Source organism: Streptosporangium sp. NPDC004631 (genome assembly GCF_053601935.1).
On the sequence record NZ_JBSGCR010000005.1, the window covers coordinates 57,672 to 113,350 of the forward strand.

Here is a 55,679-nt window from a genome sequence, read left to right on the forward strand (position 1 = left end):
TCAGCGGGATCTCGGCGGCGGCGGCGCACAGGTGCGGGCCGAGTACGTACGGGTTGCCGGGGTCCAGCACGATCGCCTCGACCGGGCGGCCGAAGAGCGCCTCGGGGTGGTGCACCAGATAGGTGTCCAGGGGGTCGTCCCTGGCGATCAGCACCGCCAGCGCCTCTTGTCCGGCCCTCCCCGCCCGCCCGGCCTGCTGCCACAGCGACGCCCGGGTTCCCGGCCAGCCCGCGATGAGCACGGCGTCCAGCCCGGTCACGTCCACGCCGAGTTCCAGCGCGTTGGTGGTCGCCAGCCCGAGCAGGTCCCCCGAGCGGAACGCCTTCTCCAGCCCCCGGCGGTCGTCGGCGAGGTATCCGGCCCGGTAGGCCGCCACCCTGTCCGGCAGGTCCGCCGGGGCTCCGGCGTCGGCCACGAGGTCCTGGAGCCTGGCCCGCGTTGTCAGGGCCACCGACTCGGCGGCCCTGCGGGAGCGGACGAAGGCCAGGGTGCGGATGTCGGCGGCGACCAGGTCCGCGAGGAGGTCGGCGCTCTCGGCGGTGGCGGGGCGGCGCAGGGGAGCGCCGCCCTCGCCACGTAGATCGGTCAGGGGCGGCTCCCACAGGGCGAAGGTGGTCGCGCCCCGAGGAGAGGTGTCGGTGGTCACCTCGGCCATCTGGAGGCCCGTCAGGCGCATCGCGAAGACCTGCGGTTCGCTGGCGGTGGCCGAGGAGAGCAGGAAGGCCGGGCTGGAGCCGTACCGCGCGCAGACCCGGCGCAGGCGGCGCAGGATCTGCGCCACGTGGGAGCCGAACACGCCGCGGTAGCCGTGGCACTCGTCCACCACCACCATCCGCAGCCGCCGCCAGAAGCTCGACCACTGGGCGTGCCGCGGTAGCAGGGTGCGGTGGAGCATGTCCGGATTGGTGAGGAGGTAGTTGGCGTGCCGTCGGGCCCAGGCCCGCTCCTCGAAGGGGGTGTCCCCGTCGAAGGTGGCGGCGCGGAGCTCGGGCAGGTCGAGGTCGACCAGGGTGCGGAGCTGGTCGGCGGCCAGCGCCTTGGTCGGGGTGAGGTAGAGGACCGTGCCGCCGTCGAGCACCTGGGACAGGGCCGGAACCTGGTAGCAGAGGGACTTGCCGGACGCGGTTCCTGTGGAGATGATCACATTTTCACCACAATGGAGGCGTTCGACGGTTTCGGCCTGATGCGGCCACAGACCTGAGACGCCCTGGTTCGCCCAGCGCGTAACCAGTCGTTCGTCGATCCAGTCCGGCCAGCGGGCCTGACCCGCCTGACGTGCGGGAACGTGCTCCACGTGTGTCACGCGTTCGCGACGTGCGGGAGCGTCGAGCAGATAGGTGAGCGCGGAACCCGCTCGGAGGGAGGAGGATGAGGGCGGAGTCACTGGTTTCCAGTCTGGCATCTGTGGGCAGAGTCGCCGGGAATCGTGATTTCGTATAGACACTGAGCGTACGCATGGTTGAATGCCGCGCGTCGGGGCTTGTCGTCTGGGGACCATCCGGTCCCAGGAGTCACGCCCGAATCGGTACTTTCGCAGGCAAGGCGCTGGAGGATCTGTGGATCTGAAGTTGGACCACCATTCCGAGGACCGTCTCACCATCGTTGAGGTCGAGGGTGAGATCGATGTCTACACCGCGCCCAGATTGCGTGAGCTCCTGATCGACCTGGTCAACAAGGGGAACTTCCACCTGCTCGTCAACATGGAGAAGGTCGACTTCCTTGACTCAACGGGCCTTGGTGTCCTGGTCGGCGGGCTCAAGCGAGTTCGGGCGCACGACGGCTCACTGGAGCTGGTCTGCACCCAGGAGCGCATCCTGAAGATCTTCCGGATCACCGGACTGACCAAGGTCTTCGGAATCTATGCCTCGGTCGAGGAGGCCAAGGAAGTTCACGGCCGAGACAAGTAAGTCAATGGCTACCGTCGAGCTGACGTTCAGCGCCCTTCCCGCCCACGTGCGCACGGCACGTCTGGTCGCCACGGCGATCGCCAGGCGCACCGGCGTGGAGGAGTCACTGCTGGACGAGGTACGGCTCGCAGTCGGTGAGGCGTGTTCTCGGGCTGTCGAGGCGCACCGCCTCCACTGCCCGGGGGAGCCGATCCGCATCGAGCTCCGTGATGACCAGGGGCGTTTCGAGGTGACCGTCACCGATTCGGCGCCGAGCGATGAGCTGGAGCAGGATCGTGGGCTGTTACGGTTCGACGATCCCCTGGGGCAGCTCCCCGACACTCTGATGTCCGGCTTCGGCATCGCGGTCATCGTGGGGCTGGCCGACGACGTTCAGGTCTACCCGAGCCAGAAGGGCATGTGCATCCGCATGAGCTGGCCCGCGGTGGCCAACGGCCTGCCCACGGTCTGACGGCGGGAGAACGTGACCTGACAGCGGGAGAATCTGCTCCGGCAGTGGTGAGACCTCGGCAGCCGGGCGCGTCTGGGACGCGCCCGGCTGTCCGTTTTGGACGATAGTTTCAGTCAAACATAATTTTGACATCTGTAGCCCGAAACGGGCAGAAGCCCTGGCGGCGAGGGATGATGCCCCGGTCCGGGCAACCTTTAGGCGGCCGAGTCGGGAAAGATTACTGATCCGGTCATTAACTGGCTCCCCGCGGAGGCTTCATATCGGCGTCCTCGCTGCGTAGACTCCCCGGCACCGGCCAAGGTTTGTCCTTCGGAGCGGCCCGATGACGGGTTCGGTCCCGGGGGAGGTCTGCGGACGCAACCGGAAGCGGCACTGCCAACCACCCCGGACGTGCGCCGCTCCAACTGCCGATCACCTACTCGCAGCGCACTCCGGGCAGGACGTGTTCCCGTCTTGCCGAGGAGAGTCGGATGTCTGTGCTTCACCCAGCCGCTGCGAAAGAGCCAGCGGTCTCCCTGAGCGGTTCCCATTTCAACATCGTGATCGTGGTGGCCGTGGTGGCCCTGATCGCGCTCGTCGTCGCCGGTGTCCTCGTGCGAGAGGTGCTGGCCGCCGGTCAAGGCACCGAGCGCATGCGGAACATCGCGCGAGCCGTGCAGGAAGGGGCCTCCGCGTATCTGACGCGGCAGTTCCGGACACTCGCGGTGTTCGTGGTCCTCATCCCCTTCCTCCTCTACCTGCTTCCCGCGGAGTCGACCGGTGTGGCCGTCGGCCGGTCGGCCTTCTTCGTGGTCGGCGCGCTGTTCTCCGCGCTGACCGGCTTCATCGGCATGTGGCTCGCGGTCCGCGGGAACGTCCGCGTCGCGGCGGCCGCCCGGGAGTCGGGGGAGAAGGTCGCGATGCGGATCGCGTTCCGCACCGGTGGTGTGGCCGGCATGGTCACCGTTGGTCTCGGCCTGCTGGGCGCCGCGATAGTGGTGATCGCCTACGGGGGTGAGGCTCCGGCGGTGCTGGAGGGCTTCGGGTTCGGGGCCGCGCTGCTCGCCATGTTCATGCGGGTCGGTGGCGGCATCTTCACCAAGGCCGCCGACGTCGGCGCCGACCTGGTCGGCAAGGTCGAGCAGGGCATCCCCGAGGACGATCCGCGCAACGCCGCCACCATCGCCGACAACGTGGGCGACAACGTCGGCGACTGCGCGGGCATGGCCGCCGACCTGTTCGAGTCCTACGCGGTCATGCTGGTGGCCAGCCTGATCCTGGGCAAGGTCGCCTTCGGCACCGAGGGCCTGGTCTTCCCGCTCGTCGTCCCGATGATCGGTGTGCTCACCGCCATCATCGGCATTTTCACCACCGCTCCGCGCAAGGGCGACCGCAACGGGATGGCCGCGATCAACCGGGGCTTCTTCATCTCGGCTGCCGTCTCGGCGATTCTCGTCGGCGTCGCCGCCTTCCTCTACCTGCCGAGCAGCTTCGCCGGGCTGACCGGGGTGAGCCCGGAGATCGCCGCGGTCACCTCCGACCCCCGCCTGATCGCCATCGGCGCGGTGCTCATCGGCCTGGTGCTGGCGAGCGCCATCCAGATCCTCACCGGCTACTTCACCGAGACCAACCGCCGCCCGGTGAAGGACATCGGGGAGAGCTCCCGCACCGGTCCCGCCACCGTCATCCTGTCCGGCATCAGCGTCGGCCTGGAGTCGGCCGTCTACTCGGCACTGATCATCGGCGCGGCTGTTTATGGCGCGTTCCTGCTCGGCTTCGGCAACGTCACCGTCGCCCTGTTCGCCGTGGCCCTGGCGGGCACCGGCCTGCTGACCACGGTCGGTGTGATCGTGTCGATGGACACCTTCGGCCCGGTCTCGGACAACGCCCAGGGTATCGCCGAGATGTCCGGCGACGTGGAGGGCGAGGGCGCGCGGGTGCTCACCTCGCTGGACGCCGTGGGCAACACCACCAAGGCCATCACCAAGGGCATCGCGATCGCCACGGCCGTGCTCGCCGCGACCGCGCTGTTCGGAGCGTTCCGGACGGCGATCGAGACCGAACTGTCCAAGGCGACCCAGGGCGTGAAGGAGGCGCTCGGCTCGTTCAGCACGTTCAGCCTGAGCGTCGACTCCCCGAACGTGCTCGTCGGGTTGATCATTGGCGCCGCGGTGGTGTTCATGTTCTCCGGCCTGGCCATCATGGCGGTCGGCCGCGCCGCCGGGCGGGTGGTCTTCGAGGTCCGCGAGCAGTTCCGCACCAAGCCGGGGATCATGGCCGGTACGGAGCTGCCCGACTACGGCAGGGTGGTGGACATCTGCACCCGTGACTCGCTGCGGGAACTGGCCACGCCGGGCCTGCTGGCCGTGCTCACCCCGATCGCCGTCGGCTTCGCCCTCGGCTACGCGCCGCTGGGAGCGTTCCTGGCCGGGGCCATCGCCTGTGGCACGCTCATGGCGGTCTTCCTGGCCAACTCCGGCGGCGCCTGGGACAACGCCAAGAAACTGGTCGAGGACGGCCACCACGGAGGCAAGGGCTCGCCGGCCCACGAGGCCACCATCATCGGCGACACGGTCGGCGATCCGTTCAAGGACACCGCCGGACCGGCGATCAACCCGCTCCTGAAGGTCATGAACCTGGTGGCGCTGCTGATCGCTCCGGCCGTGGTGGCCTACGCCGACAACGTGGCCCTGCGGACCGGCGTCACGCTGGTCGCGGTCGCCGTCGTCGTCGGCGCGGTGGTCGTCTCCAAGCGCCGTTCCGCGAGCATCTCCCCGACCGAGGAGAACCGGGTGGACCGCGAGCGGGAGCCGGTGTCGAGCTGATCGAGGTCTGACGCGGGATCCGGCGCGGGTCCGGCGTGAGATCCGGCGCGAGGGGGTGCACGGGCACGTGTACCCCCTCGCGTGCGCGGACCGTTCCGGTGGGAAACTGGGCCCATGGAACAGCAGCCCTCCGGAGGCAGAGCACTCGTATTCATCCTGCTGGCGATGGCCGCGGTATTCGCGGTGATCGTGGGGGTGGCCATATGGGCGGCGAGGTGACGATGCGCACGCTGATCGTTCTCCGGCACGCCAAGGCGGTGCACATCCCCGGCCTCGCCGACCGGGAGCGCCCGCTCACCGGCCGTGGCCGGCGGGACGCCCACCGGGTCGGCGAGACGCTCGCCGGCATGGGCCTCCAGCCCGACCTGGTGCTCTGCTCGCCGTCGGCGCGGACCCGGGAGACCGCCGAGCTGGCCCTGCCCGGAGCGGACATCACCCTGGAGTGGGCCATCTACCAGGCATATCCCGACGAACTGCTCACGCTTGTCCGGCGGAGCGACCCCGAGATCCGCACGCTGGCCCTGGTCGGCCACAACCCCGGAGTCCACGAACTGGTCCAGACCCTCACCACGGAGGGCGACGACCCCGGCTTCCCGCCCGGCGCGTTCGCCGTCATCGAGACCGACGGTGAGTGGGCCGGGCTCGACGCCGGGCGCGGCGTCGTGCGCTGGAGTCCCAAGGAGCACTGAGCCCCCGCCGGTGCGGACCGGAGGGACGGGAGACCCGTCTGCCACCCCCGCGCCGTCCGACCCTGGGAGTGGCATGCGGAGGATCGCCGAGGCGCTGCGCGGCGACTTCGTGATCGCCGGCCGCCCCGCGTGGGGATACGGCCTGCTGTGCGCGCTGGGCATCTGCCTTCCGCTGCTGTCCGGCGTCCTCCTCGGCCACCCCCGCGAGGGCGCCGCGATGGCCCTCGGCGGCTACCTCACCGTCTTCGGCGACGCTCCGGGCCTGCCGTACGGCGAGCGCACCCGCAAGCTGCTCACCACCGTGCTCATGATCACGCTCGGCGCGGGCCTGGGACAGCTGATCCAGCCCTGGCCGTGGCTCGCGGTCGTCGTGGTGGGCCTGGTCGCCGCGGCCGGCGCCTACTGGCAGGTCATCAGCGTTCCCTCGGTGCTCGCCCTGACCCTGACCTACTTCGCCCCGCCGGGCACCGGCGTGCCCGCCCATATGGCGATCACCGCGGCCGGTGGCCTGCTGATCACCGCGCTGCTCGTGGTGCTCTGGCCGGTGCGCCGTCTCCAGCCGCTCCGCGCGGCCTTCGAGGAGGCCGGTACCGCGCTGGCCGACCTCCTGGCCGCCGCGGGCCGCGCCCCGCTCTCGGACGAGAGCTGGGAGCCGTTGCGCCACCGGGCGGTCACCACCCGGCGCGACGAGGCCAGGGCCTTCTCCCTGTACCGGGTGTCACCGGAGGACGACCGGGCCCTGGAACGGCTGCTGACCACGTTCAACCGCCTCTTCCAGGAGACCGTCGCGCTGCGCGTGCTACGGGCGGCGGCCGTACAGGCGGATCTGGACGCGGGGTGGACCGAGGAACTGCACACGGCGGTCGAGGCTCTGGCCCGCGCGTTGCGGGAGGCGGTGACGCTCGGCGGCTCGGCCGCGGTGCCCGAGGCGATGGACGCCATGGCGCGGTTCGGTGGCCGGGTGGCCGAGATCCGCCGGGCCGCCCACGCCGGTGACACGCCGCTGCCTCCGGCCGTGCTGCTCGGACAGATCCGCCGGTGCCTCGACCGGATCGGGACGGCGGTGCGGTCGATGTCGCGGCAGGCGGTCGAGGCGGTCGAGGTCGGACCGCGCCTGCCCAGGTTCCACCGGCTCCGTAAGCCGGTGTTCTCCACCGGCCACCACCCGGTACGGCTGGGCCTGGCGGTGACCACGGCCATGGCGCTGATGCTGCTGGCCCACGAGCACTACGCCAAGTGGTTCGTGGTGACCGTGATCGTCAGCATCCGGCCCGCCTACCGCGACACGGTGGACCGGGTGACGCTCCGGGTGCTGGGCACGGCGGTGGGCGCCGTGGGGGCGGCGGCGGTGCTCGCGATCGCACCGGGCCACCTGTATCTGATCGTGTTCATCGGGGTCTGCGCGGTGCTGGGGTTCGCGTTCCGGGGGTCGAGCTACGGCTACTGGACGATCTTCGCCACGCCGCTGTCGCTGATGCTGTCGGACTTCACCGTGCCGCTCGACTGGGGCGCGGCGGCAGCCCGGGTGGCGCTCACGGTCGCGGGCGGGGCGCTGGCGCTGTTCTCCGCCCGGCTGCTGTGGCCCAGGGGGCACCGGGCCCGGCTGACCGGCGGGATCGTGGACACGCTCGAACGGCACGCGGCGCTGGTGCGATCGCTGATCGACCAGGACCCCGACGTGGTGCGCTCCAGGATCTCCTCGGCGGCCGACGCCGCGGGCCGGCTCACCGAGTCTCTGGACCGTTTGGACAAGGAACCGGGGGGCAGCGCGCCGCAGCGTCTCAGGGACGCGGTGACGGCCGCCAGACGGCTGCGGGACAACGCGCTGGCGCTGTTCGCGGTGCCCGCCCCCGCCGAGGACTCCGGGCCCACGGTGACGGTCCTCGACATGGTCGCCGACCGGCTGGAGAACGTCGCCGAGGCGGTCGGGACGGGACGTCCCGAGGCTCCGTCCGACGCTCTGGACCGGGTGCTCGACGAGCTCGGCGCGCATGTGGACCTGCTGGCCGCCCGGCGGCTGGACGAGGTGACCGAGGGGGACCCCGATCGGATGACCGGGATCCGCCGGGAGATCATGCACGCCGCCGCCGCGCAGCCGACCCTGAGGGGACTGAGCGCGGAGGCTCTCCGCCTGGCCTCGCTCACCGCTCCACGGCGGTGACGCGCCGGCGTCGTGCCGGGCCCGGTGCCGGACTCCGGCCGGCTCCGCTCACCGCCCCACGGCTCCGCTCACCGCCCCACGGCTCCGCTCACCGCTTCACAGCGCCGACGCCGTCCTCGGCGTCGGCGGCGTCGACCTCGGCGCGCGGGATGCCGAGCAGATAGAGGATCGAGTCGAGGTAGGGCACGTTGACCGCGGTGTCGGCGGCCTTGCGGACCACGGGCTTGGCGTTGAACGCGATGCCCAGACCGGCCGCCGCGATCATGTCCAGGTCGTTGGCGCCGTCACCGATGGCCACGGTCTGGCTGATCGGGATGCCCGCCTCGCGCGCGAAGCGCTCCAGCGCCCGAGCCTTGCCCGGCCGGTCGACGATCTCGCCGACGACCCGGCCGGTGAGCACGCCGTCCACGATCTCCAGGGTGTTGGCCGCGGAGTAGTCGATCCCGAGATCCTCCACCAGGGCGTCGGTGAGCTGGGTGAACCCGCCGCTGACGATCGCGAAGCGGTAGTCCAGCCGCTTGAGCGTGCGGACCAGCGTGCGGGCGCCCGGGGTGAGCACGAGCTCCTTGCGGACCTTCTCGAAGATCTCCTCCGGCAGGCCCGCCAGCAGCGCGACCCGCCGGCGTAGCGACTCGGCGAAGTCGAGCTCGCCGCGCATCGCCTCCTCGGTGACCCGGGCGACCTCCTCCAGGCAGCCCGCGTGCGCGGCCAGCAGCTCGATCACCTCGGCCTGGATGAGCGTGGAGTCGACGTCCATCACGATCAGCCGTTTGGCCCTGCGGTGCAGGCCGCTCCGCTGCACGGCCACGTCCACCTGCTGGGTGTGCGCCTCGATGGCCAGTTCGGCGCGGAGCGTGGCGGGGTCGGCCCCGGACACGGCCAGCTCGATGCAGGTCACCGGATAGTTGGACAGCCGCTCGATCCGGTCGATGTTGGCGCCGGCCGCCGCGATCCGGCCGGTGATCCCGGCCATCGCGGCGGGCTGCAGGGGCGCGCCGAGCACGGTGATGTGCAGCCGTCCGCGTCGCCGCTTCTCCTGGAGGTCGGAGGCGGTGGACAGTTCCACCTCCAGGCCCAGGTCCCCCGCGGTCCGCTCGACGGCGGTCCACAGGGCGCCGAGGGTGCTGCCGGTCCCGGTCGAGGGATCGCCGGCGTAGGCGACGAGTACGCCCAGGGTGAGCCGTCCGCGTATGACGACCTGCTCCACATCGGCGACGACGATGGGGAAGCCGGCGAGGACGGAGAAGAGCCGTGAGGTGACGCCCGGTCGGTCGGGGCCGGTCAACGTGATCAGAAGCGTGCGCTGGTTCATCGGTATCTACGCTACTTGGCTCCGGAAACGATCGTGAATGCGGTTCGTCGTCCGGACGCCCGGCGTTCGCGCTCCTCCGCCGTCCGATGTCGTCCGCGGCTCTCGCGCGGGTTCACCGCGACGGCCCCGGCTCCGAGGCGATCTCGTCCGGCGGGGAGACGGAGACCGCCCGGGGCGAGGGCGTGCCCGGCCGACGGCCGAGAGGCGGGACGGGGACCGCCCGGGGACGGCGCCCTAGCGCACGATCCTGGTCTTGACCTTCTTCACGAAGTACCAGTGCTTGATGCCCATGCGCTTGAACTCGTCACGGTTGAGGTCCTCGGCGCCGGTCGGCAGGTCGACCGTGTCGACGCCGAGCAGGGCGGTGGCGGTGCCCCGGGCCTTCCGGCTCAGCTTCACCACGACCTCGATGCTCTCGTACTCGTCGATCTCCAGGGCGTTCGGCGTGAAGCACCAGAAGCCGTCCTCGTAGGAGCCGCACCGGGTGCCCTTGGGGGCGTACACCGCCGACAGCTTCGAACCCTTGGGCAGTACGCCGCCGGTCCAGAACGAGTCGGCGAGGTGGGGGCCCTTGTTGGTCGCCTTGATGCGGTAGGTGATCTTCCCTCCGGCCCGGACCCTCTTCGGCGCCGAGACCTTGACGTCGAAGGAGGAGAAGGGGTCGTCGGCCTTCTTGACGACCCCGGCGGTGGTTCCGGCGGGGGCGGCCGAGGCCGGCGTGGCGAGGAGCATCGTGCCCGCGAGCGGGGTGACCAGGGCAAAGGCTGCGATCTTGGAGATCGGGTAACGCATTGGACGTCTCCCAGGTGGGGGGACGGGGACGCTGCGACCGTCCCCGTACAAGGCCGCAGCGTTTTATCACATATAACGAGGTAAAGGAAATTACAACTATCCTATGGCGTTTTTAGCGGGGCTCCCGGCGCGGCAGCCGTACCGGACCGGCCGGAGGCCCGCGCCGACCGGCATTTCGCGTACGGCGCCGCCTCCGGGCGCCCCGCGTCCACGCCGGACAGGCGCCCCGCGTCCACGCCGGACAGGGGTCAGCGCAGGATCCGGGTCCTGACCTTCAGATACTTCAGGTCCACCCCGGTTTCGAGACCGTGGATGTTCAGGGTGTCGAGTCCGCCCGCCGGGACGTCGATCGACGCCGTGGCGAACTCGGCCGTGGCGGTGCCCCGGGCGCCGCCCTTGAGCCACACCTTGACCTTGACGGTGGCCGTCCTGCCGGGCTTCAGGGTGTCCAGCAGGCAGCCCACCTCGCGCCCGTCCGCCTCGCAGTAGGAGCCGGAGGGGCCGGTGATCCGCACCTTGCGGGCCTGCCGGGGGACGTAGCCGCCGACGTAGGCGATGTCGGTGGCCCACTCCCCGACGTTCCTGCTCTTGAGCGTGTAGACGATCGTGTCACCCGCCCAGGCCCGGCGCGGATAGTAGGCGGTCAGCTTCAGCGGTGAAAGCGGCGGGCTCACGAGGGGCGCCGTCCGCGGTGCCGGGGCGGCGTTCGCGCTCTGCGGAACGAACAGCAGACCTCCCGTCAGGGCGAAGGCGGCGAAGGCGGTCAGGTGCCGGCGCATTTCTCACTCCACTTGGAATTCGGGGTTTCCTGGTGATTTGCCGGTATCAGCATGCGACGGCGCACTTGGAAACCCCTTGTGGCTGACTTGGCCCACCACGGTCTGCGGGCACCTGCCACTCCGCGGGGGGAGAGGCGTCAGACCAGCTCGGTGATGGCGTGGTGGGCGGCCACGCGGGCCCGCCGTACCGCGCGGTCGAGGTCGCGCAGCGCACGGCCGCGGACGGCGACCTCACCCGAGGTGAGCCCCCGGTCGTCGGCGATCCGCAGCACCGAGGTGAGCCGGGCCGCCAGGGCGGCGACCCGGTGGGCGCGGGCCGGATAGCCCGGGGCCAGCCCGTCGTCGAAGGTCTTCACCTGCCGGTACCCCTGAACCGGGCCCGCCACCCCGAGCAGGGCGTCGGTGGCCTCGCGCATCGCGAGGGTCAGGGCGTGCTCGGCCTCGGCCAGCGAGGGGACGGCCGGAGCGCTGACACCGGCCTCCTGCACGCTCCAGCGCACCCCGGCGTACGATGAGCCGCGGCGGTCCTGTGCCGGGACCAGCCCGAGGCATCTGCCGGGAAGCACGGCTATCACCGCCTGCCCGGCTTCGATGGCCGCGGAGTTGAAGGGGGGCGGTCCGGTGAGTCCGAGCGGGTCGCCCGCGACGGGCAGTGCCAGGCGCAGCGATTTCAGGCTCTCGACTCGCAGGTCGGCCAGGAAGTTGCGCAGTGGCACGTCCCCCCTCTCACCGGCGACGAGCTGGGGACCGGCCTGGTGTTCCACCCGGTCGGCGGCCTCGTCCAGGCCGGCCTGTCCGGCGAGCCAGGCGTTGCCCCAGCAGACCAGGGTGGCCGAGATCTGTGAATCAGGGTGCACCGACCCACGATATGCGCTTGTCCTGCAATAGGTTTTGTTCCAGTGATTCTCAAGGAGGCGTCAGGGATGGGCGGTCAGGTGCTTCGGCTACAGGACGTCACCGTTCGCAGGGACGGGGCGGCCCTGCTGCGAGACATCGACTGGACTGTTCACGAGGACGAGCGGTGGGTCGTCGTCGGTGCCAACGGCGCCGGGAAGACGACGTTGCTCCAGGTCGTCGGGGCGATGCTGTTCCCCACCGAGGGGGTGGTGGAGATCCTGGACGAGCGGCTCGGCAAGAGCGACGTGTTCGACCTGCGCTCCCGCATCGGGCTCGCGAGCTCCGCGCTCGCCGAGAAGGTGCCGCCGGAGGAGAAGGTCATCGACCTGGTGCTCACCGCCTCCTACGCGATCCTCGGCCGCTGGACGGAGGAGTACGACTCCCACGACGTCACCCGGGCCGTCGAGCTGATCGACCAGTTCGGCTGCGCCCATCTGATCCGGCGCCGGTTCAACACCCTGTCGGAGGGGGAGCGCAAGCGGGTGCAGATCGCCCGGGCGCTCATGCCGGACCCCGAGCTGCTGCTGCTGGACGAGCCGGCCGCCGGGCTGGATCTGGGTGGCAGGGAGGATCTGGTCCGCCGTCTGTCGATGTTCGCGCACGATCCGAAGGCGCCGACGATGGTGCTGGTCACCCACCACGTCGAGGAGGTGCCCCGTGGGTTCACCCACGCGCTGCTGCTCCGGCACGGCTCGGTGATCGCCCAGGGACCGATCGACGAGGTGATGACCGCCGAGAACCTGTCGGGCACCTTCGGCGTCCCGCTCAGCCTGGAGCGCGGGCGCGACGGACGCTGGTACGCCCGCGCGCACCAGTTCTGAGGCCGTTCCCGGCCTGTTTACGCTGTTCAGGGGTCGGTAACAGGAAAACCAAATATCATTTCGGAGCGAGAGATCCACTTGACTCGACCGTCCGGAGTGGCTCATGGAATTGCTTGTCGCCTCGTTCGCCGCGGCCGTCGCCCTGGGATTCCCCCTTTTCAGGGCGATCCATATCGTTCCGCAGGCCAGTGCCGGGGTCGTGGAACGACTCGGGCGTTACCACCGGACACTCGCCCCCGGGCTGAACCTGGTGGTTCCCTTCATCGACCGGCTCAAGCGGACGGTCGACCTGCGCGAGCAGGTCGTCTCCTTCCCGCCGCAGCAGGTGGTCACCTCGGACAATCTGGTCGTCTCGGTGGACACGGTCGTCTACTTCCAGGTCGCCGACCCGCAGGCCGCGACCTACGAGATAGCCGACTTCCTGATCGGCGTCGAGCAGCTCGCCGTGACCACGCTCCGTAACGTGGTCGGCGCCATGGACCTGGAGCGCGTGCTGACCTCGCGGGAGGAGATCAACACCGAGCTGCGCGGGGCGCTCAACGGCGCGGGCAGCTGGGGCGTCCAGATCAACCGGATCAGGCTCAAGGCGATCGAGCCGCCCGTCGCCATCCAGGAGTCGATGGAACGGCAGATGCGCGCCGACCGCGACAAGCGGGCCGCCGTGCTCGCCGCCGAGGGGCAGAAGCAGGCGGCCATTCTCGCCGCCGAGGGCCACAAGCAGGCCGTGGTGCTGAAGGCGCTGGGTGAGGCGGAGGCCATGGTGCTCAAGGCCCAGGCCGACGCCGAGGCCAAGGCGATGCGGGCCAAGGGGGAGGCCGAGGCGATCGGCATGGTCTTCCGCGCGATCCACGAGGGCCGGCCGGATCAGCGCCTTCTCGCCTACCAGTATCTCCGGACGCTTCCCGAGATCGCCAAGGGCGACGCGAACAAGGTTTGGATCGTTCCATCCGAGATGACCAAGGCGATCGAGAGCCTGGGCAGCCTGTTCGCCGGAAAGGAGACCCCCGCCGCCGACTAGACCCCGCCCTCCTCCTAGCATCCGGGGAGTGCCGTGCACCGTCACGGGCGCGAGCCGTGGGAGCGGGGGAGATGTATGACGCCGTGGGAGGCGATTGCGATCTTCGTGGCCGGGGTCGGAGCCGGCGGCGTCAACGTCGTCGTCGGTTCGGGGTCGCTGATCACGTTTCCCACCATGGTGGCCGCGGGGATGCCGCCGATCATCGCCAACGTCTCCAACAACATCGGGCTGGTGCCCGGGTCGCTGACCGGCGCGCTCGGCTACCGTGCCGAGCTGACGGGGCAGCGCGAGCGGCTGATCCGGCTGGGAGCCGGTTCGATCGTGGGCTCGCTCATCGGCGCGGTACTGCTGCTCCTGCTGCCTCCCGGCACGTTCACCGTGGTGGTGCCGGTCCTGATCGGCCTGGCGTGTGTGCTGGTGGTGGTCCAGCCCAGGCTCAACAGGTGGCTGAGCGCCCGAGGGGAGGAGAGACTTCCGCACGGCGGCCCCTGGCTGTGGATCGGCGTCTTCGCCGCGGGGATCTACGGAGGTTACTTCGGCGCGGCCCAGGGCGTGCTGCTCATCGGACTGCTCGGCAGCTTCCTCGACGACGACCTGCAACGGGTCAACGCGGCCAAGAACGTGCTCTCGCTGCTGGTCAACGCCACCGCCGCGGTGCTGTTCATCCTGGTCGCGCAGGTGGACTGGCGGGCGGTGGCCCTGGTCGCGGTGGGCGCCTCCATCGGCGGGTTCCTCGGCGCGAGGGTCGGCCGGAGGCTGCCGGCGCCGGTGCTGCGGGGGGTCGTCGTCTGTATCGGTGTGGTGGCGATGGTCAAACTGCTGTACGGCTAAATCCCGGTAACTCTGGGTATAAACCGAATATGAAGGGCGACAGAGTAGAGATCGTCATCGACGCGGGCGACAGCTCGCGTACCTACGAGGTCGCCGCCACCCGGGCGGGGCGCCGGGTCGAGGTGGCCAACCGCCGCGGTGGTGTGGTCGAGGTGAGCGAGGTCACCCGGACCGGTACGGCCGTGCGCACCGCCCGTTTCATGTCCAGCCGGATCCTCGCCCTGGTCGAGCACCCCGCCGACTGACCCCGGGGTGGGTTACGCCAGGGCCGGGCGGACCTGGAGGACGCCGTCGCGGCGGATCCGGGTCTCGAAGTACGGCTGCGGCGCGGTGGCCGGGCCGTGCGCGACGGTCCCGTCGGAGAGCCGGAAGGTGCTGCCGTGCCACGGGCACACCACGCAGGCGGTGCCCCCCTCGGAGACCAGGCGTCCCTGGTGCAGCGGTCCGGCCAGGTGGGAGCAGCGGTCGGCGAGCACGGTGACGCCGTCGCCGACCCGGAGCACGAACAGGTCGATGTAGCCCAGCCGCCTGGTCACCGGGCGCCCGTCGGGCAGGCTCCTGACCTCGCACAGGTCGTGCCAGCCCAGCGGGACCAGGTGGGTGACGGACTCGGCGTGGTTGGCCCCGGCCGCCTGCCGGTAGGCGAGGTGGCCGCCGAGATAGCCGCCCAGGCCCGCCGCGCCCAGGCCCGCGAACGACAGCAGCCGGCCGCGCCGGTCGTTCCCGGTGAGCCGGAGGGCCAGAGAGCCGGCGTACAGCCCCAGGGCGGTCAGGTTGGCGATGGCGTGCACGAAGCCGACCCGCTGCTGCTCGCGGTGGAGCGACGACCAGTCGGTGATCCCGGCCGCCGCCGCGGGGATCGCGCCGCCGATCCCCGCTGCGAGCACCGCACGCGCCGCCCGGGGGTCGGCGTCCGTCAGGTCGAGCACCGCGGTCGCCAGCCAGCAGCCCAGGCTGAGGTCGGTGAGGGGCGGGTGGAGCGGCTTGCCGGTGGGCACCCCGTGCAGCAGGTCGCGGAGCCGGCCAGGGCCGATGCGCCGCCGTACGGCCTTGGCCAGCACCCGGATCGGCCGGTCCATCCTGTCCGAGCGTTCGATCCGGCCCGCGACGTCGACCGGGGGCACCAGATGTCTGAAGCTCCGGCGTTTCGTTTTGACTGTTTCCTTCACGATCGCCCCCTTATCAACCCAGTAGGGACCTACCCGGGAACCGTGTCACGCACGCGCCAGATGCCCCCGGCTGACGGAGAGCTCAATGATCTCGGTGGCGTAGGAGCCGAGCGTCGCCGACCCCTCCTCAATGATCTTCACCTTCTCCAGCACCTGCTCGGCCGTCACCTTGTACAGCGACCAGGTGCCGCCCTCGTTGTGGTGGTTGGCCATGATCGGCGCGATCCTGTCGAGGGCCTTGGCGAACCGGGCCTCGGGGGTCCTGCGCTCCTCGAACTCGTCCCAGAGCGCGCGCAGCCGTACCGCCTGGTCCTCGGGGAGCAGCCCGAAGATCCGGTCGGCGGCCTTGCGCTCGATGCCGAGCTGCGCCTCGACGGCCCCGTCGTCGTAGATGAAGGTGTCCCCGGCGTCGATCTCGACGATGTCGTGGACGAGCAACATCGCGACGACCCTGTCCAGGTCGGTGTCCGGCGGGGCGTGCTCAGCCAAGATCATCGCCAGCATCCCCACGTACCACGAATGCTCGGCGTCGTTCTCCCGCCGCGACCCGTCCATGAGGGTGTTGCGGCGGACGATGCGCCTGAGCTTGTCGATCTCCATGGCGAAGGCGAGCTGAGCGTGCAGGCGGTCCTGTTCTGGAGGGGTGGTCACCTGGGCAAGCCTAATGCGCACCGATCCCCGTTTTTCGAACGATCATGGAATCGGCGCGCGGAGGCCCGCGCCCCCGGCAGGGGACGCGGGCCTGTGCGGATCCGGGTCAGCCGCCGAGGCCGAGACCCTGGGCGACGTTCTGGCCGAGGTCCTTGTGGATGTTGGTCCAGTACTCCACGACGCGCTGCTTCATCTCTGTCGTCACCTCGGGGGCTGAGGCGTGGCCGACGATGTTGCTTACCAGGTGGGAACGGTCGGTGTCGGACAGGACGTTCTCCCACAGGGCACGCGGCTGGATGTAGTCGTCGTCCTCGCGGTGCAGGGTGTAGGCGGAGCGGATGATCTCGCCGCTCAGGTGGTACTCCTCACCCGCGTACCGCGCCGGGTCGGCGACGGGACCGCCCACCGTGTTCGGGGCGTAGACCGGGTCGGCGGGGTTGTGCAGGCGCATCTGACCGTCCTTGTTGTAGCTGTGGACGGGCGATTTCGCGGCGTTGATCGGCAGCTGCTGGTAGTTGGAGCCGATGCGGTAGCGATGGGCGTCCGGGTAGGAGAACAGGCGCCCCTGGAGCATCTTGTCGGGGGACGGGCCGATGCCGGGCACCAGGTTGGCGGGCTCGAAGCCCGACTGCTCCACCTCGGCGAAGTAGTTCTCCGGGTTCCGGTTCAGGGTGAACCTGCCGATGGTGATCTCGGGGTAGTCGGCGTGCGGCCACACCTTGGTCAGGTCGAAGGGGTTGAACCGGTAGTCGGCGGCGTCCTCGAACGGCATGACCTGAACGTTCACCGTCCAGGACGGGTGGTCGCCGTTCTTGATCGCGGTGTGCAGGTCGCGGATGTGGTAGTCGGCGTCCTGCGCGATGATCGCGCCGGCCTCCGCGTCGGTGAAGTTCTGGACGCCCTGGTCGGTCTTGAAGTGGTACTTGATCCAGAACTTCTCTCCGGCCGCGTTGTACCAGAGGAAGGTGTGCGAGCCGAAACCGTGCATATGGCGCCAGGACGCCGGGGTGCCCCGGTCGGTCATCAGGAAGGTCACCTGGTGGGCGCTCTCCGGGGAGAGCGTCCAGAAGTCCCACTGCATGTTGTGGTCGCGCAGGTTGGTGTCGGCCCGGCGCTTCTGGCTGTGGATGAAGTCGGAGAACTTCTGCGGGTCGCGGATGAAGAAGATCGGCGTGTTGTTGCCGACGATGTCGTAGTTGCCCTCTTCGGTGTAGAACTTGATCGCGAAGCCGCGCGGGTCGCGCTGGGTGTCCGGGCTGCCGAGCTCACCGGCGACCGAGGAGAAGCGCAGGAAGAGCGGTGTCTCCGTGCCCTTCTGGAAGAGACCGGCCCTGGTGAACTGGCTGACGTCCTCGGTGATCTGGAGGATGCCGTGCGCGCCGCCGCCCTTGGCGTGGACCACGCGCTCGGGCACGCGCTCCCGGTTGAAGTGGGCCATCTTCTGGATCAGATAGTGGTCCTGCAGCAGCAGGGGCCCGTTCGGCCCCACTGACTGGGAGTGTTCGTCGCTGGGCGCGGGGATTCCCACATCGGTCGTGGTGGTGGGCCTGGTGCTCATGGGCGGTCCTCCGGTGTTCTCATCATCGAGTGTCTTCGGAACGACAGTCAGGACAAACCCCCCAGTAGATGACGTCCGCCTCGTCGACCAGGTATCCGGCGTCCGAGACGGGGTCGAGGCAGGGGGCGTGTCCAACGGCACAGTCGACGTCCGTGACCCGTCCGCACCGCCGGCAGACGAGGTGGTGATGGTTGTCACCGATCCGCGTCTCGTATCTGGCCGGGCTGCCCGCGGGTTCGATCCGCCGGAGCAGTCCGCCGCGGTGCAGCGCGTGCAGGGAGTCGTAGACAGCCTGTAGAGAGACCTGACCGACCCGTTGCCGCACGCCACGGTGGACGGCGTCCACATCCAGGTGGTCGCCGTCCCGTACGGTCTGCATGATCGCCAGCCGTGCCGCGGTCACCCGCAGCCCTGCCTGACGGAGTCGGTCCTCGTCCTCCACATAACACACGTTATGTCCCATATCGGAATGATTCAAGGATTTGAGTCATCCAAGTTTGTGGTGGTTTGTGGCTTTGCCGGCCGGGGGTCGGCGTTCCGGAGGCGTCAGGAGATACCAGGACATGGCGGAAAATGTCCGGGAGACGGGTGGGGACACTGGAATCCCGACGGGCCGGGGTGTTTCGTGCATTGTGTGTGGGATGGCATCCTCGGATAGCGATGGACACCTACCTCCCCCGCCGCCTCGCCCTGGCCGCGGTGGTCACCGCCTCCGCCCTGCTCGCCGCGGCCTGCTCGGCGGCCGAGTCCTCAGCCCCGACGTCGGCCGTGCCGGACGTCGCCGAGAAACCCGCGGCCTCGGCCGAGCCCACCACCGAGCCCACCCCCGAGCGCAGGCCGTACACCATCTCCTTCGGCGGTGACGTGCACTTCGAGGGGGTGCTGCGCAACCGGCTGAACGCCGACCCCAAGACCGCGCTCGGCCCGATCGCCAAGGTGCTCGGCGCCTCCGACCTCGCGATGGTCAACCTGGAGACCGCGATCACCACCGGCGGCACCCCGGCCCCGGGCAAGCAGTTCACCTTCCGGGCCCCCGCCACCGCGCTGACCGCGCTGAAGGCGGCCGGGGTGGACGTCGCGTCCCTGGCCAACAACCACGGCATGGACTACATGCAGGGCGGGCTGGCCGACTCCCTCGCCGCGATCAGGCGGTCGAGGTTCCCGGTGGTGGGCGTGGGAAGGAACGAGGCCGAGGCGTACAGGCCGTGGCGGACCACGGTGAACGGCAACCGGGTGGCCGTCATCGGCGCCACCCAGGTGCTCGACGCCGAGTTCATCCAGGCGTGGACGGCCACCGGCGACAAGGGCGGCCTGGCCTCCGCCAAGAACGAGGCGCGGCTGCTCCAGGAGGTGCGCAGGGCGCGGAGGAACTCCGACACGGTGATCGTCCACCTGCACTGGGGCACCGAACTGCAGAAATGCCCGAACCAGGCCCAGCGCGACCTGGCGCCCAAGCTGGTCGAGGCCGGGGCGGACGTCGTCGTGGGCGGCCACGCGCACATCCTGCTCGGCAGCGGCTACCTGAAGAACGCCTACGTCAGCTACGGCATGGGCAACTTCGTCTTCTACAACTGGGGCCCGGAGACCGGCAGGACCGGCGTGCTCACCCTGACGATCAACGGGCGCGAGGTGCTCAGGGATCGGTGGACCCCGGCCACCATCCAGGGCGGCGTTCCGGTTCCGCTCACCGGCGCCGCCCGGCAGCAGGCCGTGGCCGGCTGGAAGGCGCTGCGCGGCTGCTCGGGCCTGACCGCCACCCCCGGCTGACGGTGCTTTTCGAAACGGGAAAAACGCATGATTGCCGGAGAGGACCTGACCCGGCAGGGGGCGAGCGGGCAAGATGGTGGGGTGACCATGCCTGCCGAGGAGTGCGGTGAGGCTCCGCTGCGGCGTCAGCCCGCCCAGCGGCGGAGTGTGCGCCGCGTCGAGAGAATGCTCGACGCCTGTGCCGACCTGATGGACGAGATCGGCTACGAGTCGCTGTCCACCACCCGGATCGCCGAGCGCGCGGGTGTCGCGATCGGCTCGGTCTACCAGTTCTTCCCCGACAAGCGGGCCATCGCCCAGGCGGTGACCAGGCGCCATGTGGAGCGGTTCGTCTCCCGGATCGGCAGGCGTTTTCTCCTGGAGGACTACCGGGGCTGGTGGGAGGCGGTTGACGCGATCATCGACGAGTACGTGGAGATGCACAGGACCGTTCCAGGTTTCCGCTCCCTGCACTTCGGCGACGTGGTCGACCTCAACCTGCTCGACGCGGTCTCCGAGAACAACACGGTGATCGCCGGCCGGTTGCGGGGGCTTCTCCTCCAGGAGTACGGCCTGGCCGACAGCGAGGAGCTGGACCTGGCCATTCTCGTCGCGGTCGAGGCCGGTGACGCGGTGCTCAAGCTGGCCTTCCGGCGCGACCCCCACGGCGCCCCCGAGATCGTGGCCGAGGCCAAGCGGCTGATCCGGGGATATCTGAACCGTCAGTTCGTCGGCGCCTCCGCCTGGGAGAAGCCGGCGATCCCGTCCTCGTCCGGGGCCCGCTGCGAGGAGTAGGACGGCGACTCCCGATCGGCCGTGCCCTGTCCGGGGACGCCGGTCTGCTCCTGGCGTTCCCGGTGCCTGCGCCTGCGCTCGTGGTCGGTGGTCCGCTGCCGCTCCTGGCCGGCTCCGGCCGGCGGGGATCCGGCCGCCGGGGCCTCGCCCGGTGGGAGACCGGCGGGCACGGGGATGAGCGCGGCGGGCACCGGCTCCTCGCGGTGTCTCCGCTGGGCCTGCGACGGGACCCTGCAGGGCACCGTGCCCGGCACGGCGACCGTCTGGCCCCATTCCACCGCCTCCGGAGTCGGCGTGACAAGCCGCTCCTGGCGGATCCGGCTCTCCAGGGAGAGGAGTTCGCGGTGTGCCTGCTCGACGGCGTCCATCCTCGCGGCGAGATATCCGGCGCACCCTGGAACGATCACTGAGAGCCCCACCAGGAACGTCAGTGTGAAGGTCGTCTGCTTGGACATGCCCATCGCAGCCCCTCCAAACATCACGCTCCACAAGTCAGGAGACGCCTGCCATATGCCCGCTTTCCTGGCGAAACACGCGCTTCGGAGTCAATCGTTTACATGTGGTGGCGCAAGGAATACCTGCCGTTGTGCGGACGGAACCGAGGGCCGCTCGGTACTCTCGCGATGTGGCGCATGTGACACGTGAGCAACTGGATCGGTTGCTTGAACAGGCACTTTTGGCTGACGATCACGAAGACCTTGCCCGGCGTCTGGAAGCGCTGGTCGAGGCGTACGTGTCCGGTGACATCTCGCGGGCGGCGATTCTGGTGCTCGCCGCGGAGGAATGGCGGCAGGCCGGGCAGCCGGCCTACGCCCTCGACTGCTTACAACGGGCGCTGAACGACGGCGGCGAGGTGGCCGTCGACCCGAGGGCCGGAATCGCCGACACCCTCTTCGAGCTTGAGCGGCCGGACGAGGCGCGTCAGGTGATCCAGACGATCGGGACCGGCGGCTCCGTCACCTCGGCCACCGCGCTCACGGTCACCGAGACCCTCGTCGCCTACGGGGACCTGCGACAGGCCCACCTGTGGGCCACCGAGGGGGCCCGGCGAGCGGTCAAGGACAGCGGGGAGCACACCGCCCTGCTCCGGGCCCGCTATCGCATCCGAGTGGACCTGGGGCTCCCGGAGGACGAGCTGGACGCGCTCCTCGACCTCTCGTACTGACGGACGGCACCCACCCCGGCGTGCCGTGCCGATCGTTCCAAGGACGGCCGTGCTCCGGTGGATCACGGCCGCCGGCCCGTCGCCGGGAGGATCAGGCCCGCACCGGGCCGACCGTCAGGCTGTCGCTCACCTCGTCGACGTCGACCAGGATCTCGTCCCCGTCCCTGACCTGGCCGGAGAGCACCTCCCTGGCCAGTTTGTCGCCGATCGCCGACTGGACCAGACGGCGCAGCGGGCGCGCGCCGTACAGCGGGTCGTATCCGGTCAGCGCCAGCCAGTCGCGCGCCCCCGGGGTCACCGTCAGCCGCAGCCTCCGGTCGGCCAGCCGCTTGGCCAGGTGCGTCACCTGCAGGTCCACGATCCTGGACAGTTCCTCGGTGCCGAGCGCGTCGAACAGGATCACGTCGTCGAGCCGGTTGAGGAACTCCGGCTTGAAAGCGCTCCTGACCGCGTCCATCACGGCCTTGTGCCGGGTCTCCCGGTCCAGATTCGGATCCACGAGGAAGTGCGAGCCGATGTTGGAGGTGAGGATCAGGATCACGTTGCGGAAGTCGACGGTCCTGCCCTGCCCGTCGGTGAGCCGCCCGTCGTCGAGCACCTGGAGCAGGATGTCGAAGACCTCGGGGTGGGCCTTCTCGACCTCGTCCAGCAGCACCACCGTGTACGGCCTGCGCCGCACGGCCTCGGTGAGCTGGCCGCCCTCCTCGTAACCGATGTAGCCGGGAGGGGCGCCCACCAGGCGCGCCACGCTGTGCTTCTCGCCGTACTCGCTCATGTCGATGCGGACCATGGCCCGCTCGTCGTCGAAGAGGAAGTCCGCGAGCGACTTGGCCAGCTCGGTCTTGCCGACGCCGGTGGGGCCGAGGAACAGGAAGCTGCCGGTCGGCCGGTCGGGGTCGGAGATGCCCGCGCGGGCCCGCCGTACGGCGTCGGAGACCGCCTGGACGGCCGGTCGCTGGCCGATCAGGCGCCTGCCGAGCTCGTCCTCCATGCGGAGCAGCTTGGCGGTCTCCCCCTCCAGCAGGCGGCCCGCGGGGATGCCGGTCCAGGAGGAGATGACCTGGGCGATGTCGTCCGGGCCGACCTCCTCCTTGACCATCGGGTCCTCGGGCTGACCGGCCGCGCTGGCCTCGGCGAGCTCGGCCTCCAGCCTGGGCGCCTCGGCGTACATCAGCCGGGAGGCGGCCTCGAAGTCGCCGTCGCGCTGTGCCCGCTCGGCGGCGCTCCGCACCTCGTCGAGTTTCTTCTTCAGGTCACCGACCCGGTTGAGCCCGGCCTTCTCCCGCTCCCACCGCCCGACCAGGGCGTTGAGTTCCTCCTGCCGGTCGGCGAGCTCCTTGTGGAGCCGCTCCAGCCGCTGGAGGCTGCTCTCGTCGGTCTCCTTGGCGAGCGCGAGCTCCTCCATCTTCATCCGGTCCACGTTCCGCTGGAGCTGGTCGATCTCCACCGGGCGGGAGTCGATCTCCATGCGGAGCCGGGAGGCGGCCTCGTCGACGAGGTCGATCGCCTTGTCCGGCAGGAACCTGGAGGTGATGTAGCGGTCGGAGAGCGCGGCGGCGGCCACCAGCGCGCCGTCGGAGATCTGGACCTGGTGGTGCGCCTCGTAGCGGCCCTTGAGACCACGCAGGATCGCGATGGTGTCCTCGACCGTGGGCTCGCCCACGTAGACCTGCTGGAAGCGCCGCTCCAGCGCGGGGTCCTTCTCGATGCGCTCGCGGTACTCGTCCATCGTGGTCGCGCCGATCATGCGCAGCTCACCCCGGGCCAGCATGGGCTTGAGCATGTTGCCCGCGTCCATCGCGCCCTCGGCGGCGCCCGCGCCGACCATGGTGTGCAGCTCGTCGATGAAGGTGACGACCTGCCCGTCGCTCTCCTTGATCTCGCCGAGCACGGCCTTGAGGCGCTCCTCGAACTCGCCGCGGTACTTCGCCCCGGCGACCATCGCCCCCAGGTCCAGCGCGACCAGGCGCTTGCCGCGCAGACTGGAGGGCACGTCGCCCGCGACGATCCGCTGGGCCAGGCCCTCCACCACGGCGGTCTTGCCGACCCCCGGCTCTCCGATGAGCACGGGGTTGTTCTTGGTCCGGCGGCTGAGCACCTGGACCACCCTGCGGATCTCCGAGTCACGGCCGATCACCGGGTCCAGCTTGCCCGCCCTGGCCCGCTCGGTCAGGTCGACGCCGTACTTCTCCAGCGCCTGGTAGGTGTCCTCGGGCGTCTCGCTCGTCACCCGGACGTGCCCGCGCACCTTCTCGAAGGCGTCCAGCAGGGCGCCGGGGGTGGCCCCCTCCGACGTGAGCAGCTCGGCGACGGGGCCGCCGTCGGTGGCGAGGCCGACCAGCAGGTGCTCGGTCGAGACGTACAGGTCCTCAAGCTGACGGGCCCGCATGCCCGCGGTGTTCATCACCGTGAGGAGCTGCCGGGAGCTGGACGGCGCGCCCACCGTGGAACCCTGCGCCTTCGGCAGGGCCGCGAGCCGTTTCTCGGCCTCGGTGCGCAGCAGCCGCCAGTCGGCGCCGACGCCCTCCAGCAGGGGTACGGCGGTGCCACCGGTCTGGGCGAGCAGCGCGGTGAACAGGTGGAGCGGGGCGACCTCGGGGTTGCCCTCGGCGGCCGCGCGCCTGATGGCGGAGGAGACCGCCTCCTGGCTCTTCTGGGTGAGCTTGTAGTCCATGCTTGTCTGCCTCGCTCCATTCGGAGGTTGCGGCGCCGGAGAGCCGGCGTGGTGAGGCCCCCACGGCCTTGATGGGGTCAGGCGGGTGGCAGTTGGTACCGGATCAGCGCGCGGATGGTGGCCATCTCGGCGCGCAGGCGGTGGTTCTCGTCGCGCAGGCGCAGCGCCTCGGTCTCCAGGGTCAGGATGCGCTTGATGCCCGCGAGGTTGATGCCCTCCTCCTGGGAGAGCCGCTGGACCTCGCGGAGCATCACGATGTCGCGCGTGGAGTACAGGCGCCCGCGCCCGGCCGTACGGCCGGGACTGACCAGGCCGAGACGGTCGTACTGTCGCAGGGTCTGCGGGTGGAGGCCTGACAGCTGGGCCGCCACCGAGATCACGTATACCGGGGTGTCGTCCGACAGGTCGAAGTAGCTGGCTTCCACGGCTACTCGCTTCTGGCCTGTTGGATGAGCTCGGCTCGTGGGTCGAAGCCCGCGGTGGCGTCGCGGAACTCCTCCAGCGCGCCCCGGGCCTTGTCCTCCAGTTGCTGGGGCACGAGGACCTCCACCGTGGCGAGCAGGTCGCCCTTGGTGCCGTCCTTGCGGGCCACGCCCCTGCCCCGCACCCGGAAGGTACGGCCGTTGGGGGTGCCCTCCGGGATGCGCAGGGTGACCGGCATCCCCTTCAGGGTGGGCACCTTGATCTCGGCCCCGAGCGCGGCCTCGGTGAAGGTGACCGGCACGGTGACCGTGAGGTTCTCGCCGGTCCGGCCGAAGACGGGGTGCGACTTCACGTGGATCTGGACGTACAGGTCACCGGCCGGGCCGCCGTTCTCGCCCGGGGCGCCCTTGGCCTTGATCTTGATGCGCTGGCCGTCGCCCACCCCGGCCGGGATGCGGGCCTGGATCGTGCGGGTGCTCTTGCCCCGCCCGCTGCCCTCGCACACCTGGCACGGGTCGTCCACCAGCAGGCCCCGGCCCTTGCAGTCGCGGCACGGTTCGGAGAAGGCGAAGTTGCCGAGGTTCCGGCTGGCCGCGCCGGTGCCCTCACAGGTCGGGCAGACCCTCGGGGTGGTCCCGGCCTTGGCGCCGGTGCCACCGCACACCGTGCAGGCGGAGGAGCTGGTCAGGCGGAGCGAGACCGTGGCGCCCTCCGCGGCCTCGGCGAAGGAGAGGGTGACCTCCGTCTCGATGTCCTGGCCGCGGCGCGCCCTGGTCGTCCCACCCGTGCGGGGCGCGCCGCCTCCCCGGTTGAATATGCCGCCGAAGATGTCGCCGATGCCCCCGCTCTGCTGGTGGGTGCCGCCGAACAGGTCCCCCAGGTCGAAGGGGAACCCGCCCGCGCGCGAAGGTCCCCCGGCTCCCGCGTAACCGCCGAGCCCCGATCCGAACAGCGTCCGCGCCTCGTCGTACTCCTTGCGGCGCTTGGTGTCGGACAGGACGTCGTAGGCCTCGGAGACCTCCTTGAACTTCGCGGTGTTGTCCGAGGTCGCCGAGTCACCGGGGTTGGCGTCCGGGTGGTACTGCCTGGCCAGCTTCCGGTACGCCTTCTTGATCTCTTCGGCGGTGGCGGTCTTGGGCACACCAAGGACGGCGTAGTAGTCCTTCTCCAGGTAGTCCTTGGTGCTCATTTCCATTCCTTTTCAGATCTCAGACAGGGGGTGTCAGTTCTCGCCCGCGACGGGCTCTTCAGGCTCGGCGACCGCGACCCGCGCGGGGCGCAGGACGCGCTCGCCGATCCGGTAACCGGACTGCAGGATCTCCACGCAGGTCGGCTCGGTGACGTCGGCGGAGTAGCTGTGCATCAGCGCCTCGTGCACCGTCGGGTCGAAGGGCTCACCCTTGGCGCCGAAGGCGCTCAGCCCCAGCTTCCCGGTGGCCGCCTCCAGCGACTCGCTCACCTTGGCGAAGCCGCCGGTGAGCTCGCCGTGGTCACGAGCCCGGCCGATGTCGTCCAGGACCGGCAGGAACCCGGCCAGCACGCCGGCCACCGCCTGCTCCTTGACCGCGACCCGGTCGCGTTCGACCCGCTTGCGGTAGTTGGAGTATTCGGCCTGGAGCCGCTGCAGGTCGGCGGTGCGTTCGGCGAGCTGAGCCGCCAGCTCGGCCGAGGCCGGGTCGGGAGCGGGAGCGGGCTGGTCGGCCTGCTCCTTCTCCTTGACCGCCTCGCGCGCCTGCCCCGTCTCCGGGTCGATCTTACGGTTGTCGCGGATCACCGGCTCCTGCTCGGAACCGTTCTCACGCGTGTTCACGCTCGCGCTCCTCTCGGCTGCCCCGCCGTCACTTCGCGCCGTTTTCGCGCTTCGGCTCGTCGTCCACGATCTCGGCCTCGACCACGTCGTCGTCCGCCTTCTGACCGGCGGCACCCTCGGCGCCGGCCGGGGTCTCGGAGGACTGCGCCTGAGCGTAGATCGCCGAGCCCATCTTCTGGCTGACCGTGGCGAGCTTCTCCGCGGAGGTGCGGATCACGGCCGAGTCGGTGCCCTCAAGCGACTTCTTCAGCTCGGACAGGGCCTCGTTGACCTCGGTCTTGATGTCGTCGGGGATCTTCTCGCCGTTCTCGCCGAGGAACTTCTCGGTCTGGTAGACGAGCGCGTCGGCGTTGTTGCGCGTCTCGGCGTCCTCGCGGCGCTGCTTGTCCTCCTCGGCGTAGGACTCGGCCTCGCGCATCATCCGCTCGATGTCGTCCTTCGGCAGCGCGGAGCCGCCGGTGATGGTCATCGTCTGCTCCTTGCCGGTGCCGAGGTCCTTGGCGGAGACGTTGACGATGCCGTTGGCGTCGATGTCGAAGGTGACCTCGATCTGCGGGATGCCGCGCGGCGCCGGGGCGATGCCGGTCAGCTCGAAGGTGGCCAGCTTCTTGTTGTAGGCCGCGATCTCGCGCTCGCCCTGGTAGACCTGGATCTGCACCGACGGCTGGTTGTCCTCGGCCGTGGTGAAGACCTCGGAGCGCTTGGTCGGGATCGTGGTGTTCCGCTCGATGATCTTGGTGAAGATGCCGCCCTTGGTCTCGATGCCCAGCGACAGCGGGGTCACGTCGAGCAGCAGGACGTCCTTGACCTCGCCCTTGAGCACGCCGGCCTGGAGCGCGGCGCCGATGGCCACGACCTCGTCCGGGTTGACGCCCTTGTTGGGCTCCTTGCCGCCGGTCAGCTCCTTGACGAGCTCGGCGACGGCGGGCATGCGGGTCGAGCCGCCGACGAGCACCACGTGGGCGATGTCGGAGACCTTGATCCCGGCGTCCTTGACGACCTGGTTGAACGGGCCCTTGCACCGCGCGAGCAGGTCGGCGGTGAGCCGCTGGAACTCGGCCCGGGTGAGCTTGTCCTCCAGGTGGAGGGGGCCCTCGGCGGACGCGGTGATGTAGGGCAGGTTGATGGAGGTCTCCGACTGGCTGGAGAGCTCGATCTTGGCCTTCTCCGCCGCCTCGCGCAGGCGCTGCAGGGCCATCCTGTCCTTGGTCAGGTCGACGCCGTGGGCGTTCTTGAACCGGGTGGCGAGCTCGTCGACGACCCGCTGGTCCCAGTCGTCACCACCGAGGTGGTTGTCGCCGCTGGTGGCCTTGACCTCGACGAAGCCGTGGCCGTCCTCCTGGCCGACGTCGAGCAGGGACACGTCGAAGGTGCCGCCGCCGAGGTCGAAGACGAGGATGGTCTCGTCCTTGTCCTTGTCCAGGCCGTAGGCGAGCGCGGCCGCGGTGGGCTCGTTGATGATGCGCAGCACGTTGAGGCCCGCGATGGTGCCGGCCTCCTGGGTCGCCTGGCGCTGGGCGTCGTTGAAGTAGGCCGGGACGGTGATCACCGCGTCGGTGATCTTCTCGCCCAGGTAGGCCTCGGCGTCCTGCTTGAGCTTCTGCAGGACGAAGGCGCTGATCTGCTGCGGGGAGAACTTCTTGCCGTCGATCTCGACGGACCAGTTGGTGCCCATCTCGCGCTTGACCGAGCGAATCGTCCGGTCCACGTTGGTGACGGCCTGCCGCTTGGCGACCTCGCCCACGAGAACCTCGCCGTTCTTGGCGAAGGCGACCACGGACGGCGTGGTCCGTGAACCCTGGGCATTGGCGATGACGGTGGGCTCACCGCCCTCAAGGATCGAGACGACGGAGTTGGTCGTCCCCAGGTCGATACCTACCGCACGTGCCATGAGTACGTCCTTGTAGTCAAAGTTGAGTCGGTCAGGCTCATATTGGAGCCCTGGGCGACGTTTGTCAAACGACTTGAGTCTATGTCGCTCAACCCGTGGAGGCGCGTCGGCATTCCAGGTATCCGGGAGACGAGGGCGGCCTCCGCCACCGCCGGGGCGGGGCACCTCGCCGGAGGGCGCTCAACCGGCGGCGTGCGGCCGGCCGCGCGGGGCTCCACTCCGAGAGCCGTGGAAACGCCGTGACGGCGGGGATCGCCGTGGGGCGGGCGATCGGCCGGCTCGCCGGGGCGCCGGCCGGCGCGTCACGACGAGGTGTCACCGTCCGTGCTCGGCGGTCTTGGTCACGCCGAGGCGGCGGTCGTGCCGGGCATCCCCCGTGGTGCCGTGGCCCGCGGGCCGAGTCGCGCCGGTGGGCGGTCGTGCCGGGTACGGCTCCCACCACTCCGCGGGAGCCGTACCGGACCGGGGTGACTCAGCGCTTGGCGCCGTCGACGATCTTGCGCTTGCCGAGGGGGGCCTTGAGCTTGACGGTCGTCACCTTCTTGATGGCGATGTCGATGCAGGCCACGTTCTGGGCCCTGCTGCCCGAGCCCTCCCAGAGGGTGACGGTCACGCGCTTGGACGTCTCCTTGACACCCACCCGGTCGAGGACGTGGCAGGGCTCCACCCCCGACCACCAGACGATCCGCAGGCTCCGGCCGTTCTTCGACGGCTTGGCCTCCAGCCACGCCACCTTGTGGGGGTTGACGGTGTGGCCTTCCGGCCTGGTCGGTCTGGGGGTTCCTCCCGTGGGCTCGACCCTGGGCGCGACGGTGTGACCCGCGGTCAGGGCGGGAACGGCGGAGTCGGCGCTTCGCGCGGTGACGTTCTGCCCGACGGCGCTGTGTTCGGTGCCGCAGCCGGTCAGCAGCAGGCTTCCTGCCAGGATGGAGGTCGCGATCATACGCATACCCCATGTAACGAATCGCGGCCCCGGCCGGTTCATCGCCGTCCGGGTACCGCCTGGCCGCGCCCCCGGCCCCCGGTCCAGGGGGCTCCTCCCCGCGGGCGCTCCGACATGTCCTTGGGCCCCTTAGGCTGGGCATCTGACCTCCCTCATGCAAGGTGCGCTGAAGTGATCGCGATTCTGGGAACCGGAAAGATGGGCGAGGCCCTCCTCTCCGGGCTGCTCCGGGCCGGGTTCGAGCCGGGTGACGTGCTGGTGACGGCGCGGCGCCCCGAGCGGGCCGCCGACCTCGGGGAGCGGTACGGCGTGCGGGTGGTCTCCAACGCCGAGGCCGCCAAGGGCGCTGAAACGATCATCCTCGCGGTCAAGCCGCAGGACATGGCGTCCCTGCTCGCCGAGATCGCCGCGCACGTCCCGGCCGATCGCCTGGTGATCTCGGCGGCGGCCGGCATCACCACGTCGTTCGTGGAGTCGAGGCTGGAGGCCGAGATCCCGGTCGTGCGGGTCATGTCCAACACGCCGGTGCTGGTCGACGAGGCGATGAGCGTGATCTCGGCGGGCGCGCACGCCTCCGAGCGGCACCTCAGGAGGGCCGAGGACCTGCTCCGGCCGGTCGGCAAGGTGCTGCGCATCCCCGAGTCCCAGCAGGACGCCGCCACCGCGCTGTCCGGCAGCGGCCCCGCCTACTTCTTCTATCTCGTCGAGGCCATGGTCGACGCGGGCATCCTGCTCGGCATGCCCCGGGCCGCGGCCCTCGACATGGTCACCCAGTCGATCGTCGGCGCGGCCATCATGCTCCGCGACTCCGGCGAGCACCCGGTGATCCTCCGGGAGGCGGTCACCTCCCCGGGGGGCACCACCATCGCGGCCATCGCCGAGTTGGAGCGGCACAGCGTCCGCGCGGCCTTCCTGGCCGCCATCGAGGCCGCCAGGGACCGCAGCAGCCAGCTCGCGAGCGGCTGACCTCGCCCGTTGCCGGGGACCGGCGGGGGAGCCCTTCCCGGTGGGAGAGCCCTCCCGCAGGGGGCGTCCCCGCGGTGCCCTCGACGTGCCTTCGGGGGACACGTGGTGGCGGGAGCCGGCCGTACCGGGGTAACGGGCTGTCCGGATAAGTCCGACCAAAGGGAATAAATCCCGATATTTCGTTTAGATCAAAAAGGGGGGAACAGCTGTCTCTCCGGCGGTGACCAGGCAGGTCCCGGTCCGGATCCGTACGGTAGCGTCGGCCGGAGTGGGAGATCGAGTCGCGAGGTCACGCCGGGCCGGGACCGCGTCGCGCCGCCCGGCGCCGTGATCGAACAGGGGGGCGCATGAGCCGATCCGTACGGGTTGTCTGGGACGACGCGCTCACCTCCTACGATTTCGGACCCCGGCACCCCCTGGCCCCCGTGCGGGTCGAGCTGACCATGGCGCTGGCCGGAGAGCTCGGCGTGCTGGACGCGGTCGAGGTGGTCGGCTGCGTGCCCGCCACCGACGACGAGCTGGCGCTGGTCCACACGCGTGACTACATCGAGGCCGTCAAGCGGGCCTCGGCCACCGGGCGGGTCGACCTGGCCCACGGGCTCGGCACCGAGGACACCCCCGTCTTCGCCGGAATGCACGACGCCTCGGCCCTGATCACCGGCGCCACCCTCGCCGCGGCCCGCGCCGTCTGGACCGGCGAGGCCGAGCACGCGGTGAACGTCGCGGGGGGCCTGCACCACGCGATGGCCGGCGCCGCGAGCGGGTTCTGCGTCTACAACGACCCGGCCGCGGCGATCGGCTGGCTGCTGGCCCAGGGGGCGGTCAGGGTCGCCTACGTGGACGTGGACGTCCACCACGGGGACGGTGTCCAGGCCCTGTTCTACGACGACCCGAGGGTCTTGACCATCAGCCTGCACGAGAGCCCCCGCACGCTCTTCCCCGGTACGGGCTTCCCCGGCGAGTGCGGGGCCGAGGGCACCGCGGTCAACGTGGCGCTGCCCGCCGGCTGCGGGGACAACGGCTGGCTTCGGGCCTTCCACTCGGTGGTGCCGCCGCTGCTGCGGGAGTTCGCCCCCGAGATCCTGCTCACCCAGCACGGCTGTGACAGCCACGCGCTGGATCCCCTGGCCCATCTGATGCTCAGCCTCGACGGCCAGCGCACCGCCTACGCGGCGCTGCACAGGCTGGCCCACGAGACCGCGGGCGGCCGGTGGATCGTGACAGGCGGCGGGGGATACGAGATCGTGCGGGTGGTGCCCAGGGCCTGGACCCATCTGATCGCCGAGGTCTCCGGGCACCCTCTCGATCCGGCCACCACCACCCCGCCCGAGTGGCGGCGGATCGTCGCCGAGCGGACGGGGGAGACGGCGCCGCTGACGCTGACCGACGGTAGAAAGCCGGAATTTCACGATTTTTCTTCTGGTTATGATCCAGCAGACCCCATCGACCGGGCCATCATGGCGACAAGGAAGGCCGTCTTTCCCCTCCATGGACTCGACCCCCTCCCGTAACCGGGACAGGGTTCCCGCCCATGGCCGCGAGGGAGGCCACCGGTCGCCGGTGCCCGAGCCGCGGCGCGCGCCGCCGCGGCCGAAGCCACATCCAGAGCCGCGACCAAGGGAAACGATCGGTTGAGCGACGAGGGAATTCATCTGTCACAGGCGCCCGGACCGGATCCGCGGCGCGCGGCGCCGCCGATGGCGCGCGGCGACCTCCGAGACCATCTGATCCGCACCCGGATCGCCGGTGACGTGGCGACCAGCAGGGAGAACAACCTCGACCACTACCGGTCGCTGGCCAACCGCGATCCGCGTCACCTGTTCGGGCTGAGGCCCCGGGGCCGCTGGTCCTACCGGGACGTTCTGGAGTTGATGGCCGAGTCGGCGGGCGTGGCGGCCGACCCCGGCCATCGGGAGGGCCAGGACACCATCGATCCGGACCGTACGATCGACGCCGTCGAGGCCATGGGCGACACGGTGGCCGGCGTGCTGCGCGCCGGCTCCCCCCGGGTCCTCGTCGCGACCGGGCACCCCACCGGCCTGCTCACCGTCCACCTGGCCCTGGCCAGACTGGTCAGGGAGCACGGCGGAAGGCTGATGAACACGGCCGAGGGCTGGTCCTACTGGGGGGCGGGCTTCGGCCGCAAGCGCAAGATCCGTTATCTGGACGGCGTCGCCATGCTGGACGACCGGGGCGCCTTCGTGCACACCCATGATCCGGCTCCGATGGAGGCCATGATCGCCGAGTTCGGCGACCGGCGTCCCGACCTGGTGATCGCCGACCACGGCTGGGCCGGCGCGGCCGGCGAGGCGGGCATCCTCACGGTCGGATTCGCCGACAGCAACGATCCGGCACTCTTCGTCGGGGAGGCGGAGGGAAAGATCGCGGCGACCGTTCCCCTTGATGACAACGTGCTGCCAAGACATTACGATCCGCTGACCCGGCATCTGGTCGAGAGGGTCGCCCGCGCCCTCTGAGGCGGGCGATGCGCCAATCGGGTCGTCCCTATACGGGCTTTTCGTGCCTGCATTCCATGGAGCACGCCGGTCGTTTGCCATTTTTTTGATGGTCGTGGGCGACCCTGGGAGAAGGGGAGCCGGACCGCTTCAAGATCAAGACCAGAGGGCCGGTCCGGCTGCTGGCCAGCGATTTTCCCGATTTATCCGATGTGGGACTGCGAAGGCTGAGACTGTGGGGGGTTTGCACGCTCGGAGTCCCGACTTACGCTGACGGCAGTACACGTGCGTGAGCAATGGCACCAGTGGGGATAACCCGGAAACACGTGCGGAAGAGGCGTCCGATGGGTGCAGGCGAAAGACCTCTCAGCGAGGTGAAGTTCCTGACGGTGGCAGAAGTGGCCACCGTCATGAGGGTGTCCAAGATGACGGTGTACCGACTCGTGCATTCGGGCGAACTGCCGGCCATCCGGGTCGGTCGATCCTTCCGAGTGCCGGAGCAGGCGGTACACAACTATCTCAGGGATGCTTACATCGAGGCGGGTTGAAGCGGCGCGAGCCCGACGAGCGAGTCATCTGACCGGCCGGAGACGAGCCGTTCAGCGGGCGAGCGAGAAGCGGTGAGCGACAGGCGGGCCCCGATCTCCCGGTGAGACCGGTGGGTGACGGGTCCGGGCTTCGACGAGGTAACGGTGAGGTAGCGACGTGGTCGTCGCGTCGTGAGTTCCGAGTGCCCGGGGATCCCCCGGGGGGCGATCTACCACGGATCGCCGGTAGTCTGTTGAGCCGGTGTGCTCTCGCATGCCGGTCTGACATTCTCGGCTACCAGCTACCTGGGGGTCCCGTGGGCTCTGTGATCAAGAAGCGCCGTAAGCGCATGGCGAAGAAGAAGCACCGCAAGCTTCTGAAGAAGACCCGCATCCAGCGGCGTAACAAGAAGTAGCACAGCGGATCTGCGAGGCACCGATGAGCCACACCGTGCTTGTCACCGGGGTCTCGCGTCACATCGGCGCCCGGGTGGCGAGCGTTCTCGCCGCCGACCCGGACATCGACCGGGTCATCGGAGTAGACACGGTGCCGCCGCCCTCGCTCTCAGGTGATGGCGGCGTACCTCTCGGCCGGACCGAGTTCGTCCGCGTCGATCTGCGCAGCCCCGACATCGCCCAGGTGATCGCGGCCGCCGACATCGACACCGTGGTCCACATGAGCCTGGTCAGCGCTCCCTCTAGGGGCGGCGGCAGGGCCCTCATGAAAGAGCACAACGTCATCGGCACCATGCAGCTTCTTGGTGCCTGTCAGCGGTCCGCGACGATCCGCCGCGTCGTCGTCCGATCCACCACCGCGGTGTACGGCTCGTCCCCGCGCGATCCGGCCGTCTTCACCGAGGACGCCGAGCCGGGCGAGCCGCCGAGTCACGGCTACGCCAAGGACGCCGCGGAGGTCGAGGGCTATGTCCGGGGTTTCGCCAGGCGGCGGCGGGACGTGGCGGTGTCGATGCTCAGGTTCGCCAACTTCATGGGTCCCGGCGTCGACTCGCCGCTGACCCGTTACTTCACCCAGCCCGTCCTGCCGACCGTGTTCGGCTTCGACCCCCGGATGCAGTTCGTCCACGAGGACGACGCGGTCGAGGTGCTCAGGCGGGTGGCGCTGGAGGATCACCCCGGCACGTTCAACGTGGCCGGGGACGGCGTGCTGCTGCTGTCGCAGTGTGCCCGCAGGGCGGGCCTGGCGACACTGCCCCTGCCCTCCTCGGCCTTCCGTTTCCTGGGGGACCTCGCCCGGACCCTGGGGCTGGTCGCCTTCTCTCCCGAGCAACTCCGCCTGATGCGCCATGGGCGGGTGGTGGACACCGGCCGGCTGGCCGCCGAGCTCGGCTGGAGGCCCAAGATCTCGACCGCCGTCGCCTTCGAGGACTTCATCCACGCCCGGGACCTGGCCGGCGGGCTCCCGGCTGCCATGATGGAGCTGTTTCGCCAGGCGGTGGGCCAGGCGATGAGCCGGCCGGGGGATCAGGCGGTGAGCGGATGACCGACCCCGAGGACGCCCACGACCTCCCGCGCGGCGAGGGGCACGCGTACGGCTCCCCGCCTGAGAAAGACGACGGACACGACCTCGCCGAGCTGCTCGCCTTCCTGCGCCGCCGCGTCACGGGGGAGTACGAGGTCGACGAGTTCGGCTTCGACCCCGAGCTGACCGACAAGGTGCTGCTGGACCTGGTCCGCCCGCTGTACCGGCACTGGTTCCGCGTGGAGACCCTCGGCATGCACAACGTGCCCGACGACTCGGGGGCCCTCGTGGTGGCCAACCACTCGGGCACCATCCCGCTCGACGGACTCATGCTCCAGGTGGCCCTGCACGACGACCATCCGCGCCGCCGCGCGCTCCGCCTGCTCGGGGCCGACCTGGTCTACCGGCTCCCGGTGCTCGGCCACCTCTCCCGCAAGAGCGGCCACACCCTGGCCTGCCCTGAGGACGCCGACCGCCTGCTCCGCAAGGGCGAGCTCGTCGGGGTCTTCCCCGAGGGGTTCAAGGGCGTCGGCAAGCCCTTCTCCGAGCGCTACCGGTTGCAGCGCTTCGGCCGCGGCGGTTTCGTCGCCTCGGCCATCCGGGCCGGGGTGCCGATCGTCCCCTGCTCGATCGTGGGCGCCGAGGAGATCTACCCCAAGATCGGTGACCTGCCTCTTCTGGCCAGGGCGCTCGGCCTGCCGTACCTCCCGCTCACCCCGCTGTTTCCCTGGTTCGGGCTCCTCGGGCTGGTGCCGCTGCCGTCCAAGTGGATGATCGGGTTCGGTGAGCCGATCCGCACCGACGAGTTCGACCCGGCCGACGCCGACGACCCCATGCTGGTCTTCAACCTCACCGACCACGTCCGCGAGGTCGTCCAGCAGCAGCTGAACGAGCTGCGCCTGCGGCGTGGTCACGCCTTCCCGCCGTTCTGCTGACCGGTTCTCCCGGCTCCCGCTCTTTCTCCCGCCCCCCGGCCGCGGGAGCGCGCCGTGGTGGGTCATCTGGAGCGGTAGAGGCGGCGCAGGGCCGCGGCGGCGGCCACGCCGCCGACGATCGCCCCGGCGCCCGCGGCGATGGGCAGTCCGATCATGGTGGCCTTGCGGCCGGTGCGGAAGTCCCGGATCTGCCACCCGTTCTCCCTGGCGCGCTCGCGCAGCTCGGCGTCCGGGTTGATCGCGGTGGCGTGGCCGACGAGGGAGAGCAGCGGCAGGTCGTTGGCCGAGTCGCTGTAGGCGGCGCAGCGGCTCAGGTCGAGGCCCTCCAGGCGGGCCAGAGCCCGTACCGCCTCCGCCTTGGCCGGGCCGTGGAGCAGATCGCCCACCAGGCGGCCGGTGTAGACGCCGTCCCTGGTCTCCGCGACGGTGCCCAGGGCGCCGGTCAGGCCGAGGCGCTGGGCGATCACGCGGGCGAGCTCCACCGGTGTCGCGGTGACCAGCCACACCCGCCGGCCGGCGTCCAGGTGGCTCTGGGCGAGGGCGCGGGTGCCGGCCCAGATGCGGTCGGCCATCACCTCGTCGTAGATCTCCTCGCCGAGCCGGACGATCTCCTCCACCTTGCTGCCCGCCACGAAGGCCAGCGCGGTCTCCTTCGCCTTGGCGATGTGGTCGGGGTTCTCGTCACCGCGGATCCGGAACACCGCCTGGCCGACCGCGAACCTGACCAGGTCCTTGGTGGTGAACAGGCCGCGTGAGGCCAGCCCGCGGGCGAAGTGGTAGATGGAGGCGCCGCGCATCATGGTGTTGTCGACGTCGAAGAAGGCGGCTGCGGACGGGTCGGGTTCCGCCATCGGCATGGCGATGGCCGCCGCGGCCGCCACCTCTCCGGCCGTCTCCGCTTCGTCCCGCCGTCGTAGTAGCCGCCTCATAGCATCTCAGCTTAACTGTCACACACGGGTGAAATCGGTGTACATCCCGTTAGTGGCAGGTAACGTGTTGTAAGCCGGGAGGTGCTATCCGGGCGGGGCCAGCCCGTCGATGTAGTTGAGGTAGCCGTTGGCCCTGCGCTGGTCCTCGGCGTCCATCTTGGGGAGCATGCCCTCGATCTGGTTGCGCTGCTTCTGGACGAAGCGCTTGAGGTCGCCCGTGTTTTTGGCGTCGCGGCGCCGTACCCGGGTGAGAGAGGTGACCGCGGAGCGGGTGGTGTCCTCCATGGCCTTGAGGGTCTCCCTGATCAGGTGCTTCTCCCGCATGCTGGAGCCCAGGAGCTCCTCGACCTCGTGGGCGCGGGTCTCGGCGTAGCCGAAGGAGCGGTCGGCCCGCTCGGCGTCGTCGGCGCTCAGGTGGAACAGCGTGCTCTCGGCGGCGCGCTTGACCGGATAGAGGGCGTCGCCGGGCATCGACTGGTAGATCGCCATGACCGTCGCGGACATCGTGGCGGCCAGTCCCAGGCTCAGCAGCTGGGGGAGCCGGGTGGCCTGTCGTCTCGGTGGCGTCGAGACGGTGGATTCGGCCGGGGTATTCTCCTGTTCGGGCGTGGCCATAAGGCGCTTCCGCAGCTCGGCGCGAAACTCCGGCCGGGGGTTGCCCCCCAGCCGGTCGCCGAGCCTGGATACGCGGTTCTGGATGTGCGCCTGCGATCTCCGTGAGATTCCGGGCAGCCACTTACCCATGAACGCTCCCTGCCGCCCCCAGATCATGACCTACCTGTGTCACCTGCCTAACGACAGCCCCGCGTGCCAGGTTACGCGATACGTCGCCATCGGCATGATCAACCGAGATCCGAGGGGAGCGCGCGGGCCAGTGCCCGGATGGCGCGGAACTGCAGGGCCTTGATCGCTCCGCTCTTCTTGCCCATGATCAGCGCGGTCTCCGCCAGTGACATGCCGTGCAGGAAGCGCAGGACCACGCACTCCTGCTGCTCGGGCCCGAGGGCGCGGACGGCACTGAGTATCCGGTCATTGATCATCGCGGTGACGACGGCGTTCTCCGGTATGTGCGGGCCGTCGAGCGGGATGTCGATCACCTGGGCGGTCGAGACCTCAAGGCGGTACCTGCCCGACTTGAAGTGATCGGCGATCAGGTTCCTGGCGATGGTCACGAGCCAGGCGCCGAAGTCACGTCCCTGCCAGGTGAAGTCGGCGATTCTGCGCAGGGCGCGGAGGAAGGTCTCGCTCGTGAGATCCTCGGCCAGCGGGTGGGAGCCGACGCGGAAGTAGACGTAGCGGTAGACCAGGTCGAGGTAGCGATCATAGAGCGTGCCAAACGCGTCTGTGTCTCCAGTTTTGGCACGCAGAACGAGCCTCCGGAGGTCCTCGGAGGCGTCCTCGCGTGCGGCGAGCTCATTGCTGCGGACGGGCTGGGCCACCCCATGAGTTGTGGGGAGGTGTCCGGCGAACGGCCACGTATCTGGCATCCGGTATCCCTTGGGGGAGGGGGTACGGCGTGCTCGAACACTCTAGGAAATCAACAGGAAATTCCACAATCCACTTCGTAACCTCGTGACTGGGGGTAATCGGCCGATACGGTACGGGGCTGATTGTTTCACCCCGCTCCGGGCGGCCGACTCCGGGTTCGGCTACCGGTTGGGGGGTAATGTCCGGCAGCATTGGAGGCACCATGAATCTCCTTGTCGCTGTCATAGCGTTCGCCGGTGCGTTGCTCGCGGCCATCGCCACCGTGGCTCTCGTCGGCCGCCTCCGGGATGGGCGCAAGGGTTGGCTGATCGCCTGGAGCGTCACGACAGCGGCGCTGTGCGTGTCACTCGGAGTAGTCGGCACCGGCTATCTGGTGGGGTTTGGGGCAACCGGATTCCGGGTTTATCAGCTGACCGGTTCTCTCTTCGCCCCGCTCTGGCTCTCTGTTGGGGTCATTCAGCTGCTGGCGCGGACGCCCGCGGCCAGATTCGCCTCCTGGCTTGTGGGGATCGCGTTCACCGTCGTCGCGTCGGTGATCATGATGTTCGACCCGCTGCGCCAGGCGGAGGAACTGGCCAAGACCCTCCCGCTCGGCAGCCGTCACTGGGACCTTCCCCCGGCCTACGTGCTCTGGGTGATCCACGTGGGCATCGCACTCGTCCTGCTGGGCGGTCTCGCGATCGCGGTGGCGCGGTGGCGCGGTGGCGACGACTACGACGCCGACAACATGCACGCCCTCCTGGTGCTCGGCCCCACCGGCCTGGCCATGGTCGGAGCGGTGAGCTTCGCGGTCCCGGGGATGTTCACCACGCTCCTCCTCTGCGTCACCGCCGCCGCGGTCTGGTACGCCGTGCTCCGCCCGCTCGCCCCCTACGAGGACGAGGACGAGGATGAGGACGGCCCGAGGGACGACTGGGCGGAGCGCGGGCACGGGGGCCGCCGCGCGGCCGAGCAGCCGTTCCGGGGAGACGTCCAGGTCGCGGGCCGCCGGGTCACGTCCGACGACTCCCCACGCGGGGCCATGGGGGACTCCCCCCGCCGTTCCGGCCTCGGCGACCTGGTGGCCGAGTACCGCGCGGGCGAGCAGGACGTCGACTACGCGGCGCGAATGCGGCAGCAGCCCCTCACCCAGGACGACCCGTTCGGCGGCCCCGCCACCGGCACCTTCATGGCGGGTGAGTACGGCATGCCGTCCGCCGACCGGTCCGCGGGCCGGGGCGACTACGCCCAGCAGCCCCCGATGACCGGCCAGTTCGGCATGTCCGCCGGCCCCGGCCCCGACCTCCCCGCCGCCGAGTACGGCAGGCACGCCGCCGCCGGCACCGGCGAGTACGGCAGGCCACCCGTCCCCGGGGTCGGTGAGTACGGCATACCGGTCGCGCCCTCCACCGGCGAGTACGGCATACCGGCCGCGTCCGCCACCGGCGAGTACGGCAGGCCGGGCGGCCCCGCCACCGGCGAGTTCGTCATGCCGGATCCGCCCTACGGCGGCGGCCTGCTCACCGGTGGCCTTCAGCCGATGTCCGCCGAGCAGGCGTTCGGCGTTCCGGCCGACCGAGGCCAGGGTCTCGGCGGCGCTCCCCGGTCCGGGCAGCCGCCCGCCGGGTTCCCGGGCCACGGGCAGGTGCCCGCGGGCCCGCCCGAGACCGGCGTCCTGTATCCGGGCGCGACCACCGACCATCCCGGTGGGTACGGCCGCCCGGCCCCGGGCATCTACGGCCTGCTGACCGTGTTCACGTTGCTCGACGGGACCGGCGAGAGGTTCGACCGGCTGGCCGAGGAGACGCTGGAGGCCGTCCGCCGTACCGAGCCCGACACGCTGATCTACGCCTGCCACTCGGTGAAGTCGGCTCCGCTGCAGCGCATCGTCTACGAGCTCTACCGCGACGAGGTCGCCTACACCGAGCATCAGCGTCAGCCCCATGTGGAGCGTTTCGTCGCCGAACGTCAGACCATGGTGCTGGCCACCAACGTGATCGAGCTCAACGTGAACGCGGCCAAGGTGGTCCCGCTGCCCACGGCCTTCAGGATCTGAGCGCGGCGCGCAGGCGGTTCTCGTCGACGCGCCAGAAGTCGTGCTGGACACCGTCGATCAGGGTGACCGGGATCATCTCCCCGTACTCGGCCTGGTCCCGCTCGGTGGCGGTGATGTCGCGCTCCTCCCAGGGAACGCCCAGCTCCGCCGCCACGCGTTCTATCACCGCGCGCGCGTCGTCGCACAGGTGACAGCCGGGCTTGCCGAGCAGTGTGATGCGGTGGTCCTGCGGTGCCATGTCCGTCACGGTAGCCGAGCCGCGCGGATACGCCGGCCCGGTGAGCCCGGTGAGCCCGGTGAGCCCGGTGAGCCCGGTGAGCCCGACGAGGCAGGTGAGGCCGGTGGGTGTCCGGGAAGCCGGGCGGGACGGTGCCGTGGCCGACATGGTGAACACCCACTTTGTGCACCGGTTCACAAAGGGACTAACCTGAAAGACAGTGGCCTCACCTCGTCATCCGTCGCGTCCGGGCCGCGCCGGCCGCCTGTCCCCCTGGAGCTACGGCACGTGATCCGCCGTCTGTCCCAAGCTCGTGAACGTGGCATCCCCGACGCGACCGTCGCCCGGCTGCCGCTCTACCTGCGAGCCCTGAACAGCATGGCCGAGCGGGGGCTGGCGACCGTGAGCTCCGAGGATCTGGCCGTCGCCGCCGGTGTGAACTCCGCCAAGCTCCGCAAGGACCTCTCTCATCTGGGCTCCTACGGCACCCGCGGGGTAGGCTACGACGTCGAGTACCTCATCTACCAGATCTCCCGTGAGCTGGGGCTGACCCAGGACTGGGCGGTGGCCATCGTCGGGGTGGGTAACCTCGGTCGTGCGCTCGCCAACTACGGCGGATTCGTCTCCCGTGGGTTCCGGGTGGCCGCGCTCCTGGACGCCGACCCCGAAGTGGTGGGCGACCGTATCGCGGGATTGAATGTGGAACACATCGACGAGCTGGAAACGGTGATCACGCGGCGGGGAGTGTCGATCGTGGTGCTCGCGACGCCCGCCGCGGCGGCGCAGCAGGTGGCCGACCGGGTCGTTGCCGTGGGTGTGACGAGCATCCTCAACTTCGCCCCCGTCGTCCTCGCTGTACCCGAAGGCGTCGATATCCGTAAAGTCGACTTATCGATTGAACTGCAGATCCTGGCCTTTCATGAGCAGCGCAAGGCGGATCGGATGAGTGGGGGGCCCGCGATGGCCGAGGAATGGCCCGAGGCGGTGGACTTGTGAACGACAGAGCCCGAGGACACGGCGTTCCCCGGCCGGGCGAGGTCGGCGCGGGAGATCAGGGCCGTCCGCCGGGAGCGGGAGACGGCCGATGAGCCTCCTCGTCGTCGGCGTGAGCCACCGGACGGCCCCGGTGGCCCTGCTGGAGCGGGTCTCCGTCTCCGGTGACGCGCTGATCAAGCTGCTCCACGACGTTCAGCAGGACATCCGGGTCGCCGAGAGCATGGTCGTGTCGACCTGCAACCGGGTCGAGGTCTACGCCGTGGTGGACCGCTTCCACGCCGCGGTGAACGCGATCTCCGAGCTGCTCGGCCTCCACTCCGGCGTCCCCCTGGAGCAGCTCGCCGGCCACCTCTACGTGCATTACGAGGACCGGGCTGTCGAGCACCTGTTCGCGGTCGGCTCCGGCCTGGACTCGATGGTCCTGGGCGAGGGGCAGATCCTCGGCCAGGTCCGCTCGGCGCTCAGGCTCGCCCAGGAGCAGGGCACACTCGGCCCCACGCTGAACGAGCTCCTCCAGCAGACCCTGCGGGTGGGCAAGCGATCCCACACCGAGACCGGCATCGACCGGGCGGGCGCCTCCCTCGTCGGCGTGGGCCTCACCCTCGCCGAGCGCACCCTCGGCCCGATCGGGGGCCGGCGCGCCCTGGTGGTCGGCGCCGGTTCGATGAGCGCCCTGTCGGCCGCGACCCTTCAGCGGGCGGGCGTCACCGACATCGTGGTGGTCAACCGGACCCACGACCGCGCCGTACGGCTGGCGCGGGCGGTGGGCGGCCGGGCCGCCGAGTTCGGCGATCTCACGGCGGAGCTGGCCCGGGCCGATCTGGTCATCTCGTGCACCGGCGCCACCGACGTGGTCATCACCGCCGACATGGTGCCGGCCAGGGAGATGTTCCTGCTGGACCTCGCGCTGCCGCACGACGTGGACCCCGCCGTACGGCGGCTGCCCGGCGTCACCCTCGTGGACCTGGAGTCGATGCAGGACGGCACCGCCGACGCCGACACCGACGACGGCGGGCGTGCCGAGGCCGTCGCCGCCGTACGCGAGATCGTCGCCGCCGAGGTCGCGGCCTACCTGTCGGCCGAGCGCGCGGCCCGGGTGACACCGACCGTGGTCGCGCTGCGGAGCAAGGCGGCGGACGTGGTCGAGACGGAGCTGGGACGGCTCGTCGCGCGGGTTCCCGAGCTCGACGGGCGGGCGAGGGACGAGGTCGCGCAGACGGTCAGGCGCGTGGTCGACAAACTGCTCCACGAGCCCACCGTGCGTGTCAAACAGCTCGCCGAGTCCGCGGCAGGCGATCATTATGCGGAGGCGTTGCGCGAGTTGTTCAACTTGGACCCGAAGGTGCCCGATGCGGTGAGGCGCATCGAGTCGATCGATCCGGAGACGAGCATGAGGGAGGTGGGCGGATGAACGGCGTCGCCCCTCCGCTCAGAATGGGCACGAGGCGGAGCCTCATGGCGACCACCCAGTCGGGTCTCGTCGCCGCCAGGCTCACCGAACTGACCGGCCGAGCCGTCGAGCTCGTCGGCGTCACCACCTTCGGCGACGTGACCAGAGCCGTTCTCACCCAGCTCGGCGGGACGGGCGTCTTCGTCAGCGCGCTCCGCGACAAGCTGATCGAGGGCGACATCGACTTCGCGGTCCACTCGCTGAAGGACCTGCCCACCACACCCGACCCGCGCGTGGTCATCGCGGCGATCCCGCCGCGTGACGACCACAGGGACGCGCTGGTCAGCACGGCGAAGCTGGCCGACCTGCCGCCCGGGGCGAAGATCGGCACGGGTTCCCCGCGCAGGGTCGCCCAGCTCCGGGTGCTCCGCCCCGACCTGGAGTACGTCCCGATCCGGGGCAACGCCGACACCCGCATCGCCAAGGTCACCTCCGGTGAGCTGCAGGGCATCGTGCTGGCCGCCGCCGGACTCGGGCGGCTGGGCCGCGAGGCCGAGATCTCCCAGATCTTCGAGGTCGAGGAGATGCTCCCGGCGCCCGGGCAGGGCGCGCTGGCCGTGGAGTGCCTGGCGGGCCGGGCCGACCTCATCGAGGTGCTGAGCGTGCTCGACGACGCCAGGACCCGCGCCGCGGTGACCGCCGAGCGCGCGGTCCTCAACGCCCTGGAGGCCGGGTGCGCGGCTCCGGTCGGCGCCTACTCGGCCGACCGAGGGCAAGATCTGTTCCTTACCGCCGCTGTCGTCGCCGTCGACGGCAGGCGAGCGGTGCGTAAGTCCACCGCCGGGACCTCTTCGGCGCCCATGGATCTCGGTCGCGACCTCGCGGCCGAGATGATCGCCGAAGGGGCAGGCACGTTGATAGGGGAGCGAGCACATTGAGCTCCGGAAGTACCACCTTCGAACGCCCCGCCGGATTCGTCGCCTTCGTTGGCGCGGGCCCCGGTGACGAGGGCCTGCTCACGCTGCGCGGCGCCGACCTGCTGTCAAAGGCCGACGTCGTCGTGCTCGACCAGGAGGCGTACGGCGCCTTGCTGCGGCACTGCCGGGAGAACACCGAGGTCGTCGATGCCGCCGGCGAGGAGGCCGTGTCGCTGAGAGCCGTCACGGCGGCCAAGGACGGCCACCTCGTCGTACGGCTGTGCGCGGGCGACCCGATGTTCTTCTCCTCGATCACCGAGGAGGTCGCGGCCTGCGCCAGGGCGGAGGTGGACTTCGAGATCGTGCCGGGTGTGCCCCCGGCGACGGCCGTCCTCGCCTACGCGGGCATCCCCGCGGCGGTGTCCGTGCCGGAGTTCCGGGTCGTGGACGCCACCCAGGTCGAGGACTGGTCCGCCCACGCCGCCGGCGCGGGCACCCTGGTGATCTACAACGGCGTCACCCAGGCCGTCGCGATCGGCAAGGCGCTGATCGCCGCGGGGCGTCCCGACTCGACACCGGTCGCGATCAGCAGTTCGGGCACCACCACCGAGCAGTACACCGTGGTGACCACCCTGGGCAGGATGGGGCCCGACCTCAAGCACGCCGGGATGGCCGAGCCCGCGCTCATCGTGGTCGGCGAGGCCGTCGGCATGCGCGAGCGGCTGTCGTGGTTCGAGACCAAGCCGCTGTTCGGCTGGCGGGTGCTCGTACCCAGGACCAAGGAGCAGTCGGCCGGGCTGGTCGAGCAGTTGCGGTCCTACGGCGCGGTGCCCGAGGAGGTCCCCACGATCTCCGTCGAGCCGCCGCGTACCCCGCAGCAGATGGATCGGGCGATCAAGGGCCTGGTCACCGGCCGCTACGAATGGGTGGCCTTCACCAGCGCGAACGCGGTCAAGGCGGTGCGCGAGAAGTTCGAGGAGTACGGGCTGGACGCCCGGGCGTTCGCCGGGCTCAAGGTCGCGGCCGTGGGCGACGCCACCGCGCGGGCCCTGGTGCGGTTCGGGGTGAAGCCCGACCTGGTGCCCTCGGGCGAGCAGTCCTCGGAGGGGCTGCTGGCCGAGTGGCCGCCGTACGACTCGATGCTCGACCCGATCAACCGGGTGCTGCTGCCCCGCGCCGACATCGCCACCGAGACGCTGGTCGCCGGGCTGACCGAGCTCGGCTGGGAGTGCGACGACGTCACCGCCTACCGGACCGTCCGGGCGGCGCCGCCGCCCGCGCCGATCCGGGAGGCCATCAAGGGCGGCGGGTTCGACGCGGTGCTGTTCACCTCGTCGAGCACCGTGCGCAACCTCGTGGGCATCGCCGGAAAGCCGCACAACGTCACGGTCATCTCCGTGATCGGCCCGCAGACCGCCAGGACCGCGGAGGAGTTCGGGCTCCGGGTGGATGTCATGGCCGACAAACCATCGGTTTCCGCTCTCGCGGCGGCACTGGCCGAGTATGGTGCGAAACAGCGGCAGGCCGCGGTCGCGGCCGGGGACGCCCCCCGCAGGCCCTCCCAGACCCGGAGAGGGGCCCGGCGCCGCGCCAAGTAGCCTGAAGTCGTCGCGGGTGACAGGGGGCGCGAGGGGCACGGCGTCCGCGACGACGCCGGCGAACAGGTGAACACCGGTAAAAGGTGAACACCGGTGAACCGGCACGACGACGGCCCAATCGAATATCGTCCCCCGGCTCTCCTACCCCTCGTGGTGCCCCGTGGCCGGGGAGAGGGGGAGACCACCATGACCGCACAGTTCCCTGCCGCGCGTCCACGCAGGCTCCGCCGTACGGCGTCGATGCGCAGGATGATCGCGGGCACCAGGCTGCACCCGGCGGAGCTGGTGCTGCCGATGTTCGTCAAGGAGGGCATCGACGAGCCGAGTCCGATCGGCTCGATGCCCGGAGTGTTTCAGCACACCCGTGACTCGCTGCGCAAGGCCGCCCGCGAGGCGGCCGAGGCCGGGGTCGGCGGCCTGATCCTGTTCGGCGTCCCCGAGGTGAAGGACGCCCGGGGGTCGGCGGCCGACGATCCGGACGGGATCGTCCAGCGGGCCGTCGCCGACCTCGTCGCCGAGGTGGGAGACGCGCTGGTGGTGATGACCGACACCTGCCTGGACGAGTTCACCGACCACGGGCACTGCGGCGTCCTGACTCCCGGCGGGGAGGTGGACAACGACACCACCCTGACGCGCTACGCCGAGATCGCGGTGGCCCAGGCCCGCGCCGGATCCCAGGTCATCGCGCCGAGCGGCATGATGGACGGCCAGGTCGCCGCGATCCGGGCGGCGCTGGACGCCGACGGCTTCGAGCAGATCCCGATCCTGGCCTACGCGGTCAAGTACGCCTCGGCGTTCTACGGGCCGTTCAGGGACGCCGCCGAGTGCGCGCCGCGGTTCGGCGACCGCAACGCCTACCAGCAGGACGCCGCGGGGCCGATCCGCGAGGCGCTGCGCGAGGTGCGGCTGGACCTCGACGAGGGGGCCGACGCGGTGATCGTCAAGCCCGCGCTGGCCTACCTGGACATCCTGCGCCAGGTCCGTGACGTGGTGGACGTGCCGGTGGCCGCCTACCAGGTCAGCGGCGAGTACGCCATGGTCGAGGCCGCCGCGGCCAACGGCTGGATCGACCGGGACCGCGTGATCATGGAGTCGCTGATCGCGATCCGCCGGACCGGAGCGGACATGATCCTCACCTACTGGGCGACCGAGGTGGCCAGAAGGCTCGGGTGAGATGAGAGGCACACGCTGAGAACTGGGGGTTTGCCGCTTCACCGAGTGGTCTGTGCGTTAGAGTGCGAGGACCGGTGCGGATGTGACCCAGGTGGTGTGACCCTGGCTGTCTGACTTTCCTTGCTGACCAACCAAGGGTGGACAAGTCGTCGCATCCGGAGGCACGCGGGACGCGCGGACGACGGAGGACACAATGGTGGGGGTACCGCTGACTCGTCGTGGCAGACGACGTGCTCATCCGAAACAGATGATCAGCTCCGTGCTGGAGTACGCCGCCCTGGGCTGGGCGAGCTGTCCGGGGGCCAGGCCGCTCCATACCGGCTCGCGCGCCTGCTCGTGCGACCGCCTCGGCTGTCCCGACCCGGGCGCGCACCCGCTCTCGCGGGCCTGGCAGATGCAGGCCACCACCGAGCCCGCCCTGCTCGGTCACTGGTGGCAGTGTGATCCCGAGGCGAACGTGATCCTCCCCACCGGCCGGGTCTTCGACGTCTTCGACGTACCGCGCGCCGCCGGGCTCGCCGCCCTGGACTCCACCGCGTCCGCCTCGGGCCCGGTCGCCGCCAACGGTGACCGGGTCCTGTTCTACGTGGCCACCCGCAACACCTCCGACGACGAGGACGAGTGGTGGTCCTGCCCCCTCGACTACGGCCCCTCGACCATCGAGGAGATGCCCGGCCTGCGCTGGCACTGCCGCGACAGCTACATCCTCGCCCCGCCGTCCCTGCTGCCCACCGGGCAGCCCGGCTCATGGCTCCGCCCCCCGGACGGCCGCCCCCTGCCCGACCCCCTCCGCGTCCTCGACCGTCTCGCCGACACCTGCGAGTGACCGGCGGTCGCCGTGACTACGCTGGGGGCGTGAGCCGTACTGAGAACTCCGAGGAACTGTTCGCCCGCGCGCGTGAGATCGTCCCGGGAGGGGTGAACTCCCCGGTCCGCGCCTTCGGCGCCGTCGGTGGCACGCCCCGCTTCATGGCCTCAGGCCAGGGGCCCCACATCACCGACGTGGACGGCAACCGCTACGTCGACCTGGTCTGCTCGTGGGGTCCGATGATCCTGGGGCACCGGCACCCGGCCGTGGTCGAGGCGCTGGAGGAGGCGCTGCGGAACGGCACCTCGTTCGGTACCGCGACGCCCGGTGAGGTCGAGCTGGCCGAGGAGATCGTCGCGCTGGTGGACCCGGTGGAGAAGGTCCGCCTGGTCAGCTCGGGCACCGAGGCCACCATGTCCGCCGTACGGCTGGCCCGGGGTTTCACCGGGCGGTCCAAGATCGTCAAGTTCGCCGGCTGCTACCACGGTCACGTGGACGCCCTGCTCGCCTCCGCCGGATCCGGCCTGGTCACCTTCGGCCTGCCCGACACCCCCGGGGTGACCGGCGCCTCCGCGGCCGACACCGTGGTGCTGCCCTACAACTCGGTCGAGGCCGTGACCGAGGCGTTCCAGACCTTCGGCGACGAGATCGCCTGCGTGATCAGCGAGGCGTGCCCGGCCAACATGGGCGTCGTCCCGCCGCTGGACGGGTTCAACGCCACGCTGCGCGAGCTCTGCACCACGCACGGCGCCCTGCTGATCCTCGACGAGGTGCTCACCGGTTTCCGGGTCTCCGAGGCCGGATGGTACGGGCTCGACCCGGTGGACGCCGACCTGATGACCTTCGGCAAGGTCATGGGGGGTGGCCTGCCCGCCGCCGCGTTCGGCGGCCGTGCCGACGTGATGGCCCATCTCGCCCCCGAGGGGCCGGTCTACCAGGCGGGCACCCTGTCGGGAAACCCGCTGGCCTGCGCCGCCGGCCTGGCCACGCTGCGCGCCTGTGACGACGAGGTCTACGACCGGGTGGACGCGGCCGCTCTGATCATCGGCCGTGCCGCCGCCGACGCCCTGGCCGCGGCCGGGGTACCGCACCGCCTGCAGCGCGCGGGCAGCCTGTTCTCCATCTTCTTCACCGAGGACCGGGTCACCGACTTCGCCGGGGCCCAGCGGCAGAACACCGCCGCCTACCGGGCCTTCTTCCACGCCATGCTCGACCAGGGTGTCTATCTCCCGCCGTCGGCCTACGAGGCCTGGTTCCTGTCCGCGGCCCACGACGACGAGGCCCTGTCCCGCGTCGCCGAGGCGCTCCCGCTCGCCGCCAAGGCCGCGGCCCAGGTGTAGCCGGAACCGGGCGCGGGGCCCGGGGCTGTGGTGAGGTTTATGGCTCTTTGTCACTATTTACGCTGACAATTCAGGTCAAACGAGACTTCCCTCCTCCGGGCCTTTAGAGTTGCTTACATGTTGGACCTGAACCGCCTCAAGGCCCTGCACGCCGTGTCCGTCTACGGATCGGTCGGCGCGGCGGCCGACGCGCTCATGGTGACCCCGTCCGCGGTGTCGCAGCAGCTCGCCAAGCTTGAACGGGAGACCGGCGCGACGCTGCTTGAGCGCAACGGGCGCGGGGTGCGCCTGACCGACGCCGCCGGGGTGCTCGCCGACCACGCCGGGCGCATCCTCGCGCTGGTGGAGACCGCCGAAGCCGACTTCGAGGCGCTCCGCGGGGAGGTCGTGGGCCGCCTCAGCATCGGGGCGTTCCCCACGGCGGCCCGGGGGCTGTTGCCCGAGGCCCTGGTCCACCTGCGGGAACGCCACCCCGACCTCAGGCTCCAGCTCATGGAGCGGGAGCCGGAGCGCCAGCTCCGCGAGGTGAGCAGGGGCGAGCTCGACCTCGCGGTGATCCAGGACTGGATGAACCGGCCGATGGCCATCCCGGACGGACTGTCGCGGGCGATCCTCTTCGACGACATCGCCGACGTGGTCCTGCCCGCCTCCCACCCGCTGGCCGAGCGGTCCGAGATCGAACTGGCCGAGCTGTCGGGGGAGAAGTGGATCAGCTCGTCGCCCGGTATGGTCTGCCACGACTGGCTGGTCCACACGCTGCGCTCGGCCCAGCTGGAGCCGGACATCACCTGCATGGCCGACGAGTACCCCACCCACCTCGCCCTGGTCGCGGCCGGGCAGGGATGCGCCATCGTTCCCCGGCTGGGCCGCCACTTCGTGCCCGACGGGGTGCGGATCATCCCGATCCGGCCGAGACTGATCCGCCAGATCTACGCGGTGTGGCGCAGCGACGCGGCCCGCCGCCCGGCGATCCGGGCGGCGGTCGAGGCGCTCAGAGCCGTCTCCGCGGAGCGCTGAGCCCCGGGCCGGTGGCCGGTGACCACACGGGCCTCCCGGGTACCCGTGGTCACCCGGGTTTCCTGGACCGTGACCACGGTGGTCCGCCCACACGCCCTATTCACCCTTACCTGTCGGTAGGCTGTCGGAACCATGCTTGAGACCACCGTCGTCCACCTCCTGCGCCACGGCGAGGTGTACAACCCCGCCAACGTCCTGTACGGCAGGCTGCCCGGCTTCCGCCTTTCCGAGACCGGCAGGCAGATGGCCGAGACGGTCGCCAAGTCCATCGCCGGACGCGATGTCACCGCTTTGTTCTCCTCACCTCTGGAACGTGCCCAGGAGACGGCGGCCCCGCTCGCGGCGACCTTCGGTCTGGAGGTCGCGCTCGACGACCGCCTGATCGAGGCCGAGAACATCTTCGAGGGCGTCGTGGTCGGCCGGGGCGACGGGGTCTTCCGCAGCCCGCGCCACTACCGCCACCTGTGGAATCCGCTCCGCCCCTCCTGGGGCGAGCGTTACATCGACGTGGTGCGGCGGATGAAGAGCGTGATCGACCTCGCCCGCGAGGAGGCGCGCGGTCATGAGGCGGTGCTGGTCAGCCACCAGCTGCCGATCTGGATCATCCGGCTCGCGGCCGAGGGCAGGCGGCTTCCGCACGACCCGCGCCGCAGGCAGTGCGGGCTGGCCAGTCTCACCAGTTTCTCCTTCGAGGGAGACCGGCTGGTCAGCGTGGGATACAGCGAGCCCGCCGCCGCGCTCGTCAGGCGCCCCACTGTGCCGGGCGCCTGACCGCGCGGTAGAGTGATTGCTCTACCGGTTGTAGTACAGGAAGACCCTGCCTCTGATGCGCGCAAAACCCTTCGCCGCCGTCGCGCTGCTCGTCGCCGTGGCCGGATGCGCCAGCAACCAGGGATCGCAGCCCCAGGCCGGGGACACCCGCTTCGTGGCCGGTGACGGCAAGATCACCATGTTCGAGGCCGGGAACCGCAAGACCGCCCCCCCGGTCGAGGGGAAGACCCTCGACGGGGGCGCCGCGACGCTCGCCGCGCACCGGGGCAAGGTCGTGGTGCTGAACTTCTGGGCCTCCTGGTGCGCGCCCTGCCGGGCGGAGGCGCCCGTGCTCAAGGACATCGCCGCCAAGACCAAGGCCGCCGGGGTGGAGTTCCTCGGGGTCGACTTCAAGGACCGCCAGGCCGACGCGCTCGCCTTCGAACGCAGCCATCAGCCCGGTTACCCGAGCATCTTCGACCAGCCGGGCAAGGTCGCGCTCTCCTTCCAGGGCACGGTCCCCCCGGCCGCCATCCCCTCGACGCTGATCATCGACCGTCAGGGCCGGATCGCGGCCAGGGCGCTCGGCGCGGTCACGTACAACGACCTGCTCGGCGCGGTCACCAGGGTCGGCAATGAGAGGTGACCCGGCGCGGTCGGCCCGTGAGCGGATCAGTGATGAGCCCTGACCTGACCGGCACGGTGGCGAGCGGCTCACTCGTGCTGGCGCTGCCGATCGCGGTGGCGGCCGGCCTGGTGTCGTTCCTGTCGCCGTGTGTGCTGCCGCTGGTGCCCGGCTACCTGTCGTACGTGACGGGGATGAGCGCCGACCCGAAACGCGGGCGGATGGTCGCGGGCATCGTGCTGTTCGTCCTCGGCTTCGCGGCGGTGTTCGTGCTGGGCGGCGCCCTCTTCGGCGGGCTCGGCGCGGCGATGCTCGGCAACGCCGGCGTCATCACCCGGGTGCTGGGCGTGCTCACCGTCGCGCTGGGGCTGGCCTTCATGGGGGCGCTGCCGGGACTCCAGCGTGATTTCCGTATCCACCGCCTTCCGGCGGCCGGCCTCGCCGGGGCGCCGCTGCTCGGCGTGGTGTTCGGTCTCGGCTGGACCCCCTGCATCGGTCCCACCCTCGGGGTCGTGCTCACCCTCGGTCTCACCGAGGGCAGCGCGGGGCGGGGCGCGCTGCTCGCCTTCGCCTACGCGCTGGGCCTGGGCCTGCCGTTCGTGGTGGCGGGGCTGGCCTATCGTAGGGCACTGCACACGTTCAAGGCGGTACGCCGCCATTCGCAGCTGATCACACGGGTGGGCGGGGCCATGCTGGTCGCGGTCGGCCTGCTGCTCGTCACCGGGCTCTGGGGGGAGATCGTCGTGGCGATGCAGGTGTGGATCGGCGGATTCGAGCCGGTGATCTGATGGAGGAAGTCGAGCAGGCCGCGCGGGAGCACGCGGCGGGCGAGGCCGGCGCCGAGCCGGCCGGCGGCCGGGCGGACACGCCCCCGGAGCCGGTCCTGAGCGAGGAGAGGCCCGCCGCGCGGCCGGTGGGGCTCGGCGTCGTGGGCTGGGTGCGCTGGTTCTGGCGCACGCTCACCTCGATGCGGACGGCGCTGATCCTGCTGTTCCTGTTCGCGCTGGCCTCGATCCCGGGGTCGATCTGGCCGCAGCGCGGCGTCTCGGACGCCAAGGTCTCGCAGTACTTCGCCGACAGCCCGCGACTGGCCGAGTGGCTGGACCGGTTCTGGCTGTTCGACGTGTTCAAGGCGCCGTGGTTCGCCGCGATCTACCTGCTGCTCTTCCTCTCGCTGATCGGCTGTGTGCTCCCGCGCACCGCGGCCCACCTGCGTGAGCTGCGCAGGAGGCCGCCGGCGCCGCCGCGCAACCTGGCCAGGCTGCCCCGCTACGCCTCGTTCGAGGGTGACCTGACCGTCGAGGAGGCGACCGCCCGGCTGCGCCGCATGCGGTTCCGGGTGACCACCGGGCCCGGCTGGGTCTCGGCCGAGAAGGGGTACCTCCGGGAGACCGGCAACCTGCTGTTCCACATCGCGCTGCTCGGGCTGCTGGTCGCGGTCGGGGCCGGCGCGCTGTACGGCTACCGGGGCAACGTGCTGGTCGTGGAGGGGGAGGGGTTCGCCAACACGGTCGCCGCCTACGACCGTTACATGCCCGGCCAGCAGGTGAGCGCCGAGTCGCTGGAGCCGTTCTCCTTCACCGTCGAGGACTTCCAGGCCTCCTACATCGCCAAGGGCGAGCGGCGCGGGCAGCCCCTGGACTTCGAGGCGAGGCTCAAGGTCGCCGAGGCCCCCGGCGCCGCCGAGCGCGACTACGTTCTCAAGGTCAACGACCCGCTGAACGTCAACGGCACGCAGACGTACCTGATCGACCACGGCTACGCGCCCACTTTCAAGATCACTGACGGCAAGGGGCAGGTCGCCTTCGACGGCCCGGTGCCGTGCCTGGTCGTCCAGCCGGCCACGTTCACCTCCGAGTGCGTGATCAAGGTTCCGGACGCCCAGCCCGAGCAGCTGGGCCTCCTGGTGGGCTTCCTGCCGACCACCGTGCCGATGAACGGCGAGTGGGTGTCGATCTTCCCCGGCGCGGCCAACCCCACCGCCCAGGTGTACGGCGCGTTCGCCGGTGACCTGGGACTGAGGAATGGCCGGCCGCAGTCGGTCTACGAGCTCGACCCGGCGAGCCTGAAGAAGATGAGACCGCTGGTCATGAAGGCCGACCCGCTGGCCGTGGGCAAGAGGCTCGATCTGCCGGGCGGTGCGGGCTCGATCGAGTTCACCGGCGTCAAGGAGTGGATCGCCCTCCAGATCACCCACGATCCCGGCCGGGTGCCCGCGTTCGTGTCGTCGGCCCTGGCCGTCGTCGGCCTGGTGCTCTCCCTGACCGTCCGCCGCCGCAGGGTGTGGGTACGGGTCGGGAACGCGAACGGACCGGCGGGGCGGGGATCTGCCCCGCGGGGCTCGTCGGCGGCCGGTCGTGAGCGGGGCCGTGGACATGTCGAGGTGGGCGGTCTCACCCGCACCGAAGGCGGCGATTTCGGCGACGAGTTCGCCGAGATCGTCTCCGCTTTGAAACCAGGAGTGAAGGATGCCCGTTGAGGTCGATGTCGGCCTCGCCACGCTGAGCGACCAGCTCACCTTGGCGACAGTGCTGCTCTACATCATCGCGATGATCGGTTACGCCCTCGACCTCGGCTTCGGCCGGGTCAGGGCCGCCGGGAGGAAGACCGAGGCGGCGCTCGCCACGGTCGGCGGTGGCACGGCCGGTGTCCCGTCGTCCCCGGCCGCGACCCCGCCCGCGGGGGAGGACGCCGGAAAGGGCGCGGGAGAGAGCGCGGGGGAGGACGCCGAGAAGGCGCCTCCCGCCTGGACGGTCTGGGCGGCCCCGGTCGCGATCGGGCTGACCTGGCTCGGCTGGGCCGCGCACCTGACGTCCATCCTCACCAGGGGGTGGGCCGTCGGCCGGTGGCCGTGGGGCAACATGTACGAGTTCGTGGTCGCGATGTGCTTCGCGGCGGTGAGCGCGTTCCTGTTCATGCAGATCCGGTACGGGAGCCGTTTCCTGGGCGCGTTCGTCACGGTCGCCGCGGCCCTCGGGCTCGGCTTCGCGGTGCGGTACCTGTACGTGCAGGCCGGTCCCGTGGTGCCCGCGCTCAACTCCTACTGGGTCGCGATCCACGTCACGGCGGCGATCATCGCCAGTGGCCTGTTCATCATGGCCGGGGTCTCCGGCCTCCTCTTCCTGGTCAGGAGGGACACCGCGGTCCGCCTGCCGTCCCTGCAGGATCTGGAGAGGGTCGCGCACCGGGCCATCGTGATCGGTTTCCCGATCTGGACCTTCGCCGTCATCGCGGGCTCGCTCTGGGCCGACAAGGCGTGGGGCCGCTACTGGGGCTGGGACCCCAAGGAGATCTGGGCGTTCATCACCTGGATCGCCTACGCCGCCTACCTGCACGCCCGCGCCACCGCGGGGTTCAAGGGCAGGGCCGCCATGATCGTGCAGCTCATCGCCTTCGCCTGCCTGATGTTCAACCTGGTCGGGGTGAACATCTTCCTCGGTGGCCTGCACTCCTACGCCGAGGTTCCCGGCTGACCACGGCCGGGCTACCGGGGTGACGGCGACGGTGCGCCGGCACCCCGTCCGGCGGGGCCGGCGCACCCGGCCTCACTCCTCGTCGCGCAGCCGCCGGTCGAGGTCCCGCAGGAAGTCGGGGTCGTCGTCGGGCCCCTTCGGGGCCTCGGGCCTCGGCGACCTCTCCCGGGGGAGAGGCCCGCGCGGTGCGGGGGATCCGTTCGGCCGGCCCAGCAGCAACCAGAACACGCCCCCGGCGAGCGGCATCAGGAGCACGATGACGACCCAGAGGAGCTTGGGCAGGTTTCTGGCCTCCTCGTCCGGCGTGGTGATGGCGTCGAACAAGCAGTAGAGCCAGAAGGCGAGGAGTGCCAGACCGACAAGCAGGGGCATGCCCGAACTGTAGGCCATCCGGCGACAGGGCGCGGTCGTACCCCCGTTCCGGATGACTGGCGAGGGTCCCCGTCGTACGGTGGAACCTGTTGCCACTTCCTCTGGGGTGTGTGATGGCGAATTCGGGAGACAAAGGCCGTCATCGACGGCGCTGGTGGCAGAGAGGCCCCTCCCAGCACACGGAGAGTGCCGTCGCGAGGACACCTCGTGAGGTTCCGTTCGCCTTTGAACGGAGGGCGGGGGCCGTGACGGCGCCGGTGGTGGACCGCCCGCAGTACACCTGGCGGGACTTCGAGCTGGAGAACGAGCATCCCAGGGCGCAGCCCAACTCTCCGGACACCCCCGGTCTGGGTGACGGCCTGCTTCACTGCGGCAGCCTGGAGCGGATACTGCACCGCCAGTGGGACTCCCGGCAGGGGCCGCCGTCCCCGGAGACCGTGCGCGCGGTGGAGAGCCTGGCCGGGCTGCCGGACAGGCTGAAGAACAAGCTCGCCGAGGGGCTCGACGGCATCTACGTCGGCGTCGGCGGGGTGCCCGATCTGGACGACATGGGTTACCTCCGGGGTGCGCCGCTGCCCTCGGGCCGGGCGACCTGGGACATCTGCGCCGGAGCGTACGGCGATCGCAAGATCGTGGTGGGAGACCGGCCGTCGCCCACCCCCGACGTGATGATGCACGAGGTCGGGCATGCCCTGGACGACGTGGACGCGCCCTACGGGGCGTGGGTCTCGGACTGCCCGGAGTTCGCCGCGCTCTACGTCCGGTGCGTCCCCATGCTGGCCTCGGGCTTCCATCTGCAGGCGGCGGATCTGGGCCGTAAGGAGTTCTTCGCCGACGCCTTCGCCGCCATCGTCTCGCGGCAGCGCCCCGCCCTGGTGGACATGCTCGGTGGTGACACGC

54 protein-coding genes and 1 pseudogene (2 of these 55 cut by a window edge) are annotated in these 55,679 nt (G+C 70.4%); 34 read left to right on the forward strand and 21 right to left on the reverse strand.

Annotated elements, in window-relative coordinates; translation table 11 throughout:
• A protein-coding gene (locus tag ACWEF2_RS06590; protein WP_453812532.1) for a DEAD/DEAH box helicase crosses the window boundary here: on the reverse strand, positions 1-1,498 show its 5' portion. The gene continues 950 nt to the left of window position 1, outside the view; 1,498 of the gene's 2,448 nt are visible here — the first part of the coding sequence; the start codon lies at positions 1,496-1,498; its stop codon lies beyond the left edge, outside the window.
• 58 nt (positions 1,499-1,556) lie between these two features.
• On the opposite strand from ACWEF2_RS06590, the gene ACWEF2_RS06595 reads away from it, so the two are divergent.
• The 5 genes from ACWEF2_RS06595 (at position 1,557) to ACWEF2_RS06615 (ending at position 8,012) form a co-directional block, all read left to right on the forward strand.
• Positions 1,557-1,907, forward strand: a complete 351-nt coding sequence (locus ACWEF2_RS06595) for an STAS domain-containing protein (RefSeq protein ID WP_189791287.1) — start codon at positions 1,557-1,559, stop codon at positions 1,905-1,907.
• Positions 1,908-1,911: 4 nt separating this feature from the next.
• Positions 1,912-2,358: an ATP-binding protein gene (locus ACWEF2_RS06600; protein WP_453812535.1), complete on the forward strand. Its 447-nt coding sequence runs from the start codon at positions 1,912-1,914 to the stop codon at positions 2,356-2,358.
• Positions 2,359-2,828: 470 nt separating this feature from the next.
• The gene (locus ACWEF2_RS06605; protein WP_453812537.1) at positions 2,829-5,162 is read left to right on the forward strand and encodes a sodium-translocating pyrophosphatase; all 2,334 of its coding nucleotides are present in this window, start codon (positions 2,829-2,831) and stop codon (positions 5,160-5,162) included.
• Positions 5,163-5,365: 203 nt separating this feature from the next.
• Positions 5,366-5,851, forward strand: coding sequence for a SixA phosphatase family protein (locus tag ACWEF2_RS06610; protein WP_453812539.1), 486 nt, complete (start codon positions 5,366-5,368; stop codon positions 5,849-5,851).
• A gap of 73 nt (positions 5,852-5,924) precedes the next feature.
• Entirely contained in the window at positions 5,925-8,012 is a 2,088-nt protein-coding gene (locus ACWEF2_RS06615) for an FUSC family protein (RefSeq protein ID WP_453812541.1), read from the forward strand.
• Positions 8,013-8,100: 88 nt separating this feature from the next.
• On the opposite strand, the gene serB is transcribed toward ACWEF2_RS06615, so the two are convergent.
• From serB to ACWEF2_RS06635, 4 genes are all read right to left on the reverse strand, one after another.
• Positions 8,101-9,324 carry a phosphoserine phosphatase SerB gene (gene serB / locus ACWEF2_RS06620; RefSeq protein ID WP_453812542.1) on the reverse strand — a complete coding sequence of 408 codons (1,224 nt, stop codon included), beginning with the start codon at positions 9,322-9,324 and terminating at the stop codon, positions 8,101-8,103.
• Positions 9,325-9,558: 234 nt separating this feature from the next.
• The gene (locus ACWEF2_RS06625) at positions 9,559-10,116 is read right to left on the reverse strand and encodes a hypothetical protein (protein ID WP_453812544.1); all 558 of its coding nucleotides are present in this window, start codon (positions 10,114-10,116) and stop codon (positions 9,559-9,561) included.
• A gap of 248 nt (positions 10,117-10,364) precedes the next feature.
• Entirely contained in the window at positions 10,365-10,895 is a 531-nt protein-coding gene (locus ACWEF2_RS06630) for a hypothetical protein (RefSeq protein WP_453812546.1), read from the reverse strand.
• Positions 10,896-11,032: 137 nt separating this feature from the next.
• On the reverse strand, positions 11,033-11,752 hold the full coding sequence (locus ACWEF2_RS06635; RefSeq protein WP_453812547.1) for a hypothetical protein: 720 nt from the start codon (positions 11,750-11,752) through the stop codon (positions 11,033-11,035).
• A gap of 66 nt (positions 11,753-11,818) precedes the next feature.
• Here ACWEF2_RS06635 and ACWEF2_RS06640 point away from each other — a divergent pair, with 66 nt between their 5' ends.
• The 4 genes from ACWEF2_RS06640 to ACWEF2_RS06655 all read left to right on the forward strand — a co-directional run bounded on the left by ACWEF2_RS06640 (position 11,819) and on the right by ACWEF2_RS06655 (position 14,707).
• The gene (locus ACWEF2_RS06640; RefSeq protein WP_453812549.1) at positions 11,819-12,613 is read left to right on the forward strand and encodes an ABC transporter ATP-binding protein; all 795 of its coding nucleotides are present in this window, start codon (positions 11,819-11,821) and stop codon (positions 12,611-12,613) included.
• Between the two features lie 103 nt (positions 12,614-12,716).
• Complete coding sequence (locus tag ACWEF2_RS06645; protein WP_453812551.1) at positions 12,717-13,631, forward strand: SPFH domain-containing protein; 915 nt, start codon at positions 12,717-12,719, stop codon at positions 13,629-13,631.
• Positions 13,632-13,706: 75 nt separating this feature from the next.
• Positions 13,707-14,462, forward strand: a complete 756-nt coding sequence (locus ACWEF2_RS06650) for a sulfite exporter TauE/SafE family protein (protein WP_453812553.1) — start codon at positions 13,707-13,709, stop codon at positions 14,460-14,462.
• A gap of 29 nt (positions 14,463-14,491) precedes the next feature.
• Positions 14,492-14,707, forward strand: a complete 216-nt coding sequence (locus ACWEF2_RS06655) for a hypothetical protein (RefSeq protein WP_355595829.1) — start codon at positions 14,492-14,494, stop codon at positions 14,705-14,707.
• A 12-nt stretch (positions 14,708-14,719) separates the two neighbouring features.
• Here ACWEF2_RS06655 and ACWEF2_RS06660 read toward each other — a convergent pair whose 3' ends face one another.
• From ACWEF2_RS06660 to ACWEF2_RS06675, 4 genes are all read right to left on the reverse strand, one after another.
• The gene (locus tag ACWEF2_RS06660) at positions 14,720-15,631 is read right to left on the reverse strand and encodes a Rieske (2Fe-2S) protein (protein WP_453812555.1); all 912 of its coding nucleotides are present in this window, start codon (positions 15,629-15,631) and stop codon (positions 14,720-14,722) included.
• A 45-nt stretch (positions 15,632-15,676) separates the two neighbouring features.
• On the reverse strand, positions 15,677-16,231 hold the full coding sequence (locus ACWEF2_RS06665) for an HD domain-containing protein (RefSeq protein WP_453812932.1): 555 nt from the start codon (positions 16,229-16,231) through the stop codon (positions 15,677-15,679).
• A 157-nt stretch (positions 16,232-16,388) separates the two neighbouring features.
• Entirely contained in the window at positions 16,389-17,840 is a 1,452-nt protein-coding gene (locus ACWEF2_RS06670; protein ID WP_453812557.1) for a catalase, read from the reverse strand.
• A 22-nt stretch (positions 17,841-17,862) separates the two neighbouring features.
• On the reverse strand, positions 17,863-18,282 hold the full coding sequence (locus ACWEF2_RS06675) for a Fur family transcriptional regulator (protein ID WP_453812559.1): 420 nt from the start codon (positions 18,280-18,282) through the stop codon (positions 17,863-17,865).
• Positions 18,283-18,500: 218 nt separating this feature from the next.
• Between ACWEF2_RS06675 and ACWEF2_RS06680 the strand changes: the two genes are divergently transcribed.
• On the forward strand, positions 18,501-19,607 hold the full coding sequence (locus tag ACWEF2_RS06680) for a CapA family protein (protein WP_453812561.1): 1,107 nt from the start codon (positions 18,501-18,503) through the stop codon (positions 19,605-19,607).
• An 87-nt stretch (positions 19,608-19,694) separates the two neighbouring features.
• Positions 19,695-20,381 (forward strand): TetR family transcriptional regulator, encoded by a 687-nt coding sequence (locus tag ACWEF2_RS06685; protein WP_453812934.1) that lies wholly within the window; start codon positions 19,695-19,697, stop codon positions 20,379-20,381.
• Here ACWEF2_RS06685 and ACWEF2_RS06690 read toward each other — a convergent pair.
• Positions 20,309-20,860 (reverse strand): hypothetical protein, encoded by a 552-nt coding sequence (locus ACWEF2_RS06690; protein ID WP_453812563.1) that lies wholly within the window; start codon positions 20,858-20,860, stop codon positions 20,309-20,311. The two genes, ACWEF2_RS06685 and ACWEF2_RS06690, sit on opposite strands and share 73 nt — an antisense overlap.
• Before the next feature lie 197 nt (positions 20,861-21,057).
• Between ACWEF2_RS06690 and ACWEF2_RS06695 the strand changes: the two genes are divergently transcribed.
• Positions 21,058-21,546, forward strand: a complete 489-nt coding sequence (locus tag ACWEF2_RS06695) for a hypothetical protein (RefSeq protein ID WP_453812564.1) — start codon at positions 21,058-21,060, stop codon at positions 21,544-21,546.
• 91 nt (positions 21,547-21,637) lie between these two features.
• Here ACWEF2_RS06695 and clpB read toward each other — a convergent pair whose 3' ends face one another.
• The 6 genes and pseudogenes from clpB to ACWEF2_RS06725 all read right to left on the reverse strand — a co-directional run bounded on the left by clpB (position 21,638) and on the right by ACWEF2_RS06725 (position 29,287).
• Entirely contained in the window at positions 21,638-24,220 is a 2,583-nt protein-coding gene (gene clpB, locus ACWEF2_RS06700) for an ATP-dependent chaperone ClpB (RefSeq protein ID WP_453812566.1), read from the reverse strand.
• Positions 24,221-24,392: 172 nt separating this feature from the next.
• A pseudogene (locus ACWEF2_RS06705) lies at positions 24,393-24,624 on the reverse strand (heat shock protein transcriptional repressor HspR); the annotation flags it as partial.
• 23 nt (positions 24,625-24,647) lie between these two features.
• Entirely contained in the window at positions 24,648-25,832 is a 1,185-nt protein-coding gene (gene dnaJ, locus ACWEF2_RS06710) for a molecular chaperone DnaJ (RefSeq protein WP_453812567.1), read from the reverse strand.
• A gap of 33 nt (positions 25,833-25,865) precedes the next feature.
• Positions 25,866-26,453: a nucleotide exchange factor GrpE gene (gene grpE, locus ACWEF2_RS06715; RefSeq protein ID WP_453812569.1), complete on the reverse strand. Its 588-nt coding sequence runs from the start codon at positions 26,451-26,453 to the stop codon at positions 25,866-25,868.
• A 28-nt stretch (positions 26,454-26,481) separates the two neighbouring features.
• Positions 26,482-28,344, reverse strand: a complete 1,863-nt coding sequence (gene dnaK, locus ACWEF2_RS06720) for a molecular chaperone DnaK (protein ID WP_453812571.1) — start codon at positions 28,342-28,344, stop codon at positions 26,482-26,484.
• Positions 28,345-28,816: 472 nt separating this feature from the next.
• The gene (locus ACWEF2_RS06725; protein WP_453812573.1) at positions 28,817-29,287 is read right to left on the reverse strand and encodes a hypothetical protein; all 471 of its coding nucleotides are present in this window, start codon (positions 29,285-29,287) and stop codon (positions 28,817-28,819) included.
• Between the two features lie 171 nt (positions 29,288-29,458).
• Between ACWEF2_RS06725 and proC the strand changes: the two genes are divergently transcribed.
• The 7 genes from proC to ACWEF2_RS06760 all read left to right on the forward strand — a co-directional run bounded on the left by proC (position 29,459) and on the right by ACWEF2_RS06760 (position 35,651).
• On the forward strand, positions 29,459-30,253 hold the full coding sequence (gene proC / locus ACWEF2_RS06730; protein WP_453812575.1) for a pyrroline-5-carboxylate reductase: 795 nt from the start codon (positions 29,459-29,461) through the stop codon (positions 30,251-30,253).
• Between the two features lie 347 nt (positions 30,254-30,600).
• Positions 30,601-31,764, forward strand: a complete 1,164-nt coding sequence (locus ACWEF2_RS06735) for an acetoin utilization protein AcuC (protein ID WP_453812576.1) — start codon at positions 30,601-30,603, stop codon at positions 31,762-31,764.
• A 120-nt stretch (positions 31,765-31,884) separates the two neighbouring features.
• Entirely contained in the window at positions 31,885-32,730 is an 846-nt protein-coding gene (locus ACWEF2_RS06740; RefSeq protein ID WP_453812578.1) for a phosphatase, read from the forward strand.
• A gap of 323 nt (positions 32,731-33,053) precedes the next feature.
• Positions 33,054-33,257 carry a helix-turn-helix domain-containing protein gene (locus ACWEF2_RS06745; protein ID WP_355595861.1) on the forward strand — a complete coding sequence of 68 codons (204 nt, stop codon included), beginning with the start codon at positions 33,054-33,056 and terminating at the stop codon, positions 33,255-33,257.
• A gap of 296 nt (positions 33,258-33,553) precedes the next feature.
• Positions 33,554-33,652 carry a 30S ribosomal protein bS22 gene (locus ACWEF2_RS06750; RefSeq protein ID WP_018654693.1) on the forward strand — a complete coding sequence of 33 codons (99 nt, stop codon included), beginning with the start codon at positions 33,554-33,556 and terminating at the stop codon, positions 33,650-33,652.
• A 23-nt stretch (positions 33,653-33,675) separates the two neighbouring features.
• The gene (locus tag ACWEF2_RS06755; protein ID WP_453812581.1) at positions 33,676-34,737 is read left to right on the forward strand and encodes an NAD-dependent epimerase/dehydratase family protein; all 1,062 of its coding nucleotides are present in this window, start codon (positions 33,676-33,678) and stop codon (positions 34,735-34,737) included.
• On the forward strand, positions 34,734-35,651 hold the full coding sequence (locus tag ACWEF2_RS06760) for a lysophospholipid acyltransferase family protein (protein ID WP_453812583.1): 918 nt from the start codon (positions 34,734-34,736) through the stop codon (positions 35,649-35,651). The genes ACWEF2_RS06755 and ACWEF2_RS06760 overlap by 4 nt, the downstream gene beginning before the upstream one ends.
• A gap of 62 nt (positions 35,652-35,713) precedes the next feature.
• On the opposite strand, the gene ACWEF2_RS06765 is transcribed toward ACWEF2_RS06760, so the two are convergent.
• From ACWEF2_RS06765 to ACWEF2_RS06775, 3 genes are all read right to left on the reverse strand, one after another.
• On the reverse strand, positions 35,714-36,580 hold the full coding sequence (locus ACWEF2_RS06765) for an HAD family hydrolase (RefSeq protein ID WP_453812585.1): 867 nt from the start codon (positions 36,578-36,580) through the stop codon (positions 35,714-35,716).
• Positions 36,581-36,664: 84 nt separating this feature from the next.
• A complete protein-coding gene (locus ACWEF2_RS06770) occupies positions 36,665-37,324 on the reverse strand; it encodes a DUF5667 domain-containing protein (RefSeq protein WP_453812587.1) in 660 nt (219 codons plus the stop codon).
• A gap of 98 nt (positions 37,325-37,422) precedes the next feature.
• A complete protein-coding gene (locus ACWEF2_RS06775) occupies positions 37,423-38,067 on the reverse strand; it encodes a sigma-70 family RNA polymerase sigma factor (RefSeq protein ID WP_453812589.1) in 645 nt (214 codons plus the stop codon).
• Positions 38,068-38,270: 203 nt separating this feature from the next.
• Here ACWEF2_RS06775 and ACWEF2_RS06780 point away from each other — a divergent pair, with 203 nt between their 5' ends.
• A complete protein-coding gene (locus ACWEF2_RS06780) occupies positions 38,271-40,103 on the forward strand; it encodes an antibiotic biosynthesis monooxygenase (protein ID WP_453812591.1) in 1,833 nt (610 codons plus the stop codon).
• Here the strand turns inward: ACWEF2_RS06780 and ACWEF2_RS06785 are convergent.
• On the reverse strand, positions 40,093-40,341 hold the full coding sequence (locus ACWEF2_RS06785; RefSeq protein ID WP_453812936.1) for a glutaredoxin family protein: 249 nt from the start codon (positions 40,339-40,341) through the stop codon (positions 40,093-40,095). The two genes, ACWEF2_RS06780 and ACWEF2_RS06785, sit on opposite strands and share 11 nt — an antisense overlap.
• 267 nt (positions 40,342-40,608) lie before the next feature.
• Here ACWEF2_RS06785 and ACWEF2_RS06790 point away from each other — a divergent pair, with 267 nt between their 5' ends.
• From ACWEF2_RS06790 to ccsB, 13 genes are all read left to right on the forward strand, one after another.
• The gene (locus ACWEF2_RS06790) at positions 40,609-41,316 is read left to right on the forward strand and encodes a redox-sensing transcriptional repressor Rex (protein ID WP_355595877.1); all 708 of its coding nucleotides are present in this window, start codon (positions 40,609-40,611) and stop codon (positions 41,314-41,316) included.
• 88 nt (positions 41,317-41,404) lie between these two features.
• A complete protein-coding gene (locus ACWEF2_RS06795; RefSeq protein WP_453812592.1) occupies positions 41,405-42,727 on the forward strand; it encodes a glutamyl-tRNA reductase in 1,323 nt (440 codons plus the stop codon).
• On the forward strand, positions 42,724-43,644 hold the full coding sequence (gene hemC, locus ACWEF2_RS06800) for a hydroxymethylbilane synthase (protein WP_453812594.1): 921 nt from the start codon (positions 42,724-42,726) through the stop codon (positions 43,642-43,644). The genes ACWEF2_RS06795 and hemC overlap by 4 nt, the downstream gene beginning before the upstream one ends.
• Entirely contained in the window at positions 43,641-45,221 is a 1,581-nt protein-coding gene (locus ACWEF2_RS06805) for a uroporphyrinogen-III synthase (protein ID WP_453812596.1), read from the forward strand. Before hemC ends, ACWEF2_RS06805 begins: the two co-directional genes overlap by 4 nt.
• A 186-nt stretch (positions 45,222-45,407) precedes the next feature.
• Complete coding sequence (hemB, locus tag ACWEF2_RS06810) at positions 45,408-46,394, forward strand: porphobilinogen synthase (RefSeq protein ID WP_453812598.1); 987 nt, start codon at positions 45,408-45,410, stop codon at positions 46,392-46,394.
• A gap of 193 nt (positions 46,395-46,587) precedes the next feature.
• The gene (locus ACWEF2_RS06815; RefSeq protein ID WP_453812600.1) at positions 46,588-47,220 is read left to right on the forward strand and encodes a bifunctional DNA primase/polymerase; all 633 of its coding nucleotides are present in this window, start codon (positions 46,588-46,590) and stop codon (positions 47,218-47,220) included.
• Positions 47,221-47,249: 29 nt separating this feature from the next.
• Positions 47,250-48,542 carry a glutamate-1-semialdehyde 2,1-aminomutase gene (hemL, locus tag ACWEF2_RS06820; RefSeq protein ID WP_453812602.1) on the forward strand — a complete coding sequence of 431 codons (1,293 nt, stop codon included), beginning with the start codon at positions 47,250-47,252 and terminating at the stop codon, positions 48,540-48,542.
• A 117-nt stretch (positions 48,543-48,659) separates the two neighbouring features.
• Positions 48,660-49,559 (forward strand): LysR family transcriptional regulator, encoded by a 900-nt coding sequence (locus ACWEF2_RS06825; RefSeq protein WP_355595893.1) that lies wholly within the window; start codon positions 48,660-48,662, stop codon positions 49,557-49,559.
• Between the two features lie 132 nt (positions 49,560-49,691).
• Positions 49,692-50,330 carry a histidine phosphatase family protein gene (locus ACWEF2_RS06830; RefSeq protein ID WP_453812604.1) on the forward strand — a complete coding sequence of 213 codons (639 nt, stop codon included), beginning with the start codon at positions 49,692-49,694 and terminating at the stop codon, positions 50,328-50,330.
• Positions 50,331-50,385: 55 nt separating this feature from the next.
• On the forward strand, positions 50,386-50,955 hold the full coding sequence (locus ACWEF2_RS06835) for a TlpA family protein disulfide reductase (RefSeq protein ID WP_453812606.1): 570 nt from the start codon (positions 50,386-50,388) through the stop codon (positions 50,953-50,955).
• A gap of 32 nt (positions 50,956-50,987) precedes the next feature.
• Positions 50,988-51,722, forward strand: a complete 735-nt coding sequence (locus tag ACWEF2_RS06840) for a cytochrome c biogenesis CcdA family protein (protein ID WP_453812608.1) — start codon at positions 50,988-50,990, stop codon at positions 51,720-51,722.
• Positions 51,722-53,413: a cytochrome c biogenesis protein ResB gene (gene resB, locus ACWEF2_RS06845; RefSeq protein ID WP_453812610.1), complete on the forward strand. Its 1,692-nt coding sequence runs from the start codon at positions 51,722-51,724 to the stop codon at positions 53,411-53,413. Before ACWEF2_RS06840 ends, resB begins: the two co-directional genes overlap by 1 nt.
• On the forward strand, positions 53,403-54,407 hold the full coding sequence (gene ccsB / locus ACWEF2_RS06850) for a c-type cytochrome biogenesis protein CcsB (RefSeq protein ID WP_453812612.1): 1,005 nt from the start codon (positions 53,403-53,405) through the stop codon (positions 54,405-54,407). The genes resB and ccsB overlap by 11 nt, the downstream gene beginning before the upstream one ends.
• Positions 54,408-54,479: 72 nt before the next feature.
• Here the strand turns inward: ccsB and ACWEF2_RS06855 are convergent, their stop codons facing one another.
• Positions 54,480-54,779, reverse strand: a complete 300-nt coding sequence (locus ACWEF2_RS06855) for a PLD nuclease N-terminal domain-containing protein (RefSeq protein WP_453812613.1) — start codon at positions 54,777-54,779, stop codon at positions 54,480-54,482.
• 245 nt (positions 54,780-55,024) lie between these two features.
• Here ACWEF2_RS06855 and ACWEF2_RS06860 point away from each other — a divergent pair, with 245 nt between their 5' ends.
• Positions 55,025-55,679, forward strand: partial view of a hypothetical protein gene (locus ACWEF2_RS06860; RefSeq protein ID WP_453812615.1) — the 5' portion only. Its footprint extends 50 nt past the window's final position; only the first 655 of its 705 coding nucleotides appear in the window; the start codon lies at positions 55,025-55,027; the stop codon falls past the right edge of the window.

Bases quoted from the DNA above. Each gene is read 5' to 3' on its own strand.
- ACWEF2_RS06640 (WP_453812549.1), top strand. From the start codon at position 11,819: ATGGGCGGTCAGGTGCTTCGGCTACAGGACGTCACCGTTCGCAGGGAC.
- clpB (WP_453812566.1), bottom strand. From the start codon at position 24,220: ATGGACTACAAGCTCACCCAGAAGAGCCAGGAGGCGGTCTCCTCCGCC.
- hemB (WP_453812598.1), top strand. From the start codon at position 45,408: ATGACCGCACAGTTCCCTGCCGCGCGTCCACGCAGGCTCCGCCGTACG.
- ACWEF2_RS06645 (WP_453812551.1), top strand. From the start codon at position 12,717: ATGGAATTGCTTGTCGCCTCGTTCGCCGCGGCCGTCGCCCTGGGATTC.
- ACWEF2_RS06815 (WP_453812600.1), top strand. From the start codon at position 46,588: ATGGTGGGGGTACCGCTGACTCGTCGTGGCAGACGACGTGCTCATCCG.
- ccsB (WP_453812612.1), top strand. From the start codon at position 53,403: ATGCCCGTTGAGGTCGATGTCGGCCTCGCCACGCTGAGCGACCAGCTC.
- ACWEF2_RS06780 (WP_453812591.1), top strand. From the start codon at position 38,271: ATGAATCTCCTTGTCGCTGTCATAGCGTTCGCCGGTGCGTTGCTCGCG.
- ACWEF2_RS06615 (WP_453812541.1), top strand. From the start codon at position 5,925: ATGCGGAGGATCGCCGAGGCGCTGCGCGGCGACTTCGTGATCGCCGGC.
- ACWEF2_RS06745 (WP_355595861.1), top strand. From the start codon at position 33,054: ATGGGTGCAGGCGAAAGACCTCTCAGCGAGGTGAAGTTCCTGACGGTG.
- ACWEF2_RS06755 (WP_453812581.1), top strand. From the start codon at position 33,676: ATGAGCCACACCGTGCTTGTCACCGGGGTCTCGCGTCACATCGGCGCC.
- ACWEF2_RS06600 (WP_453812535.1), top strand. From the start codon at position 1,912: ATGGCTACCGTCGAGCTGACGTTCAGCGCCCTTCCCGCCCACGTGCGC.
- ACWEF2_RS06830 (WP_453812604.1), top strand. From the start codon at position 49,692: ATGCTTGAGACCACCGTCGTCCACCTCCTGCGCCACGGCGAGGTGTAC.
- dnaJ (WP_453812567.1), bottom strand. From the start codon at position 25,832: ATGAGCACCAAGGACTACCTGGAGAAGGACTACTACGCCGTCCTTGGT.
- ACWEF2_RS06855 (WP_453812613.1), bottom strand. From the start codon at position 54,779: ATGCCCCTGCTTGTCGGTCTGGCACTCCTCGCCTTCTGGCTCTACTGC.
- ACWEF2_RS06785 (WP_453812936.1), bottom strand. From the start codon at position 40,341: ATGGCACCGCAGGACCACCGCATCACACTGCTCGGCAAGCCCGGCTGT.
- ACWEF2_RS06725 (WP_453812573.1), bottom strand. From the start codon at position 29,287: ATGATCGCGACCTCCATCCTGGCAGGAAGCCTGCTGCTGACCGGCTGC.
- ACWEF2_RS06605 (WP_453812537.1), top strand. From the start codon at position 2,829: ATGTCTGTGCTTCACCCAGCCGCTGCGAAAGAGCCAGCGGTCTCCCTG.
- serB (WP_453812542.1), bottom strand. From the start codon at position 9,324: ATGAACCAGCGCACGCTTCTGATCACGTTGACCGGCCCCGACCGACCG.
- ACWEF2_RS06680 (WP_453812561.1), top strand. From the start codon at position 18,501: ATGGACACCTACCTCCCCCGCCGCCTCGCCCTGGCCGCGGTGGTCACC.
- ACWEF2_RS06775 (WP_453812589.1), bottom strand. From the start codon at position 38,067: ATGCCAGATACGTGGCCGTTCGCCGGACACCTCCCCACAACTCATGGG.
- dnaK (WP_453812571.1), bottom strand. From the start codon at position 28,344: ATGGCACGTGCGGTAGGTATCGACCTGGGGACGACCAACTCCGTCGTC.
- ACWEF2_RS06840 (WP_453812608.1), top strand. From the start codon at position 50,988: ATGAGCCCTGACCTGACCGGCACGGTGGCGAGCGGCTCACTCGTGCTG.
- ACWEF2_RS06765 (WP_453812585.1), bottom strand. From the start codon at position 36,580: ATGAGGCGGCTACTACGACGGCGGGACGAAGCGGAGACGGCCGGAGAG.
- ACWEF2_RS06665 (WP_453812932.1), bottom strand. From the start codon at position 16,231: ATGGAGATCGACAAGCTCAGGCGCATCGTCCGCCGCAACACCCTCATG.
- ACWEF2_RS06825 (WP_355595893.1), top strand. From the start codon at position 48,660: ATGTTGGACCTGAACCGCCTCAAGGCCCTGCACGCCGTGTCCGTCTAC.
- ACWEF2_RS06610 (WP_453812539.1), top strand. From the start codon at position 5,366: ATGGGCGGCGAGGTGACGATGCGCACGCTGATCGTTCTCCGGCACGCC.
- resB (WP_453812610.1), top strand. From the start codon at position 51,722: ATGGAGGAAGTCGAGCAGGCCGCGCGGGAGCACGCGGCGGGCGAGGCC.
- ACWEF2_RS06650 (WP_453812553.1), top strand. From the start codon at position 13,707: ATGACGCCGTGGGAGGCGATTGCGATCTTCGTGGCCGGGGTCGGAGCC.
- ACWEF2_RS06670 (WP_453812557.1), bottom strand. From the start codon at position 17,840: ATGAGCACCAGGCCCACCACCACGACCGATGTGGGAATCCCCGCGCCC.
- ACWEF2_RS06795 (WP_453812592.1), top strand. From the start codon at position 41,405: ATGAGCCTCCTCGTCGTCGGCGTGAGCCACCGGACGGCCCCGGTGGCC.
- hemC (WP_453812594.1), top strand. From the start codon at position 42,724: ATGAACGGCGTCGCCCCTCCGCTCAGAATGGGCACGAGGCGGAGCCTC.
- ACWEF2_RS06690 (WP_453812563.1), bottom strand. From the start codon at position 20,860: ATGTTTGGAGGGGCTGCGATGGGCATGTCCAAGCAGACGACCTTCACA.
- ACWEF2_RS06735 (WP_453812576.1), top strand. From the start codon at position 30,601: ATGAGCCGATCCGTACGGGTTGTCTGGGACGACGCGCTCACCTCCTAC.
- ACWEF2_RS06770 (WP_453812587.1), bottom strand. From the start codon at position 37,324: ATGGGTAAGTGGCTGCCCGGAATCTCACGGAGATCGCAGGCGCACATC.
- ACWEF2_RS06625 (WP_453812544.1), bottom strand. From the start codon at position 10,116: ATGCGTTACCCGATCTCCAAGATCGCAGCCTTTGCCCTGGTCACCCCG.
- ACWEF2_RS06655 (WP_355595829.1), top strand. From the start codon at position 14,492: ATGAAGGGCGACAGAGTAGAGATCGTCATCGACGCGGGCGACAGCTCG.
- ACWEF2_RS06835 (WP_453812606.1), top strand. From the start codon at position 50,386: ATGCGCGCAAAACCCTTCGCCGCCGTCGCGCTGCTCGTCGCCGTGGCC.
- ACWEF2_RS06685 (WP_453812934.1), top strand. From the start codon at position 19,695: ATGCCTGCCGAGGAGTGCGGTGAGGCTCCGCTGCGGCGTCAGCCCGCC.
- ACWEF2_RS06630 (WP_453812546.1), bottom strand. From the start codon at position 10,895: ATGCGCCGGCACCTGACCGCCTTCGCCGCCTTCGCCCTGACGGGAGGT.
- ACWEF2_RS06760 (WP_453812583.1), top strand. From the start codon at position 34,734: ATGACCGACCCCGAGGACGCCCACGACCTCCCGCGCGGCGAGGGGCAC.